The sequence below is a fragment of the Microaerobacter geothermalis genome, from assembly GCF_021608135.1.
GTDB lineage: Bacteria > Bacillota > Bacilli > DSM-22679 > DSM-22679 > Microaerobacter > Microaerobacter geothermalis.
Genome location: NZ_JAKIHL010000030.1, coordinates 1 through 46,251, shown reverse-complemented (window position 1 = coordinate 46,251; position 46,251 = coordinate 1). Strand labels below are relative to the sequence as shown.

Here is a 46,251-nt window from a genome sequence, read left to right as displayed (position 1 = left end):
TGCTGTTTGATCTCTTTGATCTCGCCAATGACGATTTTCCCCACTTGATAGGTTTTTGCTAGCTCGATTATTTTTCTGCTTGCTTGATGGAGATAATTCTGAAGGATATGATGTCGTTTCATTCGTAATTTCTGAATATGTTTGGTAGTACCGAATGCTTTTGCTCCCACCTGTTTCATTCGTATGGATTGGTAATGTGCAATTCGTTGATTTATGTAACCATTGATGCTTTTTAATTGCTTGCCACTGATGAGGTAATTATCTTTACTGTGAGAGAAGGTGATTGCTGCAAGGTTATCCAGTCCGAGGTCAATCGCCATTAAATGCGGAGCGTTGCTTATCTTTTTTGGCTTCATTTGATAGATAATCAACAGATACCAAACTTTTTTGATCCGATCAAATTGGATGCGGATTTGTTGAATGTTTGCGTCTTCCGGTAAGGGAAGGTGTTTGACTTCCACTTTTAAACTGTCAACCTGAAAGACATCCTGTATTTTCTTTGAAAGGGAGAGCAAAAGATTTCCGTCTATTTTACGAATCGCAAAATTGGTAAAAATCACTTCGTTTTTACGCTTGTCTACATGCTTATAACCTGGGGGCTGAGGCATCGCTTTATACTTATTTGGGTTCTTCCTATAGTCTTCCAACGCTTTAAAATAGCTTTTCCAATTTTGTTCGAGAACTTTTAGACATTGTTGATAGGTATGCGAATGGAGATATTCCTTATGCCAATTGGATTTCAGTTCCCTTTCGAGCGCATGGTATGATTTATATTGGTTTTCACGGTTTTGATGGTTGGCAATGTTGTATAGTTTGGTGGTATGAAAGGATAATTCTTCGATGATTTGTTCTTGTTGACCGGTCCATCGTGGGTAGAATTTAAGCGTTAGTTTCAATCGATTCACCTCCTCTTCCTATGATGATTATACCATAAGAAAAGGGGTTATGGAACATTTGTTTGTAATCAGTCAGCATTCATCTCCCACTTATAGAAGATGGGAGTCTTCTGCTAAGTATTGATAAATTCTTCCCAATTAGGAGTTTCATTTTCCGGTAAATTCCAGTATTCCTTTCGATAGTCGTTGATACTCTTGACTTTTTCAGCTTCTTGATAACTATATGCTTTAGCTAGCGAACCCACACAGTAGCACTCTCTGTTGTAAGGATTGACTTCCAAATTTTCATCGTAAGGAGCTAGTAATTCTTCCACCTTCTGCTTAATGTCCTCTGTCTCCTTGGGAACTATTACCAAAGCAACAAAATGACTCATTTTTACATTCCTCCTCTTAGTTTTTGAAAAACAAAAAAAGCGAATCTGCCATATCTAGGCAAACTCGCTTATTTTTAAAATAATAAAACCACACATCTCCCTATAAAAGGGCATACGTGTGGTATTTTTAACAAATCCCATACATGCACACTTGGTATGCGCATGTTCTTTTGTGAGAGGCCTTTCGGTTCCCCTCGGCCCAGCTTTTCCTGCTCGCACTTTGGCGGGGAATACAAGGGCTTTATGAGCTAACTTTCGTTTCGCTCTTTACCGGCCTTACGACTACGGCGATCCGCTTTCTCCTGCTCATCATAGCTTTACCCCTTTTGCTATGATGGAGAGCAATCGGACTTTGATGGACTCACTTTCGTTTTTGTCCTTACCGATCTTTCGATGACGGATTCCTTATCCTTTAGTTGGGGAGGATAGAGGAATATATTGCTATATGTATATTTTACAGTTTTCTTTGGAAAACAGCAAGTGAAAAATCGAATGTATTTTCCCTTTTTCGCAAACAAAAAAGGAGTTAGAGGAAATATCCCCTAACTCCTACCGGTTAGCCATGACCTTTATAAAGGTCATGGCTGACGCTAAGGCGTCGTCCGCAGGGTTATGTGGTTTCAGGCCTTTTAGACCTGAATATTCGATCCGGTTTACGTCTGGATCGATCCCCTTCGCTTGCAATACGGATGATACGTCGTAAAGCGGATACGGTCCATTCCATTGTCGGTTTTCGAGATCATCCAAGATGACCTGTCTTAAAAAATTTGTTTCTACGGGATACCCTACATCCACCAGGATGTAGGAATCACCTTTGTGTTTTTGATATATGTCCCAGAAGGCCTCCCTCAGGTCAACGTCTGTTTCGTACTTTTGAAGGCCTTCTAAATTGGGCAAAACATTTTGTTTCACCCAATCATTTTTTATTTTGATTTGAGCGATCCCGGCGAACCGCTCGATTTCCTCGCCGGACTCACTTAATACGACTGCCCCCACAGCGAAGGGAGCCCCGTATAGCCCGTCAGTTTCAACGTCAAAACAGAAGACTTTCATTCAAATTCCTCCTCGTATAGTATTTTTAGACGAATATTAATTCGTCTCCGTTGCCTCGGCTTGTGTGAGAACTCGCAAGAGTGGGGTGATTACTCCCCCACTGCTTCTGCGATTTCCTTACGACAAAAATTCACTACGGCATCGAAGTCGTCTTCTTCTGCCGGAAAATTTGCCGGATTTCCCCCTGCTGGATACCAGATAAAATCGGCTTTTCGATTCTCAAAGTCGATGTTGACCAGAACGAGATCGCCCTCTTGGATCTGATCAAGCTTTTCGGCATCAGCTTCAAAATATTTTTTTGCTTCGACAATGATCGATACTTGTTTCATTTTTAATTTCCTCCTTTTTGTTCCTTGATTACATTTTACAATCAAGGAAGCCTATTTGGCTCCCCTGATTCTCTTTCCCGAAAATAAGATTGCAACGCCAATAATACAAGTTCCACCCCTTCTAAACTCGGGGTGAACTCCTCATCGTACTCCATACGTTTTTCTATCTCCTCCAAAAACTGGTACGATAACCTCCAACCTCTTTGGGCTTCATCAGCAGTTGCTACTGGGAATTCCAGCTTTTTCAGATTTTTCACTCCAAACTCCTCCTTATTTGATCAAATGTAAATCTTTTCAATACTTCTTGCTGATTTACTGCCTCTGCTCCAAGTATCAACAGGGCGACCATTGCAGTAATGCCACCTCTATCAATCTTTTTAGAAAGAAATTTTTCCTTCGGACTCATCAAAAATACCCCTTTTCTTTTAGCCTACAATACTGACCGTCTCCAATCACAACATGATCAAGAAGCTCAATTCCCATAATGTTACCGACTTCATGAAGTCGCTTGGTCACCTGTATATCTTCCCGACTCGGGGTTGGATCTCCGCTCGGATGATTATGGAAACATACGATTGAAGCACTATTTCTCATCAAAGCCTCTCGAAAGATTTCCCTCGGATGGAAGATGGAAACGTTTAAACTACCGATAAACACAGTCTTTTTCCCAATCACCTGACCTTTTATATTTAAAAACAGTACGACACATTGTTCTTGTTGGGCAAAGCGAAGTTCATCCATCATATATTGGGCTGCATCGTAAGGTGAGCGAATGGTGTAGGGATTCTCAGGTTTTGATTTTGCCAATTTCTTTGCAAGCCCAAATGCTGCCATTATCCTTGTAGCAGCAGAATCGCCGATTCCAGGGAATTCTAGAAGTTCGTTTTTTGAAATTGTAGACAATCTTCTTACTCCCAATGAGGCCAATTTACCACATAATTCCGGGGTAGCATGCTGCCCTATTATTATGGCAAGTAGATTCTGCAAATCCACATCTTCAGGTGCATAATACTGTATCGCTTCACGTGCAATCTGGCAGTAGTTTGGTCTTTTAATTTCGTCATCTCCAAACATACCGATTTGGACAATTTTGCTCATTTTTACCTCCTTTTTTTCACTTGCAAAAAGGAGGCCGGATGGCACTCCTAAATTGCAAGTGCCACCCGTTTTTTGCCCGGTGATCGGCAGATTATTCGCTACACGTTTTCTGTCCGCATCTTGGACATCTTACGCATCCCGGTACTCTGTCATATTCCAACGGAACCGCAAATTGTGATCCGCAGGAATAACATTCTATCATTTGATAATCGATTTGTTTTTGCATATTCATCACCTCGAAATTGAAAAACGTTCCCCTTTATCTTTTTCGAGAATCAAATCTCCTTGTTTCTTTTTTCTGACCGTATTTACTCAATATTTCTTCTCCCCAACCTATTTTTTTTAGGTTGGCAGATGTAACGGTGAGAATCTCCCATGGATTAATACCGTCCAAGACCATATCTTGAGCCATTTCCTTTAAAGAACTGGACTCAAATCTCCAAGAAGTCGAGACTGTATAGTCCCAAACTTTATCAGCAGTCATAATAGGTCCATGGTTATCCACGTATGACTTTAATTTGTCTTTTATAGACTTTAACACTGCTTCCAAACGTTCGGCTTCGTTGGCAAGTTGAATCGCTTCTTCAGCGGTCTCTATTTTTTCAAGAATCTGAGTAGCCATCATCAATACCTCCCAAAATTTTTATAACATTCCTCAACAAATGGACAATACTTACATAAGCCTGATGGTGTTGCGGGAAAAAGTTGTTCAGCTTTTGATGAATCCATCTCTAGCAAAAACAGCTTTTCCTCTATCTCCATGGCCGTGTCATATGCCCATAGCCTCGCTTTTTCTCCATCCGATAAATCAAAGGTTGTACTCTCTCTTCTTCTAAAGCGAAGAAAAAACAGTGAGCCAACAATTGAATGGATATTTCTTAGTTTCATCAATGCCCACGCATACAGTGGCAATTGCATTGTATTCCATACACCATATGGCTTCCGGTTCGTTTTCCAATCCACAAAAAAACCTTCTGGCGTGATGAGGTCAATATACCCTTGTACCTGTGGGGCTGAAGGAGAATCAGACAGAGGTACACAAAAATAGACCTCTGTCTCCCCCATTCCCTTTTCTGCTCCGGCATTTTGAATCAGCCACTGAACTTCTTCTCTTTTGAGAGGGAAGAAGTCCGTTTCGACTAAGCCTTTGTATACCGCTTCTTCTAACGAAATCCCGTCATTGATTATCATCTCAATTCCTTTGTGTACCGCTTTGCCTAAAGCCCGTGGCTCTGTCTGTGGCTCTTCCCTGCCTTCTATATAGCGAAGGTAAAACTTATATGGGCAGGATTCATATAGTGATAGACGACTGAACGAATAGATCATATTAACCTAAAACGGGAGGTCATCATCCGAAATGTCCATGACATCCCCGGTGCCAGCAAACGGGTCACTTTCTTGCTTTTTGCCCGATTGATTCCCATTTTTCGGTTGAGATAAAAATTCAACTTGATTCGCCACCACTTCTGTTGCCCATCGGTCATTCCCTTGCTGATCTTGATACTTCCTGACCTGAATCCAGCCCTGTACAGAAACGAGCGTCCCTTTTTTCGTATACTGTGCCGTGGCTTCCGCTATTTTCCCCCAGATGACAATCGGGATGAAGTCTACATCTTGCTGTCCTTCTTTGGCAAAGGGACGATTGACGGCCAGATTGACTTGAGTTACCGCCGTTCCACTTTGTGTGTACCGTAATTCAGGGTCTTTTACAAAACGTCCTACCAATGTTACATTGTTCATTTTATCCTCCTTCACAACCCTATCGGGCGGCTGACTTATTTTTATGCCCCGTCAGCAAGGGCTTATTTTTACAAAATTCTAATGCGAATTTCTCCGCCTCTTTTGCCCATTCCGGCCATTTGGAAAGAGAATAGACTTGAAGCACTTTTTCCAATAGCGGTGCCCCGATTTCTCTCTCCCTATCTCGAATGGACTCTATCGCTTTTTGGTATGAAAAAGAGTGGATTCCGACAATCAACAATTGAAACGCCTCATAACGTTCCCATTGAAGAAAATCGTTCCACTCGTTTAAAACAAGGCTTCTGGTTCTTTTGTAGTAATCCTTGTCCCTCTTTCTCAATTCAGCCCAATTAGGTTTTCCAAGATATCCCAACATTTTCAATTGGGTTGTGGTTAGCTTTTCCGCCGGGTGTAGTTTATACTTATACTTCTTTTTTCCGGTTTCTCTTCCATTTTCTCTTTGGTACATTTGAACTACTTCATGTTCCGGTACTTTAGTTAGAAGAGAGATAAACCGAAAAACCCCACCGGATTCGCCACAATACCAGCACTTGAAGACTTGATCAATGGTGTTTAGGGATAAATAATACTTATCCCTTCTTTTGATATCGGCGAGGCAAAACGGGCATTTGGTACGAACCTCTTTTTTACCCAGTGATCGGGAATCAAAACTAAGCCCGTGCTTTTTTGCTATATCCAAAATGTCAGGAAGCATGACACTCGACTTCCTTTACGATGGATATAATCTCCGCTTCACTTCCCGGAACGGGAATTTGTTCCCATTGGGGCTGAAGAGTGATGTGGCGATTGATCGGGACAATCTCCTTCTGGGGTAGCCAGGGAGCAAACTCCCACCATCGCCATTGTCTGTAGCAACTAATCGCCTCTTCAACATGCGTGCACTTCGTCTTAAACCGATGAGCCGGGCAAGCATGTGAAACAATCAATCTTTCATTTTCGGGTTTGACTTCGACCACGTAGACTCCGCTTCTGCTTTTAGACGGGATCACGCAGTAAAGTGCAATCCCGTCTGTGAAAGCTGAAATAATCATCTATTTCACCATCCTTAAGAAACCTTTTCCAAGACTTTCTTTAAGAATTTGAAGCCGTTTTCTTCATGAATTTCCATATCAAAAGGCTTATTTTGAGGGATTTTTTCCGATTCCTCAATCGCCTCCTTGTCTTTTGCGAGAACAAGAAAGACCTCACCGTTTCTTTCGACCTTAATTTTTGCGAATGGTATTCCGGAAGGAGAAATACCTGCTTGATAGTCTAAAAGCTTGTATTCTCCATTTGTCTCATTAGTTTCTGTGGATTGATCGGATTGCTTATCGTTTAGTTCGAGTTGCTTTTCATTTTCTTCTCGCTTAACAGGTTTATCCTCTTCAATTTTTTCTTCCTTCTTGGACTCCTGCTCCGAAACCTTCACCTTTGACTCTTGTGGCGGCTTTTCAGGATTAGGTGTTGGGGTTATTGGGACAGCTCCTCCATTTTCAGCCCCTCTATCTTCATCAGATCGGGGAAGGTCTACGCCCATTTCTTCTGCCGCTACAATCCCGCTGATGGAAAATTGGCGGCGAAGAGCAAACACCTCAGCTGTTTTCTGGATCATTGCGGATGGGAATTTATCCCATATTGGGCTACCGCCTCTCTCGTTTTGACTTGCAGCATTCGCTTTGAAGTATTCTTCAAAGTCTACGAAGACGGCAATCGGTTTCCGTTTTTTATGAAAAGCAACAGCCCAGGCTCCCAGGATTTTTCCTCTCTTTGATCCAAAAGAGTGGATGACCACCCCGTTTGGAACATCAAAGGAAAATTGATCTCCCTCTTTCACGACACCGCTTTGAATGATGTCATAGTTGGGGTTTTTTTCGGCGATTTTTAGAAATCCGTCACGAGTGGTTATGAAGTTAACTCTAGGTCCTTGCCGTGTTTCATACTTTTGAAACACGATTTCGTTCGCAAGCGGATTGAGTCCATACATTTCACAAACTTCAATAAAATGCCTGGCTTCGGCTTTTGTTCCTCCTTTCGGTTGGATCAACACCTCCCAAATCAGACTTTTTTGCTCACTTGTGAAATTGATCAATTTTTCCATATTTATCCTCCTTTTTTCACCTTTTTTTAACGGTCATAGACTTGACCAATTTTTAACCTTCTACATAAACAAAAAAGGCGTATCTGCTCTGTAGAGCAAACACGCCTTATTTTTATATCCCACCACTATCCAATGGAGGATAAATCCTCATTCATTTTCCAAATTACTTCTCCATTCAATAATATCATGTATTAACTCTTTAAGGTCTTTATGAAAAGGGTACTTCTGCTGTAAAATTTCAATTTGATCTTCGCTCAGAGTATCCCAAATATTACTAAGCTCGCTTAAAGAATTAATTGTACTCGATAAAATTTCAATTACCCGTTGCATCTTTTGTTCCTCCTCTTTTGAACGGAATTAGCAGCAGATTTGATAAATACCAATTCAGGCGAAAAGATCATCTGCTTCTTTGCCACGTAAAACATAACCACGATGGTACTCCTCAATCGATTCATCTAAATGTTTCTTATCGTCTTCAGTTAATTCTTCTAGAGGATACACCATCGTTGCTGAAATTTGTGGTTCATCCAAACGATCATTAAGAGAAAATAATACTTCTTTTTCAGTCATGAGAATCACCTCATGATTATTATACTCTTTCTAGAGCATATAAACATCTTCTCCTTTTTTGAAAAATAAAAAAACGCGTTTATCCATTATCAGGAAACACGTTCACGTACTGTAAATATCATCCTCTTCGTTATCCTCAAAAGTAGCTTCAGAAATGATAGTCCATCCTTTTTGTTCTAGATACTCAAGAAACTTTTCATTTAATTCCTTCAGCTCATCCACGGACAAGCTGTATATTTGATTCATAATTTCCTCTACACGACTCATTATTTGGACACCTTACCGTTTCTAATATCTCGCCTAACTTCTTTGATGATTCTATCCAATTCCTCTTCTGAAAGTTTTGGAGCGTCACCATATTCTTTGTCGCAAGCTTCAAATTCACTTCTTAAAACAGGGTCAATTTCAAAATCCCACATAATTTTATCCTCCCTTTTCATATTTTTTCACCTCCCTCTTTTTCACACTATCTTTACTTATAGTGTACTCAAGAAAAAGGTGATTTTCAATTAAACAAATAAAACCACACATGTCCCTATAAAAGGGCATACGTGTGGTATTTTAACAAACTTCCATACATGCACACATGGTATGCGCATGTTCTTTTGTGAGGGCCTTTCGGTTTCCCTCGGCCCAGCTTTCCCTGCTCGCACTTTGGCGGGGGATACAAGGGCTACATGAGCTCGCTTTCGCTTTGCTCTTTACCGGTCTTACGACTACGGCGATCCGCTTTTCCCTGCTCGTTATTCATTACCCCTTTTGAATAACGGGAGACAATCGGACTTTTATGGACTAACTTTCGTTTTGTCCTTACCGACCTTACGGTTACGGTGATCCTTATCCTTACTTTGGGGAGGATTGAGGAATATTTTACTATATGTATATTTTACGATGTCTATGAGAAAATAGCAAGGGGAAAACGAATATATTTTCCCCTTGGGGTTCCGCTTTGTGTGTAGCCTAAATAGTTACTCCTGAAAAAGTCGATATTTGAGTAAGTGTATCCTCTCATAATTTTTCTGGAGTAGTTGTTTTCCCTGTTTATTCCTTTTCATGCTTCCTTTTTGAGCATTATTGCCGCTCTTTGGAGGTTATGAGTCAGTATTCCGAAACCGACCCAGCTTTTTGAGCCGACAAGGCCCCGATACCTGCTGCGGCCTAAACCGTACTTTCTTTTCAAGAGGCTGATCTTGGCCTCTCCAGCTGCACGGTAGCGTTGCAAGTCTTTGAACCATAACTGTTGTTCTTCTTCTTTTCGTTTCTGGCTTTTCTTTCCTTTGCGGGGTATGCTGACTCGACGGACTCCCCGTTCGGTAAGCTTGATTTCATTCTTCTTGCTGCCAAAACCTCGGTCTGTCGCCACGGCTTTGGGCGCATGGCCGAACCGCCGGATATGTTCTTCGACAGCAGGAACCAGCAATTCATCATCCGCTGGGTTTCCTTCATACACGGCGTACCCGGTAACAAAGCCGCTTTCCGTCTCATCGATGCGGACTTTGTATCCGAATTCGGTCACTTTAGACAATTTGCCTTTTTTGATCGGGCGGGCTTGCGGGTCAAAAACGCTAACGATGCGATCCGGAATCACTCGTGTTCCGGAAACCACCTGTTTAGCTTGCTCCAGTAGCTTTCCGGTCAGATCAATGGCATCCGTTAACTTTTGTTTATTTTGATTCACCACTTGTTTGCCTTTGTCGAGAATCTTCTCGGCCACGGATTTCGCTTGATCGAGAACAGCTTCTGTCACCTCAATGACTTCCTGGGTGATTTCATTGACTTCCTCCCAGGACTCGCGGGTACGGCGGCGAAGTACCTTTCCGATGGAGAGAATCTTTTCTTTGATCTCGCTGGTTCGGTCTTCAAAGCCTTGTGCTGCATGGGAAGCGACTTTGCGAATCTTCTGAACCAATCGTGTAATGACCTTGACCCCGTCCTGCAGAAGGGTCGCATCTGTTGGGTGATGAATGTCGGATTCCACAACTGTGGTATCGGTACGCAGTTTGCGGTGTTTCAGGATTTCTCTTTCTTTCAGCTTCTCGAGCAAGGCTTCGTTGATCTGCTCCACGACTTCGTCGCCGTAACGTTTACGGGCATAGATGAGCGTAGAAGGATCTGGCATCGGTTCATCGATGGCAATTCGGCAAAAACGGCGCCACGTAATGCTGTCACCGACTTCTTTAATAAGAGACTCGTAGCCCAGATTGTACTTGAATTTGAGAAACATAAGACGCAAATATTTCTCGATGGGATACGTAGGGCGGCCCATTTTCGATTTCGTCGGATGCTTTTCAATAAACGGCTGCATGAATCTTTCATCATCTAGTAGTTCATCAATGATAGCGAGTTCGGCTGGAAGTGTTCGGATTACTTCCGGAAGTATGCAGTCCCAAAGGGTTAATTGTTCATCACGAAGTTTCAACATTTTTCTCACCTCAAAAAAGGATTTTTGAGGGGCCATATTGAACTTATTTAATATAGGAATTTCAATGCCCCTCGTTGTATGGATTTGTTTTGTGGATAATAACAATTTCCATTTCGAGGCATGAAATTCCTTTTATTTTTGCTCAAAACCTCAGACTTTTTCAGGAGAAACTAAATAGCGGTATTCCCCTGATCTGTAGTCATTGTTTGGCACATTTTCAGGCCTTCCATAAACGAGAATTTGGCGTTGTCTTACGAGATCATAGTTGACTTCGTATTTACCATCGGCAGTAGTAAGAGAAATGCCCTTTTCGGTTAGATACTGTTTGATCTCTTCATCTGTCCATGTTGCCGGATCTCCAAGGGCAAAAGCGACATTTGAGATTAGAAAAACTAGAATTAACGCTACGATAATTGATTTCTTCACTTCTCCTACCCCCTTTATTTAAAGTAAATGTGTACTGCATTTAGATTGAATTCATTTGCTACGATGCGGATATTGACTCCATCAATAACTAAAGTGATAGTTTCTCTCGTTTCATAGACTTGTTTGATAAGAGAAGGAAAGTTTGAATCAACCGGTACTCCTGCCGCATTTATCATTTCGGTTGCCACTAGGCGACCATTTTCTGTATTGGCTTTGAAAATGTCAATCAAGTTATTTTGCTCAGGATCTGTTGGATCAGCAAATTCTATCGCTGCAACTCCTGTAGCTACTACAGCATCCCCATTTATCCAAATCTCGTTATCTGTCCCTTTCAAACGTTCAACCAAAACCTCTTTCACATTCTCTAGCTTCGTTTGCTCATCCGTCTTGGGTAATGGCGGTAAATCAACCGGATCGCTTGGCAAAAACGGGCGTACTTTTAACTCCTGGATTCCCTTATCTTTCAGGTTCTTGATAAACTGTACCGCTTCGGCTCTTGTTAGGGTTCCTTCGCCATCATAGCTTTCAATGCTGATCTCGTTTGGATTCTTTCCCTTTGCCAGCCCCTTGCCGAGTAGATATTGGATAGCATAGTCGCCGCTGTAATTCACACCCTGGGTTCCAGAAACCAATTCTGCTACCCTTGTACGGCTAATAGGCCAATTTCGTTTGTCTATTGAAAATGCTCCCTCTACTGGGTAGTTGTAGGCGGTGGCAAAAATGTAATAGCCATCTGCCCAATGCTTGATTTTTGTTTCTGTGAGATCCTTTGGCTTGAATGCCCGAATCAGCATAGCCAAAAATTCTGCCTCAGAAACGGTTTTGTCGGGCTTAAAGGTTTTGTCGGGGTAGCCCTCAGTAATGGTATTTTCGGTAGCCCACTCCACCGTGGCCCGGGCCCAATGATTATTTAAGTCTTTAAATGTTATTGCACTGGCTATAGAAGAAACGGCTAAGAAGAGTACCAAGGTTATTACCAATACTTTCGTTTTCATCCTGAATACCTCCAGAGGATTTGATCTGTATATTCAATTCTCACTTTTTCTTCATAAACAAGAGAAATCCTTTATCAATCTTTCGACAAATACCGACATTATCAGGAGAGCTTCAAACCCGAAGTAACTCTTCCGCCTTTCTCTCTTTAACCCACTCCCCATCCCATTTATAAAACAAATGCTCAAAATCAAATTTCAAATCCTCATCTGTCGTCACTCTGATTTTAAGTTCCTTCAAATACTCGTTCAAAGGTGCTAACTGCCTTAACGATTCGGTAACCAGTATGATTCTTTCGGTCAGCTTTTCCCATTTGAAATATTGTTCAAATTCTTGTGTGTTCCCCCGAATAATGCCGATATAATATTGACTTCCGTTTCGCTCGATAATTCCTGTATAAGGGGCTGGAGCTGGAAGAACAGATACTTCCCCTTGTTCAGAAAACTTACCGTACAGCTGAAAAAACAAAAGCTTTTTCAAAATCGAATTCACATCATACGTTAACCAGGAATTTACTCTATATTTGATTCCCATTTGTTTCAGGATTCTTGCCCCGTTTATGCCCGGGGTGTATATAGGGATCTCCATATTCCCTCTTTTTATCACATGCCGGACTAATTTCCCTGTATCGACCATTTTCCCAAGCCGCTTCTTATCGCTATTTAAAAAAAGTCGGGTGATCTGCACGCCGCCGATCACCCCGATATATGCCAATGCTTTTAAAACTTTTTCATCGTACTGACTACTCCATAATATTCCATTCTGTTGTTTGATTGGTTGAATATTTGTCCATTTGACGGACCAGTCATGGCAAAGGGAAAACGGGCTTGCTCTATTCTGCATCACTTCTTCAGCCCCTTACACTTTTTTGACAATCCTGACTCGTATCTGCTCTTTTTTTACATCAATTTTTAATATTCGTACCAGTACCCGATCCCCTTTTTTAAACTTCTCCCAACGGAGATGAGGCGCAAGTGCATCTACTCCCGGTTCCAGATTCACAAAATTGCCGTATTCCTCTACACCTGAAATTTTTCCTACGTACTCACTGTGGACATGATACCTTCTGGTGCAATCCGGCCAAGGATTTTTCTTTGTTGCTTTCGCACTCACTTTCACTTTTTTTTCTTGTTCGTTTACTTCCAACACTTTTACTCTTAGATGATCACCCGGCTTTACTTTTTCGGTCAAATCATCAATCCAGCCGTAGTCGATCTCATTTATTGGAATCTTTACTTGAATACCCCCGATATCCGCCTTCACTTCTGAAAAATCCACCTCACGAGCAACGGCAATGATCGTTTGGCCTTCTTTGATTCGTTTCCATGTTACGTTTGCCATATGTTCAAGGGCTGCTGTACGGGAAGCGGTAAATACCTCACCGTCCCGGTCATAATTGATGATCTTAAAAGCAACCAACTCACCGGTTAGTTTTCGGAGCTCTTGAATATTATCTGCTCCTGAATATTCAAGGGGTATGTATCCCCGAATATGACCTATTTGAACAACGCCGCAAGGTTTATTTAACTTTGTTTCAATTCCGACAAGGTGAGCCTGTAAAATAGAATTGTTTTGATACGCACTGTATATCTTTTGCCAGTGTTCATCATATTTATTCTCCTCCAATTTTTCATCCTGAAAACCTTCGATTAAAATTTGGAGCATTTGATCAGACATTTATAATCCCCTCTCTTTTTTAGTTTTTCTAATTCCAAAAGTCATCCGATAATCTTTCTTTTGAATTAACTTGATGTGAACCTCTCTTTTCCGACAATACTTCCGGCTTACTTACAATCAATTTGAAAGGCAAAGAAGTATTTACATTATCCACAGTTTCAATTGTGTTTTGTGGATAACTAACGGATTGTTGAACTCCGTCATCTACCGCTGTTTCTTCAAACGGGTTGACTGCAAATATTTTCTCGGCCTTCTTCTTCTGTAACTTTGTTTTAATATGGGTTACAGGTTTAATGACCACTTTTAGATCAAAGATCTTTCTTTTATCATTTACGAGTCTGTCTTTCCAGTCCCTTGGAACAAAATTTCCCCGTGCTATTCCGGGTTTTTGAAGCACGCCGTTACAACGAAGCTGATGGACAAAGTGGAATTCAGGCATCCCGTTCATGAGCATTGCAGGGTGAATGCGATACCTTTCTTTTTCCACGTCTTTGTATGTTTTGGGTATTATATGAGGAATCAGGCTGCCTTCATAAATGTTGTCCCTTTCGATCACCGGCTCTTTTCCAAACAGATCAGCGATTTCTTTTGCCTCTGAACCTTTGTAACCTCCGAATGCAATCAAATTTTGACATGATGTTATAATGGTTTGTTTCATCGCTTTTGCACTTATTTTCCCGCTCTCCACTTCAAGCTGGCCCAGTGACTGGATGGCAAATATACCAGCCACTTTGTATTCGGCAGCCATCGTTAGAAAACGCTCGATGTCCGGGTTGATGTACCTGGAATATTCATCCTCAATCATGAAATGTGGTACGCGCGTGCGTTCTGTTCCTCTCCTACGGAATGTCCCTGATTGCAGGTGCATGGCTACGAATTGTCCAAACGCATCTCCTGATGTTCCTAGCTCCCCAAGGGCTGTGTTCACCGCGAGCACCCCCCCTTTTTCAAGATGTCGATCAATATTTATACTGGAATTTCCGGTGATCACCCTTTTTAAGTTTTGATTACTCGTCAGGTTTTCAAGCTGTGCCCTTAATCCGATGACGAATTGTCTATACTTGTCTTTCAGTGTGCCAAGCAATTCTGCTTCAAAAAATTGGACTAAATCCGTTTCACCGTCTCTTTGTTTTAATTCTTTAACTTTTTTCTCCAGTATCACCGGGTCCCGTAAGGTTTGCAGGACTTCCATCAGATCGAGCCGATCCCCTTGAAGTTCTTTCAACAACTTGGTTACGTTGCGGGAGGAAAGCTCCTGGACCGTGGCGAAAAAGGCTTCCTGTTTACCAAAGAGTGATTTTAGGACAGCCACTGTCGCTTCTGCCACCATTTCTGTATCGCCCTGCATGGGATTAAACACATGGCTTCGGTATGCTGAGTAACCTGATTCATCGGCATAGGACCGATTAACAGCCGGGTCAACGTGGATATAGTCAATTTCCATGGCTTCGCACATCTCACGAACCATAAAGGCAACGTCTCCTTTTGGCTCTATGAGAGATAAACCTACTTTCTTTCCAGCACGCTTTTGAAGGAGAATCTGATAAATGATTGGCTTTAATACCGTGGCTGTTTTTCCGCAGCGGCTTGGCCCTGCTACCAACATGTGTGTAAAGGCATCACGCCCTCCCCATTGAAGAAGTGGCAATAGATCACCCCCTATTCCTCTTTTTGATTACCGAGGACAAAAGTTATTTCATTGTCCCGTCTTTTAAACAGTCGTTTTAAAAATGATAAATGGGATGTTCTCTGCTTTTCTTTTTTCTGGGTTTTTCTGCTCATGGAAAGATAGATTCGATGGTAGATAAATACCGCATAAAGTATAAGGATTAATGTTATGACAGACACAATCCGGGTTACTAAAAGCGGATTCATCCATGTTACGGTTTCCCAAGTATGGTAAACCCATTTTCCAAATGCCCAGTTAAGTGACATGAGGCTGGATAAAAGAAAACTTGTTCCAGAGGCTTTCTTTATGCTGATTTGGGCTGAAAACAGAAGAAAAGTCAGGACTGCTAAACCAATCGGGAGCCAATAAGGAACGTTGCCAGATCCAGCTAAAAAGAGTATCCAACCGGTAAATATCCCTACCCAAGTTAAAAAGCTGAAGATTTTCACATCAAAATCTCCTCCCCTCTGTAGTTCCAATGTTTGTACATCATCAGTACAAAAATCACTTCATCTCTCATCAGTTCTTTTACCAGTTCCAATAATTCTTGCTGAATTTCAACCGGATATTGAAGAAGTTCTCTTTCAATCTCTTCGCTCGCTGTCACCTCCACGATTTTTTGTAATGGTTCAATCAATTGAGTCATAATTTTCTCCTTTCATGTTTTGATAAAAATAAAAAAAGGAGCTGAAAGGAAGAGGGGTTATCCCTATTCTTTCAACTCCGTTTATACGGTGGTTGTAGTGACATACTCCCACCACCTATGCTAACGCTTAGAGGTGGGGGCTTCTCGGGTAATCCCTTCTAGCGAAGGGAAGTTGACCGAGCGATCCCCGTGTGCCCCACGGTTCTTGTTTCTTTAGGCAATCCCTAATTGTCTTATGCCTTCGTTTTTGATATTGATAGAAGCATTCCAATCACGGTCTGCCACATAACCACAATCACAACGAAATGTACGCTCAGAAAGAGATAGAGACTCCTTTACTTGACCACAACATGAACAAGTTTTGGATGATGGAAACCATTTATCTATTTTGATAAGTTTTTTCCCTTGTTCCTCTAACTTGTACTGGAGAAGTGTCGTAAACATGCCCCATGCGTTATCAGCAACGCTCTTGCCGAAATTGAGGGCTTGTGACATTCCTTTCATGTTGAGATCTTCGATAACCACGCAGTCATACCGTTTTGCTAATTTATGCGATTCCTTATGAAGAAAGTCTTTTCGTTGGTTCGCAATTCTTTCATGTAGTTTCGCCAATTTTAGTCGCTGTTTGTGCCAACGATTAGAACCTTTCTTTCTGCGTGATAAAATCCGCTGTTCCTTCGCTAATTTTTCTAAGGCTTGGCGATAGAATCGAGGGTAATTGGCTGTCTTACCTTCTTCACTATCGACAAATAAACCGTTCATGGAAAAATCTAAGCCAACAACAGTTTGTACTTTTTTTTGTATAGGTTGATGTTCATATTCAGTAAGAATAGAAACATAATACTTTCCTGTTTTTGTTCGAGAAACCGTACAAGACTTAATGGTATGACATGATGGAATTTCTCGATGTTGCTTTATCTTTACAAGTTTCAGTTTTGGTAATTTGATATAGCCGTCTAAAATCATAATGTTTCCGTTGACCACGTTGGTTGTGTATGATTGTCTCGCCTTACGGCTTTTGAACTTAGGAAATTCTGCACGACCGGAGAAGAAGTTTTGATATGCCTTCTGCAAATTCTGTTGAGCGTTTGCCAACGCAAGGCTATCAACTTCTTTGAGCCATGCAAACTCCTTTTTGTACTTGGCAGGAGTCGGGAATTTTTGCTTTTTCAAGGCTTCTTTGTCATTCTTGAACTTCTCATATATTTCCTTTCGTTCAGCCAGCATTTTGTTGTAGACGAAACGAACGCAACCAAAAGTTTTCGCAAGAAGTTGCTCTTGTTTCTGTGTTGGGTATAGACGGAACTTATATGCTTTGTTTGCCATATCGAATCACCTCACTTCATGCTTTGGCTTTCTATATATTGCTTTATCACTTCAATAGGTGCACCACCTGTTGTAAGTAAGCAAAAGCTTCTTGACCAAAAATACTCTTTCCAAAGTTTTCTTTTTACTTGTGGAAAATTCTTTTTGATCAGTCGAGAACTTGCACTTTTATAGGCATTGATAAACTTTGATAATTCACTATTCGGATGTGCTTTGAACAAAATATGCACATGGTCATTATCATGATTCCATTCAACTAAGGAAATATTGTAATTTTCGCTCAATCGAATAAACATATCTTTCGCATAGTCAGATATGACATCGTCAATCACTTTTCTGCGGTATTTTACAACCAATACAAGATGATAATATAATAAAAACACTGAATGGTTATTACTGTCTAATCCCATTGATATGACCACCTATTATATCTTTACGACTGATTATATCACATCATAGAATTTTTTTGGATAAACTAACGAAATTCATCTCCCACTTTCACTTTGTTTAGAAGTGGGAGACTTCTTTCGGAGGGAAGTTAAATGTTCTGGAATTTCTTCGTACCAAGCATTTTGACCCGCGGGGATATGATTCAAGAGTTCAATAACTTTCGCAGTATGCCGTGTTAATTCGTTATTCAGTGCATCATTAGGAATAGGCGGTTCTGTCAATGCTTCTTCTGCCGTTCTATAAGGCAATCTGCCTTCGCCGTGTGTAGGTGCAGGAACCCTAAATTCTATATTAATATCATCTCTGATTCCGACAATGATAATTCTGTGCCTAGTTTGAGGTATACCATAATCCTCGAATTTATATAAATGTGGTGTAACTTTATACCCCGATTCCATTAAGTCTCTCATAATCATATTGAATGCCTGTCCATCATTTGCACTTTGAAGACCAGACACATTTTCTGCAATGAACCATTTTGGTTGAAATTTTCTTAGCACTTTTACCCCATATGTATATAAGGGTCCATAGTTGCCTTTAAGCCCTTTTTTCTCACCTACAATACTATAATCATTGCAAGGAAATCCAAATGTAAAAGCGTCAATTTCTCCGAGCGTTTCAATATCAAGCTCACGAACATCCTTGGTGATTACTGATTCTGGTCGATCAGGACAAATGTTGTGAATGAATGTAAGACATGCAGATTCATCTATATCATTAGCCCATTCGTGTTCGACCTTATATTCAACGCCGTTTATATCCACAACCCTGGCCATTTTCGCACCTAATGCAAGACCGCCGGGACCGCAAAAAAGTTCACCCTTCCTGAAAATCATAATTCTCACACCTCTATAGAAAATATAAATCTATTACATTATACTCTATTTCAAATGAAAAAGCAGCATGTTGATTTTACTTATTACCGATAATAACAGGGTTTACAGTAATTGCCGACTGAAAGCCCGCGGTTTTAATCGTGGGATGAAAGACGGCTTTGCCCGAACATCCCTTCATGGGATGGGCAGGACAAACACTCAGCATGTGTACGAGCGTATTTCTTTTTGTTAGTTCGTTGCAGTTTAATCATAAAACTGATACGATGATTATATGGGACAAGAATATAGACGTACAGCTACCACCGTATCTCTCATCAACTATCATTTTGTTTTCTGCCCACGTTATCGAAGAAAAGTATTAGTCAAACAAGTGGAAATTCGATTCAAGGAACTACTTGAAAAGATATGTCAAGAGAACGACTGGCATATTGTAGCCGTGGAAGTGATGCCAGATCATGTCCATCTGTTTCTGAACTGTCTTCCCACCGATTCTCCATCAGACATCATGGCAAAAGTGAAAGGAGTGACTTCTCGAATATTAAGGCAGGAGTTTAAGCATCTTGCTCATTTGCCAAGTCTGTGGACACGTTCCTTCTTCGTCAGTACAGCAGGAAACGTATCCAGTGAAACAGTAAAACGCTATGTCGAAGAACAAAAGAAAAGGGGGTGAACTCATGCAAGCTTTAACTGTAAAAATTCGCATCTTTCCTGAGCGAACAGACGTTCTGCATCGGTTAGGAAAAGAGTACATTCGGGTAGTTAATCAATTAACTGAACAGGCTGAACAACTTGGAGCTTTTCCGAAAGTGACAACAAAAGATGTAGAATCTCGACTTCCCTCTGCCGTCTGTAATCAAGCCATTCGTGATGCCAAGAGTGTGTACCGTACAACTAAGAAGTTGGGCACTCGCCCCATTCTTAAAAAACCTGTCTATTTCATCAACAATCAAAACTATTCCATATCTGAAAATACGGTGGCTTTCCCTATCGTCGTTGATGGTAAGACAAAGAAGACAACATTTCTTGCTACTCCAACGAATCGAGACATGGAGTTGTTAAGTAAAGCCAAGCTTGGACTGATGCGAATCGTTGAAAAATCAAGAAAATGGTATGCTCAAATATCGTTAGAAGTTCCAACAACCGACGAATCGAACGGTGAATACATCATGGGTATTGATCTTGGTTTGAAAGTTCCTGCAGTTGCAGTAACTTCTACAGGTAAAACTCGCTTCTTCGGTAATGGCAGACAAAACAAGTACATACGCAGAAAGTACCAACAACGTAGACGCAAATTAGGTAAGCTCAAAAAACTCTCTGCTATTCGGAAGTTAGGCAATAAAGAACAACGTTGGATGAAAGAGCAAAACCATAAGATCAGTCGGCAAATTGTCAATACAGCGATTCAAGAAGGTGTGTCGATAATCAAGCTTGAACGACTAGAGAATATTCGTAAGACGGCAAGAACAAGCCGTAAAAACGCAAAGAATCTGCATAATTGGACTTTCTATCAGCTTCAACAATTCATCTCCTACAAAGCAAACCTTGTTGGCATAAAGGTTGTGGAGGTTAATCCTGCCTACACTTCTCAATCTTGCCCTGCCTGTGGGGAGAAGAACAAAGCGAGAGACAGAAGATACGAATGTTCATGCGGATTCAACGCTCATCGTGATCGGGTTGGAGCGATCAATATCATGCGTCAACCTGTGGCAGATGGTAACAGTCTGTCAGCCTAAGATGCTATATGCACTGTCTTAGGACGGGCTGATGAGACAGCCCTGAACTTAGGGGAACTACGGATAGCAGAAATGCACTTCCGACTACCACCCAAGAATCCCACCGATACCGAAGGTGTCAGCTTGCGGCTTTAGCCGTGGGAGTCTCAATGAAAAAATACCTAAGAATCATGCCACCAATGGTGCGTTTCAGAAAATTACTTGCCCATGTCTTTGCACCACAATCTCAATATGAGGATATTGAGAAAACATATTGTCCAGTTCCTCTACCTGTCCTCCCCAAGCAAACAGTAATACTTCTTTACCGTCCATAAGGTATTTATCATAAGTATAGAGTTCCAAAAAGTAGAGCATCATTTGGTCCCCAAAGAGATAGTTTGCAATATACTTTTTCTTTCCATGGTGATCCACAATGTATTTAGCAAATCCGTTAACGCTATCAATTGGTGTAACTTCTCCATATTTGGTGAATATTTTCACAAAGGAAGTTTCTCCGTTAATTTGTTTCAAGGTTCGCAATGCAAAATGATACGGCAGGATGTTGAGGGTCCCTGCAACGGCTACTGTTTTTATTGCCGGTTTTAATTTTTTATATGATTCTTGACCTTTGCATAAGATTAGACAATCGGAAAATGAGTGGGTGCGGATTTCGTTGACGATTCTTTCGATGGTTTCTTCCTTAGAGTCGTTTTCTAGCAGGTATAAAACGTATTCTTTATTGTCTTGATCGACCAGGGCTCCTTTGACTAATGCTGAACGGTTCATGCCCCTTTTCTCTTTTACCTCTCTGCTTGGAATAAAGGACCATAAGTAATTAGAAAGTTCAATTAAAAGATCGTTTATTTCGATGAAATGGGCTAATGAATTGTTCTCTACTTTGTTGTCCCTCGCTCTTCTGCGTTTGTCTGTTAATTTATGTTCCTCCAGTATATCTATCCCTTTTTCTGTTATGAAGTAGCAACCCCCTTTTCCGTTTTTTAATGCTACCATTTGTTTGGACTCTACCAATCCTGCTTTTTTCATAAGGTAGAGTTTTCGATAGGCATAGCCGGGCTTTTCCACAAAATATAGTCGTTTGATTTGGTCAATACTTAGTGTTCGATATCTATAGAGATTATAGAGGATGTCTATATCACGTTTGGTGAGATTTTTCACTATTTTCACCTCGTTTTGTGTAAAAATTTCCCTTTTTTCAGGTAATGTTGCTGGAAAAAGTGAAGGGTGTTTTGTTGTTCTATGGGACGTTTTCTATGGTGTTCATTTGGGTTGGGTTAAGGGAGGGGAGTGGATGGGTTTAGTCGGTCAATAGCGATTGACCTCCTAAACTATTCGCTCCCGCCCAATCGCTTAACAAAAATTGTAAAACATAAGATTACCAACGCTTTGTACAACATAAATCCCTCTAAATTCATGTCAAACAGACTGATGCAAACTCATGATCTTACGTGTCAAAATAAGGGTAAGCAAAATACCTCTATTTTGACATGACTTTTGATTCTATTTGTTCCAATAATTGTATTTTATAATCCGTATCACAAACATAAATTTCTGTTCGTGGATTGCATTTATCTAGTAATCCAACTTCCATATATGTTATGTTTTTCCAATCATCATCCTTTATTAATCCGCTCTGACGAAGGCCATTAAAGATGAACCGTTTGCTTCTGTTGTCCAGGTCTCTTACTTTCAGATCAGGGAAGTATTGACGGATTAATATAAAGGCCTTTTCAAAGGTAATTCCTGAATTGATCTTCTGGATTGAGTTTACTGTCTGGCTTACATAAAAGTTTTTTAGCTGCTTTAAATATTGATTGTCTTTGTCATCGTAGAGAGGTAAGATCCCTGGGATTTCAAGATAAAATACAGGAAATTCATTCATATGGGTCATCTTTGCTTTAAAAGAGAACGTTTCTAAAGGATGTTGAAATGTATTGTTCTGATAAGACAATAACTCTTGATAATCCTTTAAATTAAGCATTTTGAGCAGTTCAAAAAGCTTTATGGTCTCCTTCAATCGTTCCACCTTTTGCTCATATTCCCAATCTCTTAAGATTATTGTTTTCATGATTACCTCCAATTAAATTGATGTTTTCTTTGATAGCCCACTCATCAACAAATTGTAAAATGCTTCATCTTCTTGTGAATCCTCTTGAGCAGCCGAATTCTCTATTGATTGTTTTAAATCGGCAACCAACCCCTTTGCCCTCAATTCCTCTATCTGTTTATGCAGACTCTCTATTTGCCCGATCAATTGACGTTGGTTCTCTAGCAATGATTCCAGCAACTGAGTTTGTTTCGCTTGGGTGGGCTGAAAGGTAAGGTAAAAGTCTATGGCGTTGTTAATCCATTCGCTCCTCTTCCCTTTTCCGGCCAATGAATTTAAAAAAGATTCATGTTTTTTGTCAGGCCGAAAAGTTATGTGCATATCAACCACCACCTTGTAACACAACTAAAACCCTTGATAACAAAGGAATCGCTGTGCGTTTATCACTTTTTTGTAACACAAGGCTGTAACACAAGTAAAACCCTTGGGACATATAGCTTCAACCGACTTTTTAACCGATTTTGTAACACAGGTCTAATCCCGGCAAATTTTACCTGTAACACAAAAAGTAAAAAAAATCGCCTTAACCCCTTACATACCAAGGGATTAAGGTGTAACACAATCCTGTAACACAAATGTGCAAAAAATACGCCTTCAACCCTTGTGTTTCAAGGATTGAAGACGTGACACAAAATTATCCTATATCCGAAAATAATTCCCCGTTGTTTTTCTTCTTCTGCAGCTCAATTCTTTCTTCCAGCCTTATCATGTGAAGCATCCCTCTTGCATCAGCAAACTGCGGATCAGGAATAATAATAGTTTCTGTCTTTAACTTGTTAAGGTCCAAAACATCCCGAACATCTTCGACCACACCTCCTGTAAGGAATATCGCCCGGATAAAACTGGTTTGATTACCCAATTTGGTTTGCAAAGCATCTATTACCAACTGGGTAATGTGCTTCTTTGCAGCCATGATCTCCTTGGAAAGATCATACTCACGTCCATTGAAAAAGATATAACCTTTTTGCAGTATAATTTTTTCAGCATCCAGAATCGATATAGGATACCCAGACTTCTCTTGAAAAGCCTGTTGTACTATTCTGCGAATTTCCATTGCTCCGGCATCATCCAGCGTAAAGCAAAGGTCCCCCCGAATTTCCAAACTTCCCTCAAGCACTTCATAAACTGCTACATCGACTGTTCTTGTTCCCCAATTGACAGCTGCGATCAGATTGCCGGGTCGCATGAATTGAGGATACCTGGGTCTGCCATTCGGATAAAGTAACCCATCATAGATACTGGCCACCCCTTGGGCGTAAATCGACACTCTATCAAATTTGATTTGCTTCGTTTTATTTTTCTCAACAAAGGTAATTTTGGCTTGGAAATTGGTGAGCATACGCTTCATTTCGTTTTTCTGGGCTTCAAAGTACTCTAAGGGTAGACCAGCCCCTAGCCAGATGTTTTTCCCTTCTGGAGCCAAAAGAGCGGCTGCTGTAGCGATTAATATTCGTGTGTGTTGATGATTGATTTTATTTTGTTCAAAGCAATAAGAGGCATTTTTACTTTTTCTGGCCAATTCACCCACAAAAAACTCTCCAGAGGCTTGATCATCCTCGTATCGGATATGAAGTTTCTTTAATTCATCTTCATCCCTCTTGTCCCCTATTAGCCCGCCTAAAGCACGGTTTAAATTTAGATTGTGCGCCATGCCGACAATAGAGGGAAATCTCACCTGATCTCCTTCCCCATTAATAGCTTTTATATATCCGTATCCCGGGTCTACTGATACCTTAAACATTTTATTTCCCCTTTCACTCTTTTTTTGAAAAAAATCACCCCTCTTCCCGAAGGAAAAGGGGTGTTAATCTTATGGGATTATTACATCGGTGGATACCGGGTCAAGCATTCCTCTGTCTTTTGTGTATGCAATGACTTTGAAGATGTAACTTCCGCTAGTTAAACCGGAATTCATATAGCTGTTTAACTTTACATATACTCTTAGTTTTCTAACACCGGATTCCCACCGCTCTACGTAATATCCATAGACATTATCTAGATTATCCCATGTCAGCGTAACATCGGAACCATTCACGGTTTTTTGTAAATTTGTGATATTACCGGATATTGTTCCGGTATTCGGGCTGCCAACTGTTACATTAACGGATACCGGCTCGGCAAATCCGTTTTGAGAATACACGATGACTTTATAGGTGTAATCTCCGCTTGCTACACCGACATCTACAAACGTGTTGGTGCTAAGGTATTTTCTAAGTTCTCTTACCGTTCCTTTATATCGTTCCACATAATAGCCGTAGACGTTGTTGAGGGCATCCCAGGTTAACGTGACATCTTGATTATTTACGGTAGCTTGGACGTTAGAAATCGTCCCAAGGTTTCCGGAACTGCTTTGATTGTTCACTGTTACATTGATATCCACCGGGGCAGCAAAACCAGCGGATGAATAAACAATAACCCTGTACACATAATCCCCATCGAACACATTGGAATCAACATAGGAATTTTCCTTTGTGAATGTTCTCAACTCCCTGGTTGTCCCTTTCCAACGTTCAACATAATAACCATAGATCCCGTTGAGGGCATCCCAGGTTAACGAGACATCAAAACCGTTTACGTTAGCCTGCAAGTTTTGAAGAGCGTCTACAGAACCATTAGAACCCGAAGCAACCGATACATCCACTGTCCCTTCAGCCCCAAATCCATTCGATGAATATGGAATGACTTTGTACACATAGTTTCCACTAGGAACAGCAGAGTCAACATAGGACATTGTATTCACAAATTTTCTAAGCTCCCTGACTATCCCTTTCCAACGTTCAATATAGAAACCGTAAACACTGCCAACATCATTCCAGCTTAAAGATACATCTTGGCCATTTACAGTCACTTGAACTGTCAGGGGCTGGACGGTGGTTGAATTGGAATTGCTGGTTATTTGAACATCAACACTCGTTGGATCAGCCATTCCTAAGCTGGAATACGCAATCACTTTATACGTGTATGCTCCCTCCGGCACATTGCTGTCTATATAACTGTTTGCAGAAACATATTGTCTGAGTTCCCTTGTTGTTCCGCTATACCGCTCCACGTAATAGCCATAAACGCCAGATATTGCATCCCAGGTTAAAGTTACATCAGAATTATTTATAGAAGCTTGAAGATTAGCCACAGGCGTTGCCGTTGCCGTTCCAGTTGTACCAACCTGAATTTCTTTTAAAACAGGATCAAGCAATCCGTTAGTCTTGCTGTATACAATCACTTTGTACGTGTAAGTTCCTGCCGGCACATTGCTGTCTATATAGCTGTTTGTGGAAACATATTTTCTCACTTCTCGAACAGAACCTTTCCACCGCTCGACATAGTACCCATAACGGTTGGAAACATCATTCCAATCGAGTGTTATATCGGACCCATTCACAGTTGCATTAAGAGTATCAATTGTCACAGGAACTGGAAGCGGTAAGGTCGTTACGTCTACATCGGTTGGCTGACTTTCCTTCGCTTGTGCAGAAACTCCACGAACCTTAACCAAATAATTGGTTTCAGCCTTCAACCCTGTTACAACCTGTGCCGTATTGGTCGTTGTTTGAGAGAAAACTTTTGCTAATCCTTCGTAAACATCCACATAGTAACGTACCGTATTTGCCATGCTGTCCCAGGATACCGTAAAGCCAGAATCAGTTATGCTACTGATTGTAACATTCGTGGGCGCATCGGGTGCAGGATAATCAGGTGTGGTTACATCTAAGGATACCGGGACTGATTCTATGCCATACGTTAAATCTTTTGCGATGACTTGATAGGTATACGTGGTGTTAGCCGTTACATTGGTATCTGTAAATACCTTTGTCGATCTTGTGAAGGTTCCTTTCAGATTACTTCCTTGGTATTTTTTAACGATATAGTTAACATCCGTCTGACTATCCTCCCAAGATAATGTGACTTGATTTAATTGAACGTCTATTGCCTGAATATTTGAGACAGGGTTAATCACCAATACATCAGTGGTAACAGTTCCGGTTACAGGGCTGGATATTTCTCCATTTTGATTACGAGAAACAACTTCAACATTATAATTTGTGTTTGGTTTTAGACCGCTAAAAGCAGCATTAAGGTCCGTTACCCATCCGCTGTTTTTAATAGGACTCCCCTGTTCATATACAGTAACCAGATATTCTGTTCCTCCAGGATTCCCGTTGGCTGAATAAGTTACCGTAAATCCATCAATAGCGATATTCGTAAATTGAATATTGCTTACCACATTTGCCTTTGTTACTTCGCTTATACTTACCCCACTGCTTTCAGCAAGATTCACTTTGGCTGTTAGAGTATATAAATAAGCAGTATTGGGGGTGAGACCGCTGTCTGTGAAAGTAGCAGCTGAACCTCTGTAAACCTCTATCCCGTCTCTTTTTAAAACATATTCTGTGGCTCCATTTACTATATTCCAACGTAAACTAATGCTATCTGTGGTTTTTCCGGTGACAGAAAAACCGCTGGGATCATCTAAGGCAAGTGTATTGGCAATTTGCGATACGATATTAGACAAACCGCCGTTATACCTTGCCTGGACCTTGACTGTGTAGCTTGTTGATGGAGATAAATTATAGAATGTTACAGAATTTGCACTGCTGTATGGTTTGGTTTCTATCACTGTCCCATTTTGCTCTAGTATAAATTGATATTCTGTACCCGGCGGATTGGCTGAATTGGCTATTGCTTGAATACTATCTATTCCCTCACTAATCGATAAACTAGGATCGATTAAAGCTGTGGTTTCAGCATTGACACTGACAAATGACGTTTCAATCCCGTCCTTATTCCTTGATTTTACCTCTAAAAGATACGCTTGTCCGGGAGTAAGATTGGCGAAAGTATAGGATAAATCAGTAATCCATCCACTGTTTATTGAAGTGCCATTTATTTGAGCAAAATATTCAGTGCCAGTAGGGTTGCCGTTTGCTTCCCAAGTAAGGGTAATGGAATCCACATCCTCTGATGGAACCAGATTAATCGGCACATTTGCAAAGGTTGTGGCAGAGAGTGTATCCGGACTACTATCTCCCCCACTATTTCTAGCGACTAAACTGTAAGCATATGTGGTGTTTGGAGTAAGTCCGGTATCGGTAAAAGCAGAGTTTGTTCCTGTATAAACGATTGTTCCGTTTCTTTTGAGTTCATATTCCGTTGCCCCTGAAACCGTGTTCCAGGATAAAACAACCTGACTTGCTGTAACATTATCGATTGCAAGATTAGGCTGAGCTGGGACAATGTTCGTTACTGAATAAGTGGCCAGGCTTACATTCCCGGCGGCATCTGTTGCCCTTGCTTCAATCGTCGTATTTTCAGTAACCGTGATCGGTCCGGTATAATTTGCCCATGTCCCCGATCCGATTCGGAATTCTTTGGTGACTGAATCACTAGAGAAATTGATTGTTATAGCTTGAGTTGACGTTGGAAGAGCCACTGTCAAACCTTGTACTTGAACGGGAGTGGTTCTATTAATCGTTGTAGCATCGCCCAATTGGCCATAATTGTTACGCCCCCATGCCCAAACTGTCCCATCAGATTTTAAAGCTAATGAGTGTTTGTATCCTGCAGCTATAGCAACCACATCTGTTAAACCTTGTACTTGGAAGGGAGTTCTTCTATTCGTTGTTGTACCATCTCCCAGTTGTCCAACATCGTTAAGTCCCCATGCCCAGACCGTTCCGTCTGATTTTAATGCGAGTGAATGATGGTATCCTGCGGCTATAGCAACCACTTCTGTTAAACCTTGTACTTGGAAGGGAGTGGTTCTATTAGCAGTTGTACCATCGCCCAATTGGCCATAGCCGTTATATCCCCATGCCCAAACTGTTCCATCGGATTTTAAAGCTAATGAGTGATAATATCCTGGGGCTATAGCAACCACATCTGTTAAACCTTGTACTTGGACGGGAGTGGTTCTATTAGCAGTTGTACCATCGCCCAATTGGCCATAGCCGTTATATCCCCATGCCCAGACCGTTCCGTCTGATTTTAATGCGAGTGAGTGATCGTATCCTGCGGCTATATCAACCACATCTGTTAAACCTTGTACTTGGACGGGAGAGATTCTATTCGAAGTTGTTCCATCTCCCAGTTGTCCTAAATTGTTACGCCCCCATGCCCAGACCGTTCCGTCTGATTTTAATGCAAGTGAGTGACCGTTCCATGCTGCTATCGCAACTATATCTGTTACACCTAGTACTTGAACGGGAGAGATTCTATTCATAGTTGTTCCATCTCCCAGTTGTCCTAAATTGTTGAGACCCCATGCCCAGACCGTTCTGTCTGATTTTAATGCGAGTGAGTGACCGGCTCCTTTTGCTACTGCAACGACATCTGTTAAGCCTGATACTTGTACGGGGGTGGTTCTATTAGTCGTTGTACCGTCTCCCAGTTGTCCAACATCGTTAAGTCCCCACGCCCAGACCGTTTCGTCTGATTTTAATGCAAGTGAGTGACCGTTTCCAGCTGATATAGAAGACATTTCTCTTTGGATAAAGGTTGGTGCTGTGGGCGGAGTCTTATCTATATTGCTCACCACGTAGCTTGCTTCACTGCTCCAGTTCCCGGCACTGTCCTGTCCTTTGGCATATACTGTGTTATTACTGGTCAAAGTGATCGGTCCAGTATAATTTGTCCATGTTCCTGTTGATCCGATCTTATATTGCTTCACCGTAGAATCGGCAGAGTAATTGATTGTGACCGTTACATTTCCGTTTGTTGGCGATGTTGGCGTTTGGCTAAACGTTGGGGCTGTAGGCGGTGTGGTATCAGCTAAAGTTGATATATCTAAAGTTGCAGGAAGACTATCTCCAGCATTATTTCTCGCTATTAAACTATAATTATATAGTGTCTCAGGAGATAATCCCGTATCGCTGAAGGTAACAGAAGTACCTGAGTAGATAACTGATCCATTCCGTTTCAATTCGTATTGAGTCGCATCAGAAACTACATCCCATGATAATGTTATGCTGTTAGTAGTTATTAAATCAGCTTTAAAATTTTGCGGTGTCATTGGTGACTGAATCAATAGATCAGAAATATCTTTTTTGAAAATCCCGTTATTTGACCAATATACGGTTGTATTATCACCAAATTGATAATAATATCCTTGTGCATCTGTAATTTGGAATTCTGGTCCATCCGGTAATTTTTTACCGTAAATAAAATAATCGCTTCTTTTCTTATAAATCACAATACTTCCGTCTGGTGATATTTGCGGATCAATTTCATCTTCAGATGAGTTTGCTATATTAATTATTTCTCCAGTGGTTAAATTTTTACCATAAATATCATAACCGGTAGTAGGATCATATCCTCCCCAGACGATTATGCTACCATCGTAAGAAGTTGAAAATGGACTGCGAGAGGCTCCAAGTCCAACTATAATTTGGGATTTAGGCCCCGTAACTTCTGTTGTCGTTACTCCTGTAGCAACTTTATAGCTTTTAATTCCGGTTCCTGATTCTCTCCAAAAAATAGTTGACCCATCCCCCGAAACAATGGGGTTCGTTTCAAAATTAGATGTATTTGGGATTGGAATAACTTGATTTGTATTCAAATTTTTTGCAAAAACATCGGTATCTCCAGTTGGACTTCCTTGTTCCCCCCAAACAACAATGCTTCCGTCCCCAGATATTTGCCCAAGGAACTCGTTTTTTAAGCTGGTAAGGTATAGATATTTCCCTGTGTTTAGATTCTTGAAATATACGTCTCTGTCACTGTTGCTTTTCTTTACCACAAAACCAATAGTAGATCCGTCAGCAGAAACAAATGGTTGTACATCGTCATAACTCGAAGAGTAGAGTGAACTGTTACTCCCATCAGGTTTTTTAAACCAAATGTCATAAGTATATTTGCTGCTATTCCATTTTGAAAAAAGTATAGTGTTACCATCCTGAGAAACGCTAAAATCATTGATCGGGCCACTCAGAACTGTTTGCACTGTCGCAGCACTTGCTTCATTAGGAATAATAGGAACAAGCAAAGAAAACACCATCGCAAAAACCAAAGCAATAGATAAAGATTTTTGTCCCATTCGCATACCTCCATATATTTATTTTTCAAGGAAAAAAATTTTTCTTACACCATTTCGTACACTTTGACTCTCTTTTCGCCCACAAACTCAACAAACATCTTGACAGGCCGCATTCCGATCAAAAGCATCCAATATTCAATCTTGTTTACGACCTGCCGATAAGTCAATTCAGAAGAGAAAAATACCTCTCCCTCAAGTGAGCTGCCGCAGTCAAAAGAAGCAAAAAAATAATACTTTCTCAAATACGCATCATCCCCTCTGATAGACTTGCCCCAGCCCTAACCGATTTACAACAATAGGGATTTTTACATTACCAAGTGACTGAATAAAACCGCTCCCCAATGCTTCAAAAACCTTAAATTCGTATTTTCCTTCAATTCGGACCTGCATTGGCTGATTGTAATTCCCCATTCCTTCCGTATGGGTAACAACCCATTCATCGGGCTGCATGTTCCGGGAGATCATTTCATTCTTCAAAGCGTCTTCTACCTGGGTCGTAAATCCTCCCTCCCTTTGAGCCAGATCCACCGCAATATCTGCAATTTGATTGGCTTTGATCAGGTTGGCTGCGTATGCCGTTACATCGGGAACAAAAACCATGAGAAACAAAAAGAAAATCAGGTAGATTCCATAGGCTGGTGTTTGACTGATAATCATCCCCTCCCTTTAAAAAAACGCCCCTTTCCATTAAAGGGAAGGAGCGTTTCTTTGACATTGATCTTACAGAGCCCAGTCGGCTTGACCAGTACCCAATGGGTCTGCAACCATACCGTTTCCAGAGCTTGCACTTGTGAATTTGCTCATAATGTTACCAAATGCAGTTTTGGCTTGGGGATACACTAAAGTCATAACCCCGGCGGCTAAAAGTAGACCTCCTACAGTAAGTAATCCGGTTTCAGAAGAAACCTGAGAATCCTCATTTTTAATCCAATATTTAACATTTTTGATCATGAACACATTCCTCCATTTTCATTATATTTTTGAAAAGATATCCATAAAAATCACACCCAATGCCGTCATTGGCAAAATTGCCATATCCGCTAACAACAATCCATTGTACTTATTAATCAGAAGAGGTCTTTGATTAATAAGCACTAAATAGCTTTCCTCCCGTAGCTTTCTCATCACCTCCACTTGTTTACGGATGATCTCACGGGAACGTGAACGATCCGTATTGATAGCCTGCTGTAAAGCAGTTACAAATGTTTGGGCTTCAGGGATATCAACCTGCTCTGCAAAACGCCGAAAAGGTTTAGGGGAACCAGGGTACATATCCATTTCAACTTGCAGCCTTTCAACAAAGGGCTTCAGGAAAGGTCCTGCAAACTTAGTGGATTCTTTCACCGCCTGATAAGGGGTATAGGAATACATTAGCAACCCTAACGGGGTCAAATAATCCGGCAGTTCCAATTTCCTCATAGCCTTTGCATACTCCATTCGCTTTTTCAGCATACGATTCGGATAAAAATACATCATTAGCCCGGATGCAACGCTTAAACCGAGTAAAATTTTATTCCCGTTAAATATAAACATGGTGAGAAAAAATCCGCTGAAGGCAATCGCATATATGATTTTTGTGATCATAAAATCTTCCGGCGTTTGCCTCATCCCTGCTTGTTCCAGTTTAACTTTTAAGTCCTCACGCTTATCTTGCTTAAGCCGAAGACTCTTTTTCGTTACTGAAACAAGTGGCTTGAAATACCTCTCTAAAAATGTGGCAGGGATCTGTTCTTCACCAATGTTTTTAATATACTCCGAGAAGGTGTAAACCCGGTCAGACTTCCTTTCGAGCAAGATGTAGACTACCCAAAACACAATCCCAAACAACGCAATAGTAACCGGCGTACCCAAACCATCCCCCCTTTCCCTGAAACAAAAAAATGACTGTAAAAAAAAGAGCTAAGATTGACATGATATTCCACCATTTTGTGAAATCATGCTTCTCTTAACTCTGTTCTTACAGTCGTTAATCAAAAAATATTCAGTTGTGACTCCCAAAATACGAGAGTGGATAACACCTTATCCATTTTATACTATACCAAACGTCTTGCGATGTGTAAAGGCATTTTTTGTCGAGTTTTTTTGCGATGTGCTTTTTTTTCGTAGGCTGTCGCCACAATATTTCCTCATTTCACGTTCATAGCACTCTTAAAGAAATCAAACAGATGGCTCTGAATGTTATCTTCTAATTTTCTTGCTTCAGTAAAAAGTCTTTCTCCAATTTCATCGGTCAGCTCTTTGATTTTATTATAGTTCTCGATAAACAATTTCTGCTTTTCTAAATCAAAATTTCCTTCTTCATCCAAAGGAATTTTAATCTCAACTTTCTTAATGTTGTTTAAGTTACATTTAAAACGATAGTCAAATCCATATTTTTTCTTTATGTCCTGTATATAACAAAATATATACATCGGGTCAATTTTTTCATTCAAAATCTCAAATGCTATTCTCGAAGTATTTATATAGTATGGTTCGGTATGATATACAATGTTAGTCCCTGCTGACCCATCTCCATCACTACCAATTGAAATATGAGGATTTTCCTCAGTTGGTCGATAAGGTTCTCTCCCAACTTCATCTATATAGGCTACAGGATTTAATGTTGCAGTATAAATTGGAATACCATTGTCATGCCCCTTATCCATTGTACTGTATATTTTCTTCGTATATCCTAGTTGCCCCGTGTAAAACTTAAACATTGACTCATTACCTAATGTAGTGGTTAAATAGTTTAACTTGTTTGCTGGCGCATCAAAGGTTTCCGATAACTTTTCTTCTAGATCAGAAATATTTGACTTCAGTTCTTCAAGTTTTAAAATTAGTAACTCATTTGTTATTTCTTCGCTTTCATCCTCGATACCTAAAACAACTTTTTCTTCACGAGTCCACCATTCATCAATCAACCATTTATTCTCAGGTTCAAACATAGTTATAGGTTGAATTTTACATCTTCCATTAAGTGGAGTATAACCAAATTTATTAGTACTAAAGTAATTAAACTGAGTAGCCATATCATCTAAATCATTTAGGTCTGTCCTAAGTCGATTAACGTCAAGTGTTTCTCCGATATTGCTTACAATATAGGTAAACACTGGTTCTGTTTGCGTCAAGCTTTTATCACTCTTTTTAGTGATTGATAGAATATATGTTTTTTTATCTGTAGTATAAAAAGTCTTCGTAGGTAAAGAAATAATCCCATTAATTATACACTCATTTTTTATAAACCTTTTTAACTCGGTATCCGCTGGTCGGTACAAAAAACCATCAGGCACTATGATAAATGCAGTACCATTTGGTTTTAACTCTCTGACCATTTTTTCAATAAACAAGCCTTCTTTCCCCTGTGAACTAATGGTGTAATAATTTTTTAAGACTGACGACTTACTAATATAGCTTCGATACAACGACAATCCTTTTGTTACGTAAGGAGGGTTAGACATGATTAGGTCGTATTTTTCTGGATTAGTTTCTTCAAGTGAACCTACGATCGATTTATTACAGGATTTAAATATGTTATTAAACAAAAGAGCAAATTCCTCAGTTAAATTTGGGGTTGTTCTAACTAATTCCGACAAAAATATTAATATATTAGCTTTTGCTAATACAATTGTAGACTCATCATAGTCATGACCTGAGTAGATTATTTTACTAATCAGTTTGTTATTATCAAAGTAAAAGTCATTTTTATTATATTGTTTTCTTCTAATCATCGTTTCTAAAATAAACCCACCAACCCCACAGGCAGGGTCATTTATTATAGAATTATCTGGTAAATCTTCTACCTTAGCCATTTTCACAATAGCTTTAATAACGTTTCGAGGTGTAAAGAACTGTGCTAATTGTTTTTTACCTGTTGTTCCCTTTAAAAATTCTTCAAATAACCGAGATTTAAATTCAGGATCTATATTTTTAAGGTCCCCGAACTTCCTAAAGTTGGTTAAGATAGAAAAAAACAGTTCATCCTGATTATGGTCATCCTTTAAGCTTAATCCGTTAATGATGGTAGTTCCATCTATAATACTTTCTGGAAACAACTTCTTGATGTATTCTCTTACATTACTTCTGTAGTACCTTAACCAATAGTTCTCGGCAGCATAAACTGAATCAAAATCAATACTTACTCCTAAATGATTTTTGTTAAGAACCCCTAAATCACTCAAGTATTTAAAGATGAATAATTCGATAAAAGTCATTAAACATTTTTTGGGGTCGTCACCTGTCGCTAACCAGACAGATTGCCAAACTTGTTTGGCTAACACTTTAGGATTAGATATATCTAGTTTTCTAATTTGGGAATTATCGTTCCCTAAAGAAGAAATAAGACTTTCAGCTAATTGCAGAAAAGACTTTATGCCGTCTTCAGTATTGAAGTCAAAGTTATTAACAATTTGATTTCCGTTTGAATCGGTTATGTAATCATAGCCTCTCTCAATGTCTTGGTCATCTATATATTTGTAGGTTGCATTTTCTGTTTTAATCTGTGGATTTATCCATATATATTGGTTTCCATCAGTTATAATACCAAACTTAGCAGAGAGCAACTCGCAATAAGTGTTACATTGCTCAAGTGCTTCTTTCTTTTTCTTATTGGAGTTAAATTCACTAGGTTTTTTGAACTCTATAACAGCAATGACTTGAATGTTATTCTTGTTTCTTCTATCAACAATTAAACCATCAGGTTTTTGCAAGGCGTAACTTCCATAATTTCTATCTGGAATAATTTTATGGGCTTTTAACTCATTTAAGTTAGTTGCACCTATATTGTAATATTCATAATTGCCTATCTTTTGCCCACGTTCAGTTAATCTCTTTTGTATTAACTCTTCACTCATTTCATCACCCCAAAGTATAAATTTTTTTCGCCTATCTCTCAACCCTTGTCCCGTCCGGCTCGCCGAACATCGCAACTTGCTATTGTCAAACCTGTTTTTTCTCCCGGAATAGGGTTATCAGGCGTGAACAAATACAAATACTCTATGATCACAGGCACTTCACGTTTGGACGTATAATATAGAACATGGCAAACATCATTTTTGGAATGTTTCTGAACTTTTTTCAAGGTTGTCCCAACTTGACCGTGCAAATGCTGGTTTAACCGCTCCAATATCATTTCTGTTGCAAAGAAACGTAACCGGGGGACGACCCGTTTCTTGTTCACAAATGTGTCAAAAGTATAGTGGATTGAAAAATATCCTCTCAAAAACTCTGCTTCTCGTTCTACTGAATCAAATTCGGGTATCCTTCGCTGTGTATTTCCTATTCTCCCTTCGTATCCATGCGAAAACATCCATTGAACATACGGATTCGATAGCGGCAATTTTAACCTCCAGCTTTCCCCGGCATATCTCTCAACAGGAAATAGACTCCGTTTGGGATCTGCAACATCACGCACTTTCTTCACGTATTGCTTATATTTCGATTGAACAAGGAAATAATCTCCGCTGATCCGGCCGCAGCCCCAAAGGAAACCAAGTGTCCAAAAATCCATTTTCATCCCCCGGTTTTTTTGTTTTACCGAATACTTCAGCATACTTCAGCGTTATTCTATTTTTTTACCGATTCAGAAGGGTCAAACCTGCTATGCTGCTCAACTTTAACAAATGCAAATACGATTGAGACAATGATAAAAACCAAAGCCCCTTTTCCAAAGGTTGTCCCGATTATTTTATCATAGATTTCAGGCGTAAAAAATTTAAAGAAAAAAGGAATCGCAATCACGATCAGTGCATTTTGTCTGAATGCCTGTTTTGACTGGGTCAGGGCGGCATGCAGCTTCATTTGCAACAATTTTTTCTGCTCAAATTCCTCTGCGGTTGTCATCAATATATCATGAAACTCACCGCCATGTTTATGGGCTACATCCAGCATATCGTGGAAAAAATGAAGTTCTTTGTACTTATACTTACGGTTTAGTTCACGGAAAGCATATTCCACTGATTTTCCAGATTGCAAGATGGCTAAAGCACTTTCTACATCTTTTTTTATCGGGTCCTCTAATAATGGAGTAATGCTGGTTAACGTGTCCACAGCGTTCCCGTACACAGGCATCGCATTAGCCGTTGCTTTCATATATATCATGAGCTTTTCTTCGGTTTTTAGTTTGTTTTTTCGTTTGTGCAAGTACAGCATCACCTTTGGGACCATAAAGCCAACGAGAAAGCCTATTGGCGAAAGAAAATATAGCTGGAACAATTGAATGGCCGCACTTCCTAATATCCCCCCGACAAAAACAAAAACCCAATATTCTTTTTCGCTTACGTTCCAATCATATTTTTGGGCCTCTTCAACAAACGGGGCTGGGGACATCCACCTGGTCCACTTTCTTTTTGATAAAAAATCTTTTGATTTTACCCGTTTAACTTCTTCCTGATGTTCAAACATATTTTTAACACGAAAGGATTGGCGAGAGTTCAGTTGATAGAGAAGATATCCAATGCCAACCCCGATAATGATTAAATATATCTCAGAGAGAAACATCGCTTATCTTCCCCCTGTCCTCTTCTGATAGCAAAGGTTTAATCTTTTTCACACTAATTCCTCTGCTAAACAGCCTTTTTGCCGTCTCCAAACGAATAAAACCCGTTTGCTTATGGGTACCATGGATTTTAGTGATTTTGTTCCCTTCTTTTTCAAATTTATGGGGTATGAATTGGAATAAGGGTCTATAAATGACTCTTCCATTCTCGTAATCTACTAATTCAACCACTTCGGTTATGCGGCGAACCTTATCGTCCATTTTTTCCTGAAAAATGACGATATCAAAGGTTTTGGCCACCCATTTCCCGATGATATCCGGCTCCAGTTTCATACCGGATCGAAGGCACATCATCACAAGGCGTTCCACAGTATCCGCACAGGAGTTGGCGTGCCCTGTCGTAAATCCGCCTTCATGACCGGTATTGAAAATTTCTAACATATATACCGCCTCTGGTCCCCTTACCTCCCCTACTGCCACTCTGGTTGGTTTTTGCCTTAGAGAGTTTTTGAGAAGAACCGTATAATCCACCGTTGTACTGGGGTCTGAGGTAAACCGGCATTCCATCGGAACAATGTGCTTCTGTGGGTATATGTCTTTCAAACGGGTCTCCGCTGTATCTTCTAACATAAGAAGTCTCTCGTCATCAGGGATGTGCTTGACCAGATACTTGAATAATTCTGTCTTTCCTGAACCGGTTGGACCTGCAATTAAAATATTCATTTTCCCTTTTACAAAAACCTCAAAAGCATCAAGCATTTCCCGGCTTGCCTGTCCGGAAGTTACAATCGTTTCATCATTAATTCTCAAGTCTTTGGCAAATTTACGAATGGTAATGACGATCCCCAGCCCGCTGATCAAGCCATTGACTATGTTAATCCTCATTCCGGGGAAGCGGCAGTCTACGTACGGTTTGGCTGAAGTCAAACTTTCTCCGGCGGCATTTACAATTTTCATGGCCACTTCCAATAGTTCTTCATCAGAAGAAAAGGTAATATCTGTTTTATACTCTCTTCCATTTTCTTCGACATATACTTCATTTTTGCCATTTACCATGATTTCCGTGATATCCTCATTTTCCATAAGGGGCTGGATCGGTCCCAATCCAGCCAGTGCATGCAAAATATGCTTTAATAAATCATCTGCATTAAATCCAGGCACAACAATCGCCTGTTGAGTAATGTAGTCTGCTATGATTTCTCCCAGTTTCTCACGTTTTCTCTCGTCTACAATCGATTCCTGAAACAACTTCTTATGGTTGCCCGATAAATATTGCCTAATTTGTTCAAGGATCGCCAAAGAGACTTTTTTTGCTCTAAACCCATGACTTTTTTCCTGTTCTGTTCGATATTTATAAGAATACCGATGCAAATCTATGACGTTGATTTCTCTTTCAACCTCTTCAATCGACTGATTTAAAATATTTATACGGTTGTTTTTCATTTTTTCATCGTCCTCCAGTTTAAATCGCATATTTCCTCCTTATCTTTGTTGTCCGCTATCTAAGTGACAAAAACTTTTTCTTTTTTTCCGGAACCGTTGTATCAATAAACCCGAACATATCCGCTAACTCCGCCATTTTTTTGTCTATCATGGGCGATCCCAGGCTCAAATCCAGCTCCAAAAGGGCACGTTTGGGATCAAAAGGAACAACCATCCTGCTTTCTTCCTGAATAAAAGAATCCAGTGCGTCTTTTTGAATTTCCTCATGCACCTGATTGAAAATGGTACTCCATTTTGTCATATTCAGAGGTGTGTTCTTTAACTTTTTCTTTAATTGTCCATACCTTACGATGCGTCCGGGATGCGGAGTCAAAATATTAAAAATCTCATCGCTTTCCAACATAACCGGGAACGAAAACAAGTGTTCAATTTCATTGGGCAGATTTAAAATAATGGCATCATAAGACAGATTTTTTAACCCTTTTATAAAGTGATCAATGAACTGTTCACTCTTAATTGACGGAAACTCCTCCACAACAAAATTTGATGGCAAAGCCATAAAATCCAGCTTAGGCGGTATTTTGGAAATCGCCTGCTGAATTCGCTTTTGGCTTCCAAAAACATCCCGTGGACTAGCAACATATTGCTTTAAATCAAATTCATCTTGATCAGACACGTGCATGGCTAATTGAAAGATATTTTTGGCTGGATGGCTGAGTCCGCTCGTCCAAGCAAACGAAGGATAGAAGTAATCCAGCTCAACATAGAGAACTTTATAGTTTCTTGAAGCAATCACTTTGGCCAAAGACTGCGATAAGGTCCTTTTTCCTTGTCCGGGTGCTGCTGACCAAAAGCTGATTAATTTAGACTCGTCGATTCTGGTATGCGCATACTCTTCTTTGGAAACATCCCGAATTGAAACTTTTGATGATAGGTCTTGTTTTCTGGAAATGACTCTGTAATTTGCTTTAACTGCAATTTGCCTTCTGCTTGCTTCTTCAGTACTTTCGAGTGGTTTGTTTTTTTGACTCAAGAAGAGAAACCCTTTATTTTCTTCTGCCTGTTCTTCCTTCTGTTTTTCCTTAATTTCTTCTTCCTCTTCTTCATACAGGTTAACATCCTCTTTCTTGGGACGGTATTTCATTAATTCTTTCTCTGCTTCCGCTTTTGTTTTAGGATGGTAAATTCTATCCAGAATTGTAGATATGTCAATTTCCCCATTGTCAGTGATGATGAGATCATATATATCCAGTAAATATATTTGTTCAAGCACTTCAAACGGAATCTCATCAGAGGCAAGAACGATAAACCGAATACCGGAGGCTTTTAATTGCTTTAAAAGATAGCAAATGGTTTTATATTTTCGATGGATATCCTTCTCATCGTGAATAGACGGTATATACATGGATAAAATGATGGTCTGTATTTCAGGAAAACGCTGATCGATAAACTCCAGCTCTTCAAGGTACTCAATCCTGTGTTCCCATTTAAAGTATTCTTCCAGACTGTTGTCTAAAAACGGATTTCCAGTAGCAAGTAAAATACTCATTTTTTCACTCCTTTATTTGTTGATTTTCTTTTTTCAGTTCTTCAAGAAACGTTTCAAGCGTATAGCTATTTTCTTCTATCCATTTGAGAATAAATTGTTCAGGAGTAAGAGACTCCAATTGATCAAGTTCATCCGTACCTTCATCCGCGCTATTGTTGTCCGCTTTCTCCGCTTGTTGTTTCTCCAAGTTGTCCTGATCTTCAATCTTAAGAAAGCTGGTGCCGGTTGCAACCGGAATAATATTCCCCAACATCTTCGCTTTGTTCAGGTAATCAAGTTGCTCTTCGGTAACAGCGAGTGTATACAGTTTTGCTAAAGCCTTGGGATTATTCGTTGAAGTTGCCACTTTAGACGGATCTTTCTTTTTGCTTTCTGTGTACTCTTGGGGGCTGAAAACATCCTGGGTCTTACTGTCTTTCACCGATGTCACGCGAATCCTTTTGAACATGCGGCCGACTAACGGTTTTTTGGATTCTGTTTGTGTGGTTGCAAAATACAGATCAACGTAGGCTCCGGGAATGATCGAATTCCCTGATGATGTTTCCAAGTCTACCAACAACGAAAAGGCCTTTTCATTTTTCTCCAGCTTTAATACGGCTGCATCCGGCATTTCATCTTTGGTTAGAATTTTCCCTTCATAGAAATACGAATTCTTTGCAATGCCATACCCTTCAACCGTCCATTTTCCGATAATCTCATCTGGATCAATGATGGAATTCGGGGGAACCGTTGAGGCAGGGACCAGCTTCTGAAAAAGCATACTTTCCGTAATTTCGGTATGCGGCGGAATATCCTGCCGAGCAATGACAACCGTTACAGGATTCATTTCTTCTTCTAACGTGAGGGAATTGTACTGGTATATCCCTCCCACGACTAACAATGCAACAATCACGGCTATAATCTTTCTTTTTGTAAACTTGCTGATTTTCACTCATACACTCTCCTTCGCTTTTTTAATTTTTAGATTCAAAAATGACTTCTTCTTTTTTATGACTCACCGTATACTGTTTATCTCCGCCATCGAAGGTATTGGTGAATTGCAAGAAATTACTTTTGGCGGTGGTATATGACTCCACGGCAAGCATCGGTGGATATGCTGAAAAGCCAAAAATTTGTATCTGTCGAAGTCCGCTTTTGGTATTGGCATTTTCCGCATAATACCTTAAAAAGGCTTCGTCAGAAATCTCCTCGTTGATCACCATCTGCTCAGATTCCCTCAACACCCCCCGATTGACAGAAAGAGAAAGAGCCGCTTTTGCGGCCCTTTCCAAGGATGTATCGTTATCCATATCTGCAATCTGCATATATCCAATATCTAACGTAAAGTAAGTAAATAGAACGATGATAAGCAATCCTATTGCAAATTTACCTGTCCAAGCCATCTCTTCTCCCCTTTCCTAATTTTCTCTGTATGGAATCCCCAAATCATCAATCATGGTGGGGCTGCCATCAAGTGGTACCGACCGATTATATTCCCTGATCTTTTCCAACATCTCATCATCAACCCAAAATATCTTTCTGGGATAATCAAGAGGGACATCTTCGGGATTGTGATATTGATCGCTGTTATACCAATCCACTGTATCCTCAATGATCCACTCTTTACCCTGCCAGTTAGAACCTACCCCTGCCGGAAATGGATGATAAGGGAGAATGGATCTGTTTACGTAATCGTCAAAAGGAGATCCCTTAATTGTGACATAATCCTCGTCACAATCGCTCAAATCGTTCTTTCCGGCATTATAGGCGATCACTTTGATTCGGTACTGACCATCAGGATAAGAAAAGGGCGTATACCACTTCCGTCCGCCATCAAGGAGTTTATCTCCAAAATCACGGTTGACATCCATCTTCTTGTAGAAAAGATTCCCTGACCATTCTTCAATATAAATTTCCGGCAACACCCAAGTATTCACCCAGCTTCCAACTGGATTTAAGGGTTCTAATTCCACTTCTTTCCCAACGAAATTATCTTCTGTCGGAAAATATGCCACTACCCTTGTCGGACCGTCATAGGTGTTTGTATCATCCTGATATTCTGTACGTACCTCGAAGGTGAAACCAAATCCTGCTTTGGTTTCTTTTGGAGTCACATTGATAATGCTTACATCAAGGGTCTCATAATAACGGTGGGTGCGTGTATACTCATGTTCTTCTGTATATCGATTCCCATCTGCATCAGTATGTGTTTCCGTCCTGGTGTGCGTTCTTGTTTCTTTTTTGACCAATCCCTGATTATATACATCATTCGGATCACAATCCGTTTCAGATAGTACCACTTGAATATCCACGCCGGCTGACATCTGATTGTTCCCGTAATTGATTTCCGGGAACTCCGGCGGAAAATTGATGGAGGCTACCAACGATCCTCCAGACATGGTTTTCTGGGCTGTCCAGGTGAAGTAAAGCGTTCTTTCCTCACCCGGGTCTAAAGTTACAGTGCGACTCCCCAGCTCCTGCCCGTTTAATAAAAGCCTTACTTTTGCTTCCTTTGGCTCAAATGTAAACCCGGCACTGCCCACGAGAACTTTTGTTACTACCGTTTCATCTTGCTGGTAAGTGCCTCCTTCCACACTTTTCACATATAAATCCACGTCATCGGTAAAGTAAATGGTTTGCTGTAACAGATTATCTTCCCACTTTCTTTCTCCAGAGGGCTTATCCCGTGAGGGATTGACCTCAAATTCAATATTTAGCTTCTTTTGATTGCTGTTGATGATAATCCCATCAACCGTGGTTGTGGAATCATACGGGACAACAATCCCTTCTCTTCTTCCAGCCTCCACCCCATTGATTCTCCATACCAAATCCGTGGTGATATTTCCATCCCAGCCCCTTTCATTGGTAATATTCACCGCAAGGCTTAAGTCCTCTCCCTGTTTTGGCGGATTGGCACTCATTTGCAGGTCACTAATGATTAGATTAGGAATCTGCGGATAAAGTTTTCCTGTGATGACATTATCCGCATAATTGATCTCTTCAGGCTCATTTCTGTAAGGATTAATCTCAATGGTATATGGCACTTCATTCCTTGGCATATTGTCAAATGTGACCGAAAGAGGCTGACCATACGGATATTCCCTCAAAGGATAAATTGTAACCCTTTGTTCCACTGGAGGATTATCTCCAAACTGGTATTTGAGCACGGTATCAAAAGGTTCATTTGCATCGGTTCGATTATAGACTAATACATTCACTTTTACGCTTGATCCCGGATAAATCCGGCCAAGGGGATTGGTACCGTCCAAGCTAAGTGACAGATTGACATATTTCCCAACCGTATACAACCAAAGCTCTCCGGTATCCCCCTTGTTCACCCCGAATGCCAGATGATTTTTAGCGAGCATCATTTCCGTTGCCAGCCCCTGCCCTTGCACCTGCCAGTCGCCCGGCACGCTCCCGTCACTGGTTGCCTTGACCGATGAACGGGTCAATGTGTTGGTTGTCCAATCAAAGGCAACCTCTGTTCGGTTGCCGTCATAATCCAGGAAAATAAGCTGTCCCTTCGTATCCCCGTAGAATACAAACGCTCTACCGTCTGAAGCTTTCCAAACCGTTGCATCATTGGCCACATCATTTCCCGTGGAGATATCCGGGTCAACGGGATTTCCGTTTTTGTCTTTTCCTGATCCAGCCTTAAATACCAGGGAACCATCTTCTTTCTTGAGGCCAATCAGCATCCCTGGTCGGCGTACAGGAAAGTAAATATTGGTTTCCCCCATGGCTGGAGAGTTGTTGACAAGTGTCATGTATCCATAGGATTTTTTCCATATTAACGAACCGTCAGATGGCCATAATCTGTAAAATGTCCCGTTCTTATCCGAAAAGTAAATTCCGTTATCTTCATACACCGCATTGGTTGGAACCCCGGTATCTGCTTTAAAGTCATTTGGCCATACCCGGGAGATTATCGGCTTCTCATTTCCACCAGGGTCGGTTACTTCAAACATCCCTACCAATCCTGCACGGGAAGAGCCGCGATAGTTTAACGTCACAACAAACCGATTGGGATTGACCGAAACTTCTGATGTGGAACTGGATATTTCGGCATTGGAATAAGTGTCGTCAAGGGAATAAGTACGATAATAACCCTCCCCAGTCTGATTTTTCGTTTTCAACCCCTTAATCGCATGAATCTTGGCATCAAACGCTCCAACGACTACCAAGTCACCGGGGAAAGCATGGGGGGCACCCACGATTTCTTCTCCAACAGAGTAACTCCCCAGTATTTCGCTTAAATCTGCACTGACTGCCAATACTTCAGACGCATTTCCGGAGTTATACCCGATATAGAAAACATTGTTCTCCGGGGACCAGGTGGGATGAGAATAGGTTTTGGCATAGTCTCCCAACCAAGTAGCACGTGCTCCCTTTTGGATTATATCTTGCTTATATGCCGCCTTGTCATCCCCAGGCTTAAATTCCCCGGCACTCACCGGAATCCGGTAAAAATACGTTCCTCTAGGCAGTTCAAAGAAGTTATTGGTGTCTGGGACTGCCGCAACGGCATAAAAATAGTCCCCCACCGCTATGGTTTGGGAGACCGACCAACCAATATCCAGTTTTGCTTTAAACTGCAAAGGGGGCTGAAGCTGAAAATCTGATACCGTCCGTGTTCTTTGATTATTTGCTCCATAGGTGTTCCAATCGTCTGACACAGGAGGCTCGACTGGAGCCCAATCGCTTTGGGCAATCGGCTGGGAATCGACTACAAATAGAAATCCAGAAGCCAAACCAACGAAAACCAACAACAAAATAAGATTTTCCTTAAAATTTTTCAATTTTTCTCCTCCTTCTAAAACAAAAACCCAACCTTATCGTTGGGCTAATTTTCAATCCATCCATTTACTTCAGCAATATTTTCTTTAAAGTATGACCTGGTTAGTGGAGTGTATATAATAACTCCCTTTACTCTTGGCTCCCAAAACACTCTTGCTCCTAGGGTTTCTGCGACAAACCTCAGCGGCACCATGGTTCTGTCATCCTTGATGACAGCTTTTGTATCGAAAGTGACCTCCTGACCATTTACCAGTGCCTTGTTTTCGCCCACTTTTAGCTTAATGACAGTTTTGGTTTTCCCGTCACTGTTTGGTTTTTCGATGGTGACGGTTCGGGTGAATGGATTCCAACTGACATCTGCCTCAATGTGACGGGCTTCGGCAATAAACCTTACGGGTACCATGGTTCGGTTATCCTCATTGATGTAGGGTTGTGCATCGGGAAAATCAATACCAACGTCATCTATTGATACGCTTACACTATTATCCCTTTTTATTCCATCTGTTGCAGTATCCCAGTTCATCAACGGTTCTTCAACCACTTCTCCTATCCATTCACCGCCACGCCCTTGATTCGGCCCACCAAATACAGGAATCGAAGGCTCATTTGAATTTGCCACTGCCACACCTGTCATCATCATTAACAGAAGTACGCTTAAAACAATTTTTTTGATGTTCATTTTTTTATTCTCCTTTCCATTTTTTTCTTATCTTAAGATTTTCCTCTTTGTTGGGCTAATTTTCAATCCATCCTTGTTCTTCTGCAAGATCTTCATCAAAATACGCTCTTTCGTTTGGAGTGTATATAATCACAGCTTTTACTCTAGGGTCCCAAAACACCCTCGCTCCCAGCGTTTCTGCGACAAACCTTAACGGCACCATGGTTCTGTCATCCTTGATGACGGCTTTTGTATCGAAAGTGACCTCCTGACCATTTACCAATGCCTTGTTTTCACCCACTTTTAGCTTAATGACGGTTTGGGTTTTTCCGTCACTGTTTGGTTTTTCGATGGTGACGGTTCGGGTGAAGGGATTCCAGCTAACATCTGCCTCAATATGGCGAGCTTCGGCAATGAATCTTACGGGTACCATGGTTCGGTTATCCTCATTGATGTAGGGCTGTGCATCAGGAAATTTAATACCTAAATCATCTATTACTACTCCTACCGTCTCCCTCCCTGCCATTCCATCTGTTGCAGTATCCCAGTTCATCAAAGGTTCTTCAACCACTTCTCCTATCCATTCACCGCCACGCCCTTGATCCGGCCCACCAAATACAGGAATCGAAGGCTCATTTGAATTTGCCACTGCCACACCTGTCATCATCATTAACAGAAGTACGCTTAAAACAATTTTTTTGATGTTCATTTTTTTATTCTCCTTTCCATTTTTTTCTTATCTTAAGATTTTCCTCTTTGTTGGGCTAATTTTCAATCCATCCTTGTTCTTCTGCAAGATCTTCATCAAAATACGCTCTTTCGTTTGGAGTGTATATAATCACAGCTTTTACTCTAGGGTCCCAAAACACCCTCGCTCC

48 protein-coding genes and 1 pseudogene are annotated in these 46,251 nt (G+C 40.6%); 2 read left to right on the top strand and 47 right to left on the bottom strand.

The genetic code is table 11. The features are described 5' to 3' along the window. The 28 genes and pseudogenes from L1765_RS11315 to L1765_RS11180 all read right to left on the bottom strand — a co-directional run. Positions 1-896, bottom strand: an 896-nt coding sequence (locus tag L1765_RS11315) for an RNA-guided endonuclease InsQ/TnpB family protein (protein WP_236407399.1), incomplete at its 3' end; no start/stop codon positions are given. A gap of 113 nt (positions 897-1,009) precedes the next feature. Beyond that, positions 1,010-1,270 carry a hypothetical protein gene (locus tag L1765_RS11310; protein WP_236407396.1) on the bottom strand — a complete coding sequence of 87 codons (261 nt, stop codon included), beginning with the start codon at positions 1,268-1,270 and terminating at the stop codon, positions 1,010-1,012. 549 nt (positions 1,271-1,819) lie between these two features. Next, a complete protein-coding gene (locus L1765_RS11305; protein WP_236407393.1) occupies positions 1,820-2,323 on the bottom strand; it encodes a hypothetical protein in 504 nt (167 codons plus the stop codon). Positions 2,324-2,412: 89 nt separating this feature from the next. After that, on the bottom strand, positions 2,413-2,652 hold the full coding sequence (locus tag L1765_RS11300; RefSeq protein WP_236407391.1) for a hypothetical protein: 240 nt from the start codon (positions 2,650-2,652) through the stop codon (positions 2,413-2,415). Between the two features lie 41 nt (positions 2,653-2,693). Continuing rightward, the gene (locus tag L1765_RS11295) at positions 2,694-2,909 is read right to left on the bottom strand and encodes a hypothetical protein (protein WP_236407388.1); all 216 of its coding nucleotides are present in this window, start codon (positions 2,907-2,909) and stop codon (positions 2,694-2,696) included. Further along, positions 2,906-3,058 (bottom strand): hypothetical protein, encoded by a 153-nt coding sequence (locus L1765_RS11290; protein WP_236407386.1) that lies wholly within the window; start codon positions 3,056-3,058, stop codon positions 2,906-2,908. Before L1765_RS11290 ends, L1765_RS11295 begins: the two co-directional genes overlap by 4 nt. Continuing rightward, a complete protein-coding gene (radC, locus tag L1765_RS11285; protein WP_407942258.1) occupies positions 3,058-3,726 on the bottom strand; it encodes a RadC family protein in 669 nt (222 codons plus the stop codon). The genes L1765_RS11290 and radC overlap by 1 nt, the downstream gene beginning before the upstream one ends. Before the next feature lie 283 nt (positions 3,727-4,009). Further along, a complete protein-coding gene (locus tag L1765_RS11280; protein ID WP_236407382.1) occupies positions 4,010-4,372 on the bottom strand; it encodes a hypothetical protein in 363 nt (120 codons plus the stop codon). A 2-nt stretch (positions 4,373-4,374) separates the two neighbouring features. After that, a complete protein-coding gene (locus tag L1765_RS11275) occupies positions 4,375-5,076 on the bottom strand; it encodes a PD-(D/E)XK nuclease family protein (protein WP_236407380.1) in 702 nt (233 codons plus the stop codon). Positions 5,077-5,082: 6 nt separating this feature from the next. Continuing rightward, positions 5,083-5,490 carry a single-stranded DNA-binding protein gene (locus tag L1765_RS11270; protein WP_236407377.1) on the bottom strand — a complete coding sequence of 136 codons (408 nt, stop codon included), beginning with the start codon at positions 5,488-5,490 and terminating at the stop codon, positions 5,083-5,085. Positions 5,491-5,509: 19 nt separating this feature from the next. After that, positions 5,510-6,205 carry a hypothetical protein gene (locus tag L1765_RS11265; RefSeq protein ID WP_236407375.1) on the bottom strand — a complete coding sequence of 232 codons (696 nt, stop codon included), beginning with the start codon at positions 6,203-6,205 and terminating at the stop codon, positions 5,510-5,512. Beyond that, a complete protein-coding gene (locus tag L1765_RS11260; protein ID WP_236407373.1) occupies positions 6,195-6,542 on the bottom strand; it encodes a hypothetical protein in 348 nt (115 codons plus the stop codon). Before L1765_RS11260 ends, L1765_RS11265 begins: the two co-directional genes overlap by 11 nt. 14 nt (positions 6,543-6,556) lie before the next feature. After that, on the bottom strand, positions 6,557-7,588 hold the full coding sequence (locus L1765_RS11255; protein ID WP_236407370.1) for a RecT family recombinase: 1,032 nt from the start codon (positions 7,586-7,588) through the stop codon (positions 6,557-6,559). A 147-nt stretch (positions 7,589-7,735) separates the two neighbouring features. Further along, entirely contained in the window at positions 7,736-7,918 is a 183-nt protein-coding gene (locus tag L1765_RS11250; protein ID WP_236407368.1) for a hypothetical protein, read from the bottom strand. 54 nt (positions 7,919-7,972) lie between these two features. Next, complete coding sequence (locus L1765_RS11245; RefSeq protein ID WP_236407366.1) at positions 7,973-8,158, bottom strand: hypothetical protein; 186 nt, start codon at positions 8,156-8,158, stop codon at positions 7,973-7,975. 102 nt (positions 8,159-8,260) lie between these two features. Continuing rightward, positions 8,261-8,425: a hypothetical protein gene (locus tag L1765_RS11240; protein ID WP_236407364.1), complete on the bottom strand. Its 165-nt coding sequence runs from the start codon at positions 8,423-8,425 to the stop codon at positions 8,261-8,263. Further along, on the bottom strand, positions 8,425-8,598 hold the full coding sequence (locus tag L1765_RS11235; RefSeq protein WP_236407361.1) for a hypothetical protein: 174 nt from the start codon (positions 8,596-8,598) through the stop codon (positions 8,425-8,427). Before L1765_RS11235 ends, L1765_RS11240 begins: the two co-directional genes overlap by 1 nt. 611 nt (positions 8,599-9,209) lie before the next feature. After that, positions 9,210-10,580, bottom strand: a complete 1,371-nt coding sequence (locus L1765_RS11230) for an ISNCY family transposase (protein WP_236407402.1) — start codon at positions 10,578-10,580, stop codon at positions 9,210-9,212. 150 nt (positions 10,581-10,730) lie between these two features. After that, a complete protein-coding gene (locus L1765_RS11225) occupies positions 10,731-11,006 on the bottom strand; it encodes a hypothetical protein (protein WP_236407358.1) in 276 nt (91 codons plus the stop codon). Between the two features lie 14 nt (positions 11,007-11,020). After that, complete coding sequence (locus L1765_RS11220; protein ID WP_236407355.1) at positions 11,021-12,001, bottom strand: S-layer homology domain-containing protein; 981 nt, start codon at positions 11,999-12,001, stop codon at positions 11,021-11,023. Between the two features lie 112 nt (positions 12,002-12,113). Then, positions 12,114-12,845 (bottom strand): hypothetical protein, encoded by a 732-nt coding sequence (locus L1765_RS11215; RefSeq protein WP_236407353.1) that lies wholly within the window; start codon positions 12,843-12,845, stop codon positions 12,114-12,116. A gap of 12 nt (positions 12,846-12,857) precedes the next feature. Then, complete coding sequence (locus L1765_RS11210; RefSeq protein WP_236407351.1) at positions 12,858-13,676, bottom strand: S1 RNA-binding domain-containing protein; 819 nt, start codon at positions 13,674-13,676, stop codon at positions 12,858-12,860. A gap of 28 nt (positions 13,677-13,704) precedes the next feature. Next, positions 13,705-15,324 (bottom strand): type IV secretory system conjugative DNA transfer family protein, encoded by a 1,620-nt coding sequence (locus L1765_RS11205; RefSeq protein WP_236407348.1) that lies wholly within the window; start codon positions 15,322-15,324, stop codon positions 13,705-13,707. Between the two features lie 11 nt (positions 15,325-15,335). Continuing rightward, positions 15,336-15,794 carry a hypothetical protein gene (locus L1765_RS11200; protein WP_236407346.1) on the bottom strand — a complete coding sequence of 153 codons (459 nt, stop codon included), beginning with the start codon at positions 15,792-15,794 and terminating at the stop codon, positions 15,336-15,338. Further along, positions 15,791-15,991 (bottom strand): hypothetical protein, encoded by a 201-nt coding sequence (locus L1765_RS11195; protein WP_236407345.1) that lies wholly within the window; start codon positions 15,989-15,991, stop codon positions 15,791-15,793. The genes L1765_RS11200 and L1765_RS11195 overlap by 4 nt, the downstream gene beginning before the upstream one ends. Positions 15,992-16,204: 213 nt before the next feature. Beyond that, positions 16,205-17,317 carry a transposase gene (locus tag L1765_RS11190; RefSeq protein ID WP_236407343.1) on the bottom strand — a complete coding sequence of 371 codons (1,113 nt, stop codon included), beginning with the start codon at positions 17,315-17,317 and terminating at the stop codon, positions 16,205-16,207. A gap of 11 nt (positions 17,318-17,328) precedes the next feature. Beyond that, the gene (gene tnpA / locus L1765_RS11185; protein WP_236407341.1) at positions 17,329-17,727 is read right to left on the bottom strand and encodes an IS200/IS605 family transposase; all 399 of its coding nucleotides are present in this window, start codon (positions 17,725-17,727) and stop codon (positions 17,329-17,331) included. 111 nt (positions 17,728-17,838) lie between these two features. After that, positions 17,839-18,603: pseudogene (locus tag L1765_RS11180) on the bottom strand (DNA cytosine methyltransferase); the annotation flags it as partial. 271 nt (positions 18,604-18,874) lie between these two features. Here L1765_RS11180 and tnpA (L1765_RS11175) point away from each other — a divergent pair. Both tnpA (L1765_RS11175) and L1765_RS11170 read left to right on the top strand, forming a co-directional pair. After that, the gene (tnpA, locus tag L1765_RS11175) at positions 18,875-19,273 is read left to right on the top strand and encodes an IS200/IS605 family transposase (protein WP_236407339.1); all 399 of its coding nucleotides are present in this window, start codon (positions 18,875-18,877) and stop codon (positions 19,271-19,273) included. 4 nt (positions 19,274-19,277) lie between these two features. Further along, on the top strand, positions 19,278-20,336 hold the full coding sequence (locus L1765_RS11170; protein WP_236407336.1) for an RNA-guided endonuclease InsQ/TnpB family protein: 1,059 nt from the start codon (positions 19,278-19,280) through the stop codon (positions 20,334-20,336). 189 nt (positions 20,337-20,525) lie between these two features. On the opposite strand, the gene L1765_RS11165 is transcribed toward L1765_RS11170, so the two are convergent. The 19 genes from L1765_RS11165 to L1765_RS11075 form a co-directional block, all read right to left on the bottom strand. Then, complete coding sequence (locus tag L1765_RS11165) at positions 20,526-21,500, bottom strand: replication-relaxation family protein (RefSeq protein WP_236407333.1); 975 nt, start codon at positions 21,498-21,500, stop codon at positions 20,526-20,528. 310 nt (positions 21,501-21,810) lie between these two features. Next, complete coding sequence (locus L1765_RS11160) at positions 21,811-22,401, bottom strand: RusA family crossover junction endodeoxyribonuclease (protein WP_236407332.1); 591 nt, start codon at positions 22,399-22,401, stop codon at positions 21,811-21,813. A 12-nt stretch (positions 22,402-22,413) separates the two neighbouring features. Continuing rightward, the gene (locus tag L1765_RS11155; RefSeq protein WP_236407329.1) at positions 22,414-22,761 is read right to left on the bottom strand and encodes a hypothetical protein; all 348 of its coding nucleotides are present in this window, start codon (positions 22,759-22,761) and stop codon (positions 22,414-22,416) included. A gap of 313 nt (positions 22,762-23,074) precedes the next feature. Then, entirely contained in the window at positions 23,075-24,181 is a 1,107-nt protein-coding gene (locus L1765_RS11150) for a ParM/StbA family protein (protein ID WP_236407328.1), read from the bottom strand. A 69-nt stretch (positions 24,182-24,250) separates the two neighbouring features. Further along, on the bottom strand, positions 24,251-30,469 hold the full coding sequence (locus L1765_RS11145; protein ID WP_236407326.1) for an RCC1 domain-containing protein: 6,219 nt from the start codon (positions 30,467-30,469) through the stop codon (positions 24,251-24,253). A gap of 44 nt (positions 30,470-30,513) precedes the next feature. After that, positions 30,514-30,711: a hypothetical protein gene (locus L1765_RS11140; RefSeq protein WP_236407324.1), complete on the bottom strand. Its 198-nt coding sequence runs from the start codon at positions 30,709-30,711 to the stop codon at positions 30,514-30,516. Between the two features lie 7 nt (positions 30,712-30,718). Beyond that, positions 30,719-31,126, bottom strand: a complete 408-nt coding sequence (locus L1765_RS11135) for a DUF4320 family protein (RefSeq protein ID WP_236407322.1) — start codon at positions 31,124-31,126, stop codon at positions 30,719-30,721. Positions 31,127-31,189: 63 nt separating this feature from the next. After that, positions 31,190-31,420, bottom strand: coding sequence for a hypothetical protein (locus L1765_RS11130; RefSeq protein WP_236407320.1), 231 nt, complete (start codon positions 31,418-31,420; stop codon positions 31,190-31,192). 21 nt (positions 31,421-31,441) lie between these two features. Then, positions 31,442-32,320, bottom strand: a complete 879-nt coding sequence (locus L1765_RS11125) for a hypothetical protein (protein ID WP_236407319.1) — start codon at positions 32,318-32,320, stop codon at positions 31,442-31,444. A gap of 275 nt (positions 32,321-32,595) precedes the next feature. After that, positions 32,596-35,301, bottom strand: a complete 2,706-nt coding sequence (locus L1765_RS11120; protein ID WP_236407317.1) for a restriction endonuclease subunit M — start codon at positions 35,299-35,301, stop codon at positions 32,596-32,598. A 38-nt stretch (positions 35,302-35,339) separates the two neighbouring features. Then, positions 35,340-35,957 carry a hypothetical protein gene (locus L1765_RS11115; RefSeq protein ID WP_236407315.1) on the bottom strand — a complete coding sequence of 206 codons (618 nt, stop codon included), beginning with the start codon at positions 35,955-35,957 and terminating at the stop codon, positions 35,340-35,342. A gap of 56 nt (positions 35,958-36,013) precedes the next feature. Beyond that, positions 36,014-36,946, bottom strand: coding sequence for a type II secretion system F family protein (locus tag L1765_RS11110; RefSeq protein WP_236407313.1), 933 nt, complete (start codon positions 36,944-36,946; stop codon positions 36,014-36,016). Next, on the bottom strand, positions 36,933-38,417 hold the full coding sequence (locus L1765_RS11105) for a CpaF family protein (RefSeq protein ID WP_236407310.1): 1,485 nt from the start codon (positions 38,415-38,417) through the stop codon (positions 36,933-36,935). The genes L1765_RS11110 and L1765_RS11105 overlap by 14 nt, the downstream gene beginning before the upstream one ends. A 25-nt stretch (positions 38,418-38,442) precedes the next feature. Continuing rightward, positions 38,443-39,936, bottom strand: a complete 1,494-nt coding sequence (locus L1765_RS11100; protein WP_236407308.1) for an AAA family ATPase — start codon at positions 39,934-39,936, stop codon at positions 38,443-38,445. Between the two features lie 4 nt (positions 39,937-39,940). Further along, a complete protein-coding gene (gene cpaB / locus L1765_RS11095; protein WP_236407305.1) occupies positions 39,941-40,867 on the bottom strand; it encodes a Flp pilus assembly protein CpaB in 927 nt (308 codons plus the stop codon). Positions 40,868-40,889: 22 nt separating this feature from the next. Beyond that, a complete protein-coding gene (locus L1765_RS11090; protein ID WP_236407303.1) occupies positions 40,890-41,318 on the bottom strand; it encodes a DUF5411 family protein in 429 nt (142 codons plus the stop codon). A gap of 15 nt (positions 41,319-41,333) precedes the next feature. Next, positions 41,334-44,717, bottom strand: coding sequence for a hypothetical protein (locus tag L1765_RS11085; RefSeq protein ID WP_236407302.1), 3,384 nt, complete (start codon positions 44,715-44,717; stop codon positions 41,334-41,336). Between the two features lie 44 nt (positions 44,718-44,761). Continuing rightward, positions 44,762-45,394 (bottom strand): copper amine oxidase N-terminal domain-containing protein, encoded by a 633-nt coding sequence (locus L1765_RS11080; protein ID WP_236407298.1) that lies wholly within the window; start codon positions 45,392-45,394, stop codon positions 44,762-44,764. Between the two features lie 55 nt (positions 45,395-45,449). Beyond that, positions 45,450-46,082 carry a copper amine oxidase N-terminal domain-containing protein gene (locus tag L1765_RS11075; RefSeq protein ID WP_236407295.1) on the bottom strand — a complete coding sequence of 211 codons (633 nt, stop codon included), beginning with the start codon at positions 46,080-46,082 and terminating at the stop codon, positions 45,450-45,452. Positions 46,083-46,251: the final 169 nt, after the last annotated feature.

Coding starts and splice junctions, on each gene's coding strand:
- L1765_RS11280 (WP_236407382.1), bottom strand. CDS start 4,372: ATGGCTACTCAGATTCTTGAAAAAATAGAGACCGCTGAAGAAGCGATT.
- L1765_RS11160 (WP_236407332.1), bottom strand. CDS start 22,401: ATGAAAACAATAATCTTAAGAGATTGGGAATATGAGCAAAAGGTGGAA.
- L1765_RS11170 (WP_236407336.1), top strand. CDS start 19,278: ATGCAAGCTTTAACTGTAAAAATTCGCATCTTTCCTGAGCGAACAGAC.
- L1765_RS11145 (WP_236407326.1), bottom strand. CDS start 30,469: ATGGGACAAAAATCTTTATCTATTGCTTTGGTTTTTGCGATGGTGTTT.
- L1765_RS11230 (WP_236407402.1), bottom strand. CDS start 10,580: ATGTTGAAACTTCGTGATGAACAATTAACCCTTTGGGACTGCATACTT.
- L1765_RS11260 (WP_236407373.1), bottom strand. CDS start 6,542: ATGATTATTTCAGCTTTCACAGACGGGATTGCACTTTACTGCGTGATC.
- L1765_RS11190 (WP_236407343.1), bottom strand. CDS start 17,317: ATGGCAAACAAAGCATATAAGTTCCGTCTATACCCAACACAGAAACAA.
- L1765_RS11290 (WP_236407386.1), bottom strand. CDS start 3,058: ATGAGTCCGAAGGAAAAATTTCTTTCTAAAAAGATTGATAGAGGTGGC.
- L1765_RS11080 (WP_236407298.1), bottom strand. CDS start 45,394: ATGAACATCAAAAAAATTGTTTTAAGCGTACTTCTGTTAATGATGATG.
- radC (WP_407942258.1), bottom strand. CDS start 3,726: ATGTTTGGAGATGACGAAATTAAAAGACCAAACTACTGCCAGATTGCA.
- L1765_RS11240 (WP_236407364.1), bottom strand. CDS start 8,425: ATGAGTCGTGTAGAGGAAATTATGAATCAAATATACAGCTTGTCCGTG.
- L1765_RS11100 (WP_236407308.1), bottom strand. CDS start 39,936: ATGAGTATTTTACTTGCTACTGGAAATCCGTTTTTAGACAACAGTCTG.
- L1765_RS11105 (WP_236407310.1), bottom strand. CDS start 38,417: ATGCGATTTAAACTGGAGGACGATGAAAAAATGAAAAACAACCGTATA.
- L1765_RS11255 (WP_236407370.1), bottom strand. CDS start 7,588: ATGGAAAAATTGATCAATTTCACAAGTGAGCAAAAAAGTCTGATTTGG.
- L1765_RS11265 (WP_236407375.1), bottom strand. CDS start 6,205: ATGCTTCCTGACATTTTGGATATAGCAAAAAAGCACGGGCTTAGTTTT.
- tnpA (WP_236407341.1), bottom strand. CDS start 17,727: ATGGGATTAGACAGTAATAACCATTCAGTGTTTTTATTATATTATCAT.
- L1765_RS11210 (WP_236407351.1), bottom strand. CDS start 13,676: ATGTCTGATCAAATGCTCCAAATTTTAATCGAAGGTTTTCAGGATGAA.
- L1765_RS11250 (WP_236407368.1), bottom strand. CDS start 7,918: ATGCAACGGGTAATTGAAATTTTATCGAGTACAATTAATTCTTTAAGC.
- L1765_RS11300 (WP_236407391.1), bottom strand. CDS start 2,652: ATGAAACAAGTATCGATCATTGTCGAAGCAAAAAAATATTTTGAAGCT.
- L1765_RS11275 (WP_236407380.1), bottom strand. CDS start 5,076: ATGATCTATTCGTTCAGTCGTCTATCACTATATGAATCCTGCCCATAT.
- L1765_RS11130 (WP_236407320.1), bottom strand. CDS start 31,420: ATGATCAAAAATGTTAAATATTGGATTAAAAATGAGGATTCTCAGGTT.
- L1765_RS11120 (WP_236407317.1), bottom strand. CDS start 35,301: ATGAGTGAAGAGTTAATACAAAAGAGATTAACTGAACGTGGGCAAAAG.
- tnpA (WP_236407339.1), top strand. CDS start 18,875: ATGGGACAAGAATATAGACGTACAGCTACCACCGTATCTCTCATCAAC.
- L1765_RS11310 (WP_236407396.1), bottom strand. CDS start 1,270: ATGAGTCATTTTGTTGCTTTGGTAATAGTTCCCAAGGAGACAGAGGAC.
- L1765_RS11270 (WP_236407377.1), bottom strand. CDS start 5,490: ATGAACAATGTAACATTGGTAGGACGTTTTGTAAAAGACCCTGAATTA.
- L1765_RS11075 (WP_236407295.1), bottom strand. CDS start 46,082: ATGAACATCAAAAAAATTGTTTTAAGCGTACTTCTGTTAATGATGATG.
- L1765_RS11235 (WP_236407361.1), bottom strand. CDS start 8,598: ATGAAAAGGGAGGATAAAATTATGTGGGATTTTGAAATTGACCCTGTT.
- L1765_RS11195 (WP_236407345.1), bottom strand. CDS start 15,991: ATGACTCAATTGATTGAACCATTACAAAAAATCGTGGAGGTGACAGCG.
- L1765_RS11245 (WP_236407366.1), bottom strand. CDS start 8,158: ATGACTGAAAAAGAAGTATTATTTTCTCTTAATGATCGTTTGGATGAA.
- L1765_RS11135 (WP_236407322.1), bottom strand. CDS start 31,126: ATGATTATCAGTCAAACACCAGCCTATGGAATCTACCTGATTTTCTTT.
- L1765_RS11155 (WP_236407329.1), bottom strand. CDS start 22,761: ATGCACATAACTTTTCGGCCTGACAAAAAACATGAATCTTTTTTAAAT.
- L1765_RS11115 (WP_236407315.1), bottom strand. CDS start 35,957: ATGGATTTTTGGACACTTGGTTTCCTTTGGGGCTGCGGCCGGATCAGC.
- L1765_RS11305 (WP_236407393.1), bottom strand. CDS start 2,323: ATGAAAGTCTTCTGTTTTGACGTTGAAACTGACGGGCTATACGGGGCT.
- L1765_RS11090 (WP_236407303.1), bottom strand. CDS start 41,318: ATGGCTTGGACAGGTAAATTTGCAATAGGATTGCTTATCATCGTTCTA.
- L1765_RS11110 (WP_236407313.1), bottom strand. CDS start 36,946: ATGTTTCTCTCTGAGATATATTTAATCATTATCGGGGTTGGCATTGGA.
- L1765_RS11150 (WP_236407328.1), bottom strand. CDS start 24,181: ATGTTTAAGGTATCAGTAGACCCGGGATACGGATATATAAAAGCTATT.
- L1765_RS11220 (WP_236407355.1), bottom strand. CDS start 12,001: ATGAAAACGAAAGTATTGGTAATAACCTTGGTACTCTTCTTAGCCGTT.